Consider the following 56,065-nt stretch of genomic DNA (forward strand, 5'->3'; position numbering starts at 1 on the left):
GATTGTCAACTGTGAAAAGCAGATAACTGTAGTAAAAAAGGATTCAAAAGCGATTGCTGAATACGGTCTTTTAACTACTGTTGAAGAATTTAATGCAAAGACAAAGGCTGAAGCGGAAGCTTATGCTAGTAAGAAATTAGCTGAAACGTCAAAAGTCGCTAAAAAAATGAGTATGGCTCATATTCATAGCACGAAAGAAAAGCGTTTTTGGAGCGGTGATTATCTGTATGTAGCAGACCCTAGCGAAAATATTGTCGGGGGTTATTATATTCAAAACATCGGATATGAAATCCACGAAAACTTTGTCAAGTTGAGCGGAGAGTTAGCGTTGACCGCGGAGCTCCCTGCTCTTGAGTATAAAGGTGATGATAAGGATGGCAAAAAGAGCAGCTGAACGTATTTATGAACATATGAATGGCGGTCCCGTTGATCAAGGGATTTCAACGGCAACAGTAATAACTGATTCTCCGTCGGTTACGATTCAATTAGCTGGTGATACTATCGCATTGCCACTTGACTATTTTGTTTATCCAGAGGGACTTAAATTCAGGAAAGATGAAGTATTCCTCGCTAATCGCATTCGTGGTGCTACGAGTGGAGATAGCCAGTACGCTTTGCGGCCTTTAAATGAAGGAGTAATGCTCGGCATTTATGCGGGTTCGACATTCGACATTTTTAACACAACAATAAAATTGCCGAAAAAAGACGTTTTTAGTCCGTATCCATTGGTCCCTAACATTACGAATGTAATGATAATGCCCAATCGCTTTCCTACTCCAAAAGAAATATGGGTGGTGATCAATATATGGTAGAAAGGTTGTTGCCAGAAGTAGACTTCGATAGTCTTCTGGAAGAAAGTAACTCCGAACCAGAATTCGGAAACAAAACACCTCTATTCGATTTCGAAAAGAGAGAGTTTGTGACGGATGAGCGTGGGCGGGTTGTGACAGATGACGGATTAAAAGGTATGGAAACCATCATTGCGAAAGCGCACCTAACGGCTAGGGACGTTTATGTCATGTACTCGGATTCTTATGGAAGCGAGGAAAAGGATGTACTTGCTGCTGATTATCCTGACAAAATTAGAAGGATGCTAGTTAAAGAGGCTATTAGAGATTGTTTAATATGGGATGATAGAGTGATAGAGGTCTCCCCTATTGAGCTTACTAATGTTAAAGATGGCTATATTGCTAGATATACTGTGGCGACAATTTTTGGAGATTTAGAGATTGAAAGAGAGGTGACACAATGAGTTATCCAGCATGGTTCAATGAGACGGTTGATGATTTAATTAATCAGATGTTAGATGATGTCGATCCAGCATACGATAAACGCGAAGGTGGCTTTGTTTATGATGTTCTTTGGCCCATTGCAAATCAAAGGTCATTATCGCGCGAGGAGTTAAAGAATGCTATTGACATGGCTTTTGTAGCTAATTCTGAGGGAGATCAACTAGACCAAGCAATTGCTGACCGTTCACCATTAAGAAGATATTTAGAAGAATACGCTTATGGTTATGTGACGGTTTATGGAAATCCTGGAACTCCTCTAAATCAAGGAACAAGGTTTATGAGCATTAATTATAGCGATTCCCCATCGATTGAATTTGAGTTAAGGTCAGACGTCACGATAGGTGATTCAGGAGAAATTGATGTGTTGGTGCATGCGCTTGAACCAGGTGAAATCGGAAATATACCTCCTGGGACTATCGAGATCGCTTCCCCTCTGGTTGGCGTTTCTGCTGTCACAAATAAAAATCATTTTGACGGCGGGAGAGATCGTGAATCTGACACTGACTTTAAAAATCGCTACTTCAAATGGAGGAGCGAAAAAGGTAGCTCAGGCAATCGTGCGGACTATGTTAGATGGGCTCTTGAAGTCACTGGCGTTGGCGGTGTAGCTGTATTCCCGACGTGGAATGGCCGCAACACAGTCAAGGTTGTTCTTGTCGATTCAGATTTTTCTCCAGCTGATGACATCATCATACAAGCTGCAAGGGATTATATTGACCCAACATACGGACAAGGAGATGGGAAAGCTCCTGTTGGGGCGATCGTCACTATTGAATCAGCAACGCCGATTCCTATAAGAATCTCCGTCAAAGCATCTGCTGACGATTTAAACAGTGTTAAAAGTCAAATTAAAGAGTCTTTGAAAGGTTATTTAAAAGAAGTTAATAATAAGTATTGGGCTCAAACGAAAATTCCTACCGACTACAAAATTAGCTATTTAAAACTTGGGTCATTGATGGTTGATGCTGCTGGGGTTGATCAAGTAACAGACTTGCGCGTGAACAACAGCACGGATGACATTGTGATTCCTGCTGGCTCTGTAGCTCAACTAGAGGAGGTTGTTTTCGATGAATGATGTAATTTCTTTGAGAGACACTCTCCTTTCGTATGCACCAGAGTATTACCAGGACTCAAAGTTATACAAAAGCCTGATGTATGCTTCAGCTAAACAGTTGGTGGGCTACGAGAATGAAAAAAACGATGTGCTTGAGCAGCTCCATCCAGAAACAGCTACCTGGGGACTTGAACTATGGGAAAAGGACTTGCAACTATTTCCTTCGTTCGCTGATTCAATCGAAACGAGAAGAGCTCGTGTCATTTCTGAACTTTACAAAAACGAGGAAATGGTACGGCTAGAAATGCTAAATCGAATTGTAAATGTTTTTGTTCCTGCTAAAAATGCAAAGGTTCAATTAGTTGATGGTGGTGGCGCTTTTGAAGTTACATTACCAATTGGCCCACTCCCCTTCTTGTTTCATGAAATGAAGGCTACTATTGATGAAATCAAACCAGCTCATGTCGAAGCTCTTTATGAAGGCGAGATTGATGTAGGTGCTATGCGATTGACTGACGGTACTTATGCTTTCAGTGCGCAATATAAAGAGTGTGGGGAGTTTTCTGGAGAATCAAAGCTGCTAGACTACAAAGATGAAAATTTAAATGCTGTTAGTCGCATCTATTCTTTCCCTGTTGAGTTTGAAACAAGTGAGGCAAATTTGGAAATGTTTGAGGATGAGAGTTTGATTGAGGATAAAACTTATCGTTTTCAAGCATTCTATCAATATTGCGGCGAGTTAGAAACAATGAATGCTAGTCTTTCTCTTACTGAAAGCTCTAGTATCACTAAATGCATGGCTGTTGAAATTTCCGTGCCGTATCTTGAATGCGGTGAGTTTGAAGCTGAAGGAGAGTGATAAAACATGATAACTCCTGTATTTGTCGATTTATTGAAACAAGATGCTGTAAGGTATTTTAAAAAAGCGATTGTCACAATCGACGGTGTTGACTATGAATATCCAATCGACACAACCATAGTTAAAGAAAATGAGTTTAAACATTATATATATGTCCAGGATGAGCCTGTTGGCGTAATAAATAAAGTAGTAATGCTGGACGAGTTAGACCGAGAATTAATGATTAAGGAGCCTAATTTTAACAAAGGCGACGATGGATGGTATATAGCATTTAAAGTAAAAATTAATATTGAGGAGGTCGAGGAACTTGGAGATCAAGGAACTGTTGGATCAGATATTCAACTATGACCCTACCATTTGGCGTGATAGAGTTAGTGATCCAGAGGGCGACATCACGCATCCAGGTACAAAATTCACAGCAAGACGAGGCAATAAACTTGAGGATGCATCTAAGTTAGCTCACGACCGATTGAATAATGTTGTCATTTTTATCGATGAGCTGACAAGGCAACAAAAGAATTTACGCCTGGAATTCCTATTGCTAAAAGCCTCTGTCACATCAGGGCTTACAAGTAATATTTTTGTTGAAAACTTTGAGACAACTGACGATATTGTCTTAATAAATGGATTCCACGACCCAGCAGATCAAAAATTATACATCAGATAAGAAGGGAAATGTTTTGAACAAAGCAACAGATTTAATTATTTACAAGAAGGCTGAAACGCTGCTTAATGAGGTTTATCCAATTTTACGAGCCTTTCCTAAATCAGAGAAATTTGCGATATGCCAAGAAATCAAACAAGCTTTTTATGCCCTGCTGCGAAATATTATGCTAGCGAATAACATCAAAGCAAGAAAACGAATATATCAAGAAGAAGCTGATGCTTATATAAAGCTCCTTGTTGTCTTGTTTTCTGTGGCTAAAAAGCAACGATACATCACTCAGAAAAGGCATACAATGATTCAATTGAAAATTGAAGAATTAGGAAAGATACTCGGCGGCTGGATGAAATCATCATAACCTATTAGGGTTGCAGCTGTTTGGCGCTAACCGTGCTCTTCGCGGGAACAATTCGGCGCGGAACTGGAACAACGATGATGCTTCGAACCGCAACCCGAACTACGGCTGGCGTCCCGCCTTGTTAGTAATATTTAGATCGATGCGTTTACGGATTCATCGACACGGCCTCTAACTTCAAGGGAGCTGCAATCCTTCGTTCGTAGAACGTAAACACATGAATAGTCATTCTCGCCCAGCTGAAAGGAGCGGCCGAAATGGCGAAAAAATATGATCATTTATACGAGAAGATTGTCGATTTTGACAATCTTCTTTTTGCATATAAACAAACACTAAAAGGAGATAGGAAATTCCGTAAGGATGCTATTCTATTTTCTATGCTGGAAGATGCTAACCTAGTAAGACTTTGGAAAGAATTAAAAACTGGTAATTATAGAGTTGGTGAGTATATCAGATTCAAAGTTTACGAGCCGAAAGAACGCATGGTCAGCGCACCTAGGATCAAGGACAAGATTGTCCAATTCGCAACGCATACAGTCATAAAAGATGTTTACTCTAATGTGTTCGTATCTGACAGTTACGCTTGTCTTGAGGAAAGAGGAACTCATAAAGCGGTTGATAAAGTTCAGAAATATTTAAGAGATTGCGAGAGACTTTATGGTTACGGTTGGATTGTAAAAGTCGATGTGTCAAAGTTCTTTTATTCTATCGACCGAACGATTCTAAAAAGAATTCTTAGAAAAAAGATTGCGTGCCGTAAAACAATTTGGCTTCTTGATCAAATTATTGATAGCTCTCCAGAAGGAGAACGCGGAATCCCTCTTGGGAACGTCACTAGCCAAGATTTTGCCAATATCTATTTAAATGAGTTGGATCAATATGTAAAACGTCATCTTGGCATCAAGTGGTATGTGCGATATATGGACGATTGCGTAGCTATCGTGCAGACAAAAGAAGAAGCGCAGAGATTAAAGAAGCAAATGTGTCGATTCCTTCGTGTTCATTTGAATCTGATGGAAAATCCAAAGAAATCGCAAATATTCCCTCTTACTCAAGGGGTTAATGCTTATGGCTTTAAAATATGGACGACTCATAAGAAAGTCCGTGATCAGTCAAAAAGAGCGATGAAACGCCGCATCAAGGCGATGGATAGAAAGGTGAAAGGAGGCTCTTTAACCGTGAGTGAGGTCAAACAAGCTGTTGATAGCTGGATGGGCCACGCTCGACATAGCAACTCATATAATTTAGCTAAAAAAATCTTTGCTCCGTATCCATACATTAAAGTTGAAGGAGATGAGTATTTTGGCAAACGGAGATTTAATTAAATTAGGTACGCTGTATGTTGGCGGTTCAAAAATTGCACGGCCAACTAAACCTTGGAGAAATGATTATACACCACCAGGAGCACCAAGTTACGGAGATACTCCAAATTATACAGCTGGACAAACTATCGAAATTCGAAATACAGATGCTAGTGATGCTTATAAAATTCAATGGCGAGAGGTCAATATAGGTTCTAAGAAACTACTTGTAGCCGATCGCAACCTTTTGGTTAATATTTCATGGGACGACCTAAACGCTCAAAGTTTAGTGTTCGGCAAAACGATAACTATCGATGGCCAACAATATAAGTTGCGATTACTAACTGCCGGGACGGGTCCAAGGAGTGGAAGTGATTGGTATTCTGGTGGAACCCCAACAAATAATGAGTGGGACCAAATTATTGTTAATGAGGCTGGATATTCTGGCTTGCCAACCCCTTCATCATCAGATTTAGATACTAACCAAACATCAGTCGATTACAGCAGCGCCCACAATCAATACTGGAATTGGTTTTATATCTATTCTTGGGGACAAGAGACATATTCAGGAAATGGCGCTTACCGTGCTCTTCGCGCGCTCGATTCGGCGCGGTCCTGGAACATCGATGCTGCTTCGTCCCGCATCCCGTACTTCGGCTGGCGTCCCGCCCTTGAAGTTCTGAATAGTGCCCCCGTGATTTCTGGCAATGACCAAAATTTAGGGAATAAAGCAGCCCCATTTTCAACGACTTATTCAGTTTCTGAACCTGATGGCGATAGCATTACTATTGTTGAGAAGTTAAATGGAAGTACGATTCGCACAATAAACAATGCTGTTTCAGGTCAAACATATGAGATTGCACTTAGTATAGATCAGTGGGCTTCACTTCCACTCAATCAAGCGAGCACGATCACGATTGAAGCAACTGATAACAAAGGATTAAAAACAACGCGGACTTATACTTTCACAAAAACGAATACAGCTCCGACAGCCGTGATCGTGGAGCCGAAAGGTGACTTAGCAAATATTGCAATAGTCAATACAATCACGCCAGTGCTGGTGTTTCAGTTCCAAGACAGTGATGCAGGCGATCAACAGTCAGCGTATGAAGTCGTTATTCAAGATACAAATGGAAATCAAGTGCATACGACTGGAAAAGTGGCTTCAACTCAATCTTTCTTCCAGGTCCCTTCAGGAAAGTTGACATGGGGAACGAGGTACAAATGGAAAGTAAGATTGTGGGACAAGTTTGATGTGGCAAGTGCATATACACTTGAGCAATTCTTCATGCCGAATAGGCCGCCGAACGTAACGGATGTTCAACCAGGAAGCAGCGATCCGAATTCTCCTACTGGGTCGAGTGTAACGCCTGAAATAACATGGGCATTCTCCGACTTGGACCTTGAAGCTCAAGCCGCTTATCAAGTCAGAGTATTTAAAAAAGCTGATGATTCAATTGCCTATGATTCAAATAAAATCAATAAAAATCTAACTAAGCACGAGATTCCAATCGGTGTTCTACAAGAGGGAACTGAATATTATGCCGTCGTAACTGTTTGGGATACAAATAATCTTTCTAAACAAAGTGAAAAGGCTTATTTTCGTACAAATGCAACGCCAGCTGCTCCGACAGCTACTTTTCCAATCAATACCTACCGCACTGGACTAAAGCCTACTTTTGGAGCAGTAATTGGCACTGATCCAGAAAATAATGCGCAGCATTTTGTTATTGAAATTGCTGAAGATGTTAATTTCACACAAGGCGTTCTGAGCTTCTCTTCAGCAGAAAAACGTGAAGGTTGGCAAGTGAATGATGGAAATAACACGTATTTCGATATTCCAATTGGTGGTGTCAACAATAGCTACCAAGGTCGTACCATTCGCTATAAATCTCAGGTCGATCTCCAAGAAGGCAAAGCCTATTATTGGAGAATGGCAGCGATTGATACGTCCACAGGCGCTCGTGGAAAATGGTCTGTACCTCGATCTATCCGTTGCGGGAATACTTTGTTGTTTACGCTCAAACGACCGATATCTACAGGTACTGTAGCAGCTCGTCGAATATTGATTGCGCTTGACTATCTCTTACCTACTGACGGAGCGATTCCAGCAGACTTTACTATTGAAGTATCAAATAACGCGCTTGATATTGAACCTGTTTGGGAAGATGCGACTGAGCAATTCTTGGAAGCTGACTTTTATAACTTTACAAACTCAATAAAGACAGCTGAGAATTTTGCGTTAAATATCCGCGTTACATTCCGTGCGAATGATTCTTTAATGCCAATTGAATTGCGCGGGCTCGGCTTTAGCTTCGACTAATAGATGAGGTGATCCAAATGAAATCAATTACAAGCACTTCTCTTGAAGAACTTCGCCAAAAAGAGAAGGAAATTGAAATGAAAGAGCAGCAATTGCAGGCGATCGGCATTGAGTTAGCGCAAGAAAAAATTAAAAACGCGCAAAAAGACTCAGTTATTCAAATGCTCGGGCGTGAGGTTGCTATGTTAAAAATCGAAGTCATGACATTGAAAGAAGGTGAGGCATAATGGCATTCTGGAACTTGGCTTATAAAAGTAAATGGGTGACAGCCGACCAACTTCGTCTTGTTGTTAAAACAGATACGAATCCATTCGGAGAAATCACACAAGATGAATTCCAAACAATAACGGGTGAAGAATTTTAAATCTAATTTAAACACTCTTAAAAGGAGTGTAAAAACAGAGCGAGAGGACAATATCCTCTCGCTTTTCATTTTCACGGAGGTGTTAGCTATTATGAAAAAACCCGTCGCCGAAAAGAAAGATTACTTAATTTTGATTGGAGGATTCTTAGCTTCATTGAAGATGCTTTTAGCATCTTTGGGCTATGATGTCATTCCTAACGAATCAATAGATGCAATCGTAAATTTAATTGGTTTCGGAGTCGCTTTATATGCTGTTTGGAAAAACACTTACGTCAGCCCGAAAGGATTAGAACAGAAAAAAATCCTCAAAGACAACGGGTTGAAATAATTTAGGAAGGAGTGTTGATTTTGTCTGTAATAGTAAAAAAGAATCTGGTTCCGTCTTCTAAGTATAGTATTAAATGTCCTTTTTCAATGACGCCTCAATACATTACTATTCACAATACGGCAAACGATGCGAGCGCAGCAAACGAAATTGCTTATATGCTCCGCAACAATATGGAAATTTCCTATCATTTTGCTGTCGATGACAAGGAGGTAATTCAGGGTGTTCCGACAGATAGAAACGCTTGGCATTGTGGAGATGGCAATGGTAACGGAAATAGAAAATCAATCGGTGTAGAGATATGTTATTCAAAGTCAGGCGGCGAAAGATACGATAAAGCTGAAACGCTTGCGGTGAAATTCATAGCTAAATTATTAAAAGAACGTGGATGGGGAATAGATAGAGTGAAAAAACATCAGGATTGGTCGGGGAAATATTGTCCTCACCGCATTTTGTCAGAGGGTCGATGGGGTGCATTCCTGAAAGCAATCGAGAAAGAATTAAAAGACTCCAGCGGCTCAGTCGCTCAAGCTAAACCAAATCAACCTTCAAAAACCACAACAGGCAGCTTCAAAATTAAAGTAAAGGTTGCGGAATTGTGGTATTATAATAAACCAGATTGGAACGCAAAAAAAGCCACTGTTAAACGCGGAGAAGTGTTCACGGTTGTGGAGACGCTAACGGTGAATGGCTCTAAAATGTATAAGCTAAAAAGTGGGACATACATCACTGCTAATCCTCAATATGTTGAGGTTTTATAAAATTATAATGCCCTTCTCGGTTAGAGAGGGGCTTTTTTATTTTGCATTTTTAGTCATTTTAACCAGGTGACGTCATATATTTGTACTAGAAAACTAAAGGAGGATATGAATATGACATATAGACCCACAGTAAGGTATTCAGAGATTTATAAAAATTATGTAGAAGATGTGTTTAAAGGGACGAATCTGGATCGAAATCAAATAATAAGATTAGCCTTGTTTGTAGCAGCTCACTCAGATGAATATAGAAGTATTTTAAAAAAACATAAAATTGGTGACGTCCCTCTCCCCTACCCAGAGTGGGGGCTAGAAGAAGAGGCGTGCTGGAAAGAACAGAATTATACAAAGAAAATACGATCAGACGAAAAATCAGAAAAAGAGAAAGTGATTAAGCTCGTAAATCAAGGAGGTATCACTATTAAACTAGGTTAGTTACTTCTTTTTTGTATTTGCAGCTTTCGTACTTTTTGCGTAGCTTAGTGTTTTGGCTTTATCAGCTAGTTTTTTAGCAAGTTCTTTTGAAATCTCTTTGCTCATTTTAATTCACCTCTCTTGGGTTACAGTCATTTCCATATACAGCAATATTTATACCTCTCTTCCCTCTTTTCGTCGCCACAGAGTAACCAACTGACCAACCAACCCAGAGATATTAACTAATTATTGAGGAGGTTTGTGCATGAAAAAGAATAAGCACATAAACCCTGTTCTATTTTCCCCTCCGCGAAAGCAGAATTACACCGAAAGAAAAATAAGAAAGGACAAACTGCATGACATAAAAATCCCTATAACTGAGAGCATGGACCTAGTGTTAAGAAGAGAGTCCAGAAAGTTCTGGGGAGGCTCGAAGACAGCGGTTGGCACAGAAATATTTATTTTCGGACTAAAATCATTATTTAATTACCCAGAAGTTGCATATAAAGATAGTCCATTTACTGTTCACGTCAAAATTGACCATGATACTTACGAGGAGTTAGGCTCCTATGCATCTTTATGGAAATGCAGTGCAAGAAAGGCGGCTCACAGAATATTTGTGGAGGCTTATTTGAAAAAACAATACGGAGGAATTGCGCATGAAGAATTATAGCCAAGCTAGATTGTTAGAGCAGGAACTCTCTATGATACCTGGAGCAAAGGACTTTCTTGGCAAGCTTGTATATAAAATGCATAAATCATCGACAGTCCTACTTGTTGTCGAGGTTCCAGTGAATTTATATTTGAGAGCAGAAGTATTTTGTGAAGATATTCAAGATTTAAGCGAAACTTCTTTTGAACAAAACGACCTCATAAACCTTCTTTATAATGACTTTTTATTATTTGCTAAGAAGAACCCTGACCCGCAGACACTCTTTAAAATGCTGACGTCAATAGATTCTGTATCAGCGAGAGAAAGAACATTTGTTAATGAAGAAAATAGCTCTGTATATAAAGCTATTTATACGGAGAATAGAGATGTTCCGATGCAGGAGTTGCATATAAGAATGCGAAGGAAGGCGGCCCTCAGAGGAGAGGTGTTATTAGCTGACATGGAAGAGGTCTACCCTAATCACGGATATACTCTTGAAAAGGTATTCGAACTTTTATACAGAGACTTCATTGATAAGTTTCGAAAAGGTGACAATACCGAAGCAGTAAAAGCTATTTTATCACTACTTTCGGACGATGAATAAAGAGTATTTATACGCCATTTAAATAGCGTTATAATGTAAATTAAAAAATACTGTTTCTTAATCAATATGCACACTTTTATGCATGACAAGAAACAGTATTTTCTCATTTTGCGTTACATTTTTTATCATTTTGCGCGACGAGCTACAACAACCAAATAGAAATTGAGTAGATAAGAATGGCGATACTACCAAAGATGATACAAAAAGCAAGAATGTCTTCATTTCCTCGTCCAATTTCAATCGGGTTGAAAAGTGAAAATAAGGACAGATTACGCATCCACTCAAACTTCTCACTCATCTTTCCAATAAGGTCCAATGCATAGAAAATGACGGTTAAAACGGCAGGTATACTCAACGCTTTTTTTTCGTCATTCATTAAAGAAGAAAAGAAAAACGAATAGCTTGAGATTACAAAGAACAAAAAGAATGCTGCTACATTCATTTGGACAAACGCTATTACGTCGAAATCAGATGTTTCAATTAAATAAGTTCCACCTAAAATGCCAGCTAAAGTGGTCACACCTAGAATCGTAACTAACCCTGTTACACCAACCATTGCTTGTGTAATGGCAATTTTTACCCGGGAATTCGGTGTAGCTAGTAAATAAGCCATCGAGCCATTATCAACGAGTTTAGCTAACGATCCTGTTGCAGTGGTGATGCAGTAGATACTTAAAATCACAAGTAAAAGCAATCCGTAATACTCTCCGGCAAGAAAGTCACTCAGTGAAGATAATCCTCCTTCAATTCCAAATGCCTTTAAGAAATTTTCAGGCATTGAAGCAATAATGTCATTTAATCCTTTTACATTCGAAACAGAAGGGTAAATCATCACAATTAATAGAAGATAAAAAGTAGAACCAATTGTATAACTACTAATTGATTTTCCGTGCCCTTTTAACATCGTAAAAAATAAAGCGCGACTCATCGTAATCCTCCTCTGTCATAGTAGTTCATAAACACATCTTCTAGACTTTGGTGTTCAACATCTAAATGTAAAACATGAAAAGCTGAAAGCACTCGCACAAGCTCGTCATAATTTCCTTGAATGATAACTCGAGCTTTCGTTCCTTCATAGCTTTCGACTAGAAGAGAAGAGGCAAGAAGGTTTTGTAACTCTTCTGCAGATGAGAGAGTCACAAGAAACTTTTGTGTTTGCTTTGCACGTAACTCATGCACGGTTTCGATAGCTACAATATGTCCGTCTTTAATGATGGCTACACGATCACACGCTTTTTCAACTTCTGCAAAGATATGAGAAGACATAAAAATGGTGACGCCGCGTTTTTTTTCTTCAAGCACTAAATCAATAAACGTTTGTTGCATGAGAGGATCTAACCCTGAAGTCGGTTCATCAAGAATAAGAACGTCAGGTCGATGCATAAATGCAGCGACAATTCCTACTTTTTGTTTCATTCCTTTTGACATCTTACGAATGGGTGTGTGTACGTCGAATTGAAAACGATCAATTAATTCATCGCGATACGTCGTATCTTGTATGTTTCTCATTCCACCCATTAACTTTAAAAAGTCTAGTCCTGTCATGTTATCTAAAAATGAAATCTCACCAGGTAAATAACCAACCCGTTCTTGAATCAATGCGGATTGCTTCCATGTATCTAATCCGTCAATCAATGCCGTGCCACTATCGCCTTTTATAAACCCCATTAAATGACGAATAGTTGTAGATTTCCCTGCACCATTTGGTCCTAAAAACCCAAATACTTCTCCAGTTTGAACCGATAAAGTAACGTCAAAGATTCCTTTTCCATTGGGAAATGTTTTTGTTAAATTTGTGATTTCAATCATAAAATCTCTCCTTTAAAAGAGTTGAGAGTAAAGTTTTGAACTATTATATAAAAGATATTTCAAAATTATTGTATGCTCATTTTTATGAAAAAGCAATGTATTTTTGAACTATTTGTGTTTAAAAAGTTCATTATTTTGATACAATGAGAATGGTGATGTGAATGAATGGATTTGAAAAACGCAAAAATCAGAAAAAAGCAGATATTCGCGCTGCAGCGTATAGGTTATTTAATGAATATGGTCCCAAACAAGTGAACATGGCTCAAATTGCAAAAGAAGCTAGCGTGTCTCAAGTAACCATCTATAATCATTTTCAAAGTAAAGAACAATTATTGCGAGAAGTAATCATGGAGTATTTAGAGAAGCAATTAAGCATTTATACAACATTGATGCAAAGTGATGAGCCATTTCAAACGAAAATTGAGCATATTATTTTTGAAAAAATACATGCTAAAAATCCAATGAAGCGAGAGTTTTTTCAGTCAGCAATTGAAGGGGATGAAGAACTTCAAGCATACTTTCAACAGTATTATGAACAAAAAGCACTTCCACTTCTTGCTGCATTCATTATGGATGGTAAACAAAAAGGAGCCATTTCTAATGAAATATCAGTGGAATCGATTCTTTTTTTTATTAATGCGTTAAAACAGCAAATGGATCAATTACCTGTCGATTCTCCGTTTTTTAATCAACCTGAAAAGGTAAAAGAAATGTTACACTTGTTCTTTTACGGCATCATGGGTAAAAACACGTAATATGAATACAACTTAAGTGTTTAATGTTCGTCATTTAGTTAGATGCTATCACTTGACACACAATGAAATGATGATAAGATATTGATAGTGATAAACAAAGTTCGAACAATGTAATAACAATTAAAAGGGGTTAGCTCATACTCGTTGAGTGGGTATGAGCTTTTTGTATACATAAGCGGTGACTGGGAGAAAGGGTTTTCACTCAATGTTCGGAATTTAAACAAAAAGGAGAGTGAACCGTGTTGAAAAAGCTATCATTGCTTACGCAAGTGTTAATGGCGTTTACATTAGCCCTTGTGCTTGGGTTAATTTTCGGAGATAAAATGGCTGTCGTTCAACCGCTTGGTGATTTGTTTTTACGGTTAATTAAGTTTATTATGGCACCACTTATCTTAACAACACTTATTGTAGGAATTACAAGTTTACAAGACAGTAAACAACTGTTTAGCATGGGTGGGCGTACAATTGCTTACTACATGATTACAACACTCGTCGCAGTTGGAATTGGCATTTTCTATGGAGTTGTGTTGTCTCCAGGTAGTGGTGTGAAAGTAGATGAGCCACAAGCGAGTGAAGCAGCTCAAGCTGAAGCACCGACGTTTGTTGAAACCATCCTTAACATCATTCCTGAAAACCCATTTGCAGCACTAATGGACGGCAATATTTTGCAAATCATTTTCTTAGCCATTGCGATTGGATTAGGGATCTTGTTTGTTGGAGAACAAGCCAAGCCTGTAAAACAACTATTTGAATCGTTTTCGACTGTGATGTTTAAGATTACAAGTGGCGTCATGTTTATTGCGCCAATCGGTATTTTTGGTATGGTAGCTCCAATTATCGGAGAATATGGTGTAGCTGTTTTAATGCCATTAATCAAAGTGATTATAGCAGTTGCACTTGGGTGTGTAACACAAGTGATTATTGCATATTCATTTGCTGTAAAAGTATTTGGAAAGATGAGCCCAATTACATTCTTAAAAGGTATTGCTCCGGCAGGAATTGTTGCATTCAGTACAGCTAGTAGCGGTGCCACACTGCCTATCTCATTAAAGAACACACAAGAAAACTTAGGTGTATCGAAAAAAACAGCAAGCTTTGTTTTACCGCTTGGTGCGACGATGAACATGGATGGAAGTGCGATCTATCAAGGGGTAGCAGCCTTGTTTATCGCTCAATTTTACGGAATTGATTTAGGTATGGCAGAAATGGCGATGATTATGTTCACGGCAACAGTGGCTTCAGTAGGAACAGCAGGAGTACCTGGTGCGGGGATGATCATGTTGACTATGGTGCTTGCAGCTGTGAATTTACCAGTAGAAGGAATTGCGCTTATTGCAGCCATCGACCGTATTCTTGATATGTTTAGAACATCAGTTAATATTGTAGGAGACGCAGCAGCGGCTGTATTTGTTGATTCATTTGAGAAAAAACGTACAGAAAAAGAAGAACACACATTGAGTGTATAAAAAGTGCGAGACTTCTAACGATTGGAAGTCTCGCACTTTTTGATTAATAAAGAAGAAAACGCTTTTTTGTGGACTTTAAGTGTCAATCGTTTATAATGAATGACAGTGTAAAGAGTGTCATAACAGTAAATAGCGAACAAGATGGGCATACTACAAGAAGCAAATATGAAGGAGTTTTTTTATGGAAAAAATTAAAATGTTTTCACATAATGATTTAGACGGTGTAAGTCCTGCGATTTTAGGAATGCTTGCATTTGAAGAGAAAGAATTTGATTACGATACAGTAGGCATTGGTCGTATTGATGAAACGGTTACACACTTTTTAGATGAACATAATGACAAAAATACAGAGATTTACATAACAGATATTAGTGTTAGTGATGAAGTAGCACATCGGTTAAATGAGCTTGTTGAACAAGGACAAAAAGTCACACTCATCGATCATCACATTTCAGCATTGCCTCTTTCTGAAAAATATGAGTGGGTTCATGTGACACCAGAAGACTCTTCGGGTACAAAAACAGCTGCCACTTCGTTATTTTATGAGTATTTAATTCAACAAAACCTTTTAACGAGAACAAAAGCGTTAGATGAATACGTTGAACTTGTTCGTTTATTTGATACATGGGATTGGTTCAGAGAAAAAAACGAAAAAGCAAAAAGGTTGAATCATCTTTATTATTTAATCAATCATGAAGAATTTAAAGACATGGTCTATGAAAAATTAAAAGCTTCTTATGAAGAAGATGAGTTGTTCACATTTAATGAGCGTCATGAAATTTTACTAGAAGCTGAAGAAAAGAAAATTGAAAAATACATTCAAGATAAACAAAAGCAAATGATAACAGCTTCGGTTACCATTGCTGAGGAAGAATATGTAGCTGGAATTGTCTTTGCAGAAAATTATCAATCAGAATTAGGGAACGCTCTTTGTTTAGAGCACGAAGACATTGACTTTTCTGTACTAATTGATATGGGGCGTCAAAAAATAGGATTCCGAGCAGTAAAAGACCAGATTAACTTAGCTGACATTGCCGGCCATTTAGGTGGAGGTGGACATCCAAAAGCATCTGGCTGTTCACTCACACATGAAACATTTAAGTTATTTGTCGTTTCTCAATTGTTCAACGAAAAAAAATAAATCTGAAACGAGGCTAGCCTGTAAACGAAAGGTTTGTCTCGTTTTTGCATGGGTATAACAAAGGAAACTTACAAATGGAGTTGAGAAAAATGTCATTTAATGAAAAAGTTGTAGTAGTAACGGGTGCTGCAAATGGAATAGGAAAAGAAGTATCAATGCAGTATGCAAAAAAAGGTGCAAAAGTCGTAATGGCTGACGTTGATGAAAAGGCAGGCAAAGAGCTCGAAATTCACATTCGTCAATCAATTGGTGAAGCAACATTTGTTAAAACGGATGTAAGAAGTGAACAAAACGTTCAAAACTTAATAACTGAGGCAGTTCGTCTATATGGTACGATTGACATTTTAATTAATAACGCAGGTGTTACAAGATGGAAGTCTCCTTACGAGTTATCGATTGAGGAATGGGATGATATCATCAACATTAATTTACGAAGTGTCTTTTTATGTTCAAGAGAAGCAGCCAAGTACATGAAGCAAAATGAAAAAGGTGGCGCTATTGTCAACTTAGCTTCAACGAGAGCCACAATGTCAGAGCCGCATACAGAAGCGTATGCAGCTACAAAAGGTGGAATTGTTGCGTTAACACATGCGTTAGCTATTTCACTTGGTGAAGATCAAATTACGGTCAATGCGGTCTCACCAGGCTGGATTCAAACAGAGGATTATGAATCATTACGTGAAATTGATCATACACAACATCCATCACAACGAGTTGGGAAGCCAATCGATATTGCAAAAGCGTGTTTATATTTAACTCATGCTGAAAACGATTTTGTGACAGGAACGAACCTTGTTGTGGACGGTGGTATGACGAAAAAGATGATTTACGAACATTAAACGGAATCATGAAAGTGAAACGAGAGGCTGAAAAGGGTTAATCCCATTCAGCCTCTTATTTATCTACGAGCCAAGTTTTAATAATCGCTGCATATTCCCTGACGTATGCTTGCACCTTTACCACATTCGGTGTTTCCGCTGCTAAAGGAAACATTGTGAATCCTTGCCGTTTCGCGATGACAGACGAGCGATAAAGGTGAAAGTCATTGCTTACAACGACTACCGTTTTATCTTCTACACGTATTAATTGTTTTGTAAATAAGAAATTTTCATAGGTCGAAGTCGAATGATCTTCTTTTATAATTCGTTCTTCCTTAATACCATGATCGATTAAAAAGCGTGCTACTGCTTCTGCTTCTGTGATATCTTCACCAGGACCTTGTCCACCAGTTGTAATGATCATTGTATTTGGATTTCGGTTTGCATAATCGAGTGCTTCTTTTGCACGATTATAAAGGCTAAGCGACATGGTTTCGCCGTTAACTTTTGCTCCTAATACCATCACGTAGTCAGCGTTAGTTGGAGCTTCTTTTTGTGCCGTTTGGTAGATTAATAGACTTGCAATTATCCAATAGACAACACCCATGCATACCAAACTAATGAGAAGAAATTTTCTTATCATAATCACCTCTAAACGTAAATACAACTGATTGATTTCCATATTATTGTAGCACGTGATTTGACGCTTGCCTATTTCTATTAAGCTCAGTCTACCATTTAATAGCCTTAATTGTTGATGCATTGAGTGTTATACAAAGCTGATTTATTCTCTAGTACTCATTAACCTGTACTTTTCACGGGGGATTTTCTCTATAAAAAATAAAGAAGAAAACCTTTTCTAATAGATGTAAAATTTGTAAAATAGAAAAAGTAGTCATTTTCCGAAATGTTCATACTTTTTCTATTTTAAAATGATTGATAGAAGAGAAGAAAGATGAGCGGTATAATCAAAAGCAGAAAGGAGCGACATTATGAAAGAAGAGGAAAAGCAACAAAGAAAAAAGCGATTTAAAATCGCTCATCGCGAAGCTAAAATAGGTGTGGGACTCGCACTGTTTCACTTTATTTGGTGGTTTGGTTTTGCATATGGCTTTGGTTCAAAGCCGGTTGAGGAATATACATACATTTTAGGGTTTCCTGCTTGGTTTTTTTATAGTTGTATCGTTGGTTTACTCGTTATTATTGGTCTTGTTATATGGGTTGTAAATGTTTATTTTACAGATTTACCTTTTGAAGAAGAAGAAAAGCGGGGTGAAGAATCATGAATTGGGGGGTGATTGTTCCACTACTGGTGTTTATCCTCGCCGTCTTTTTTATTGGAATTTTCATGTCGAGAAAAAACAGTGGGTCTAGTCAGTTTGTAAGTGATTATTATTTAGGTGGTCGTCAGTTAGGGGGTTTCATCTTAGCGATGACAATGGTCGCGACATACGGAAGTGCTAGTAGCTTCATCGGGGGTCCAGGAATTGCTTATCAAACTGGTTTAGCGTGGGTATTGCTTGCTGTCATTCAAGTTGTGACGGGTTACTTTGTCTTAACCACACTCGGTAAAAAATTTGCGATTATTTCTCGTAAGATGAACGCGGTGACACTTGTTGATTTTTTGAAAACAAGATATGAAAGTAACATCGTTGTGTTATTATCTGCACTTAGTATTATTGTCTTTTTATTTTCATCTCTTGCTGCACAATGGGTAGGAGGGGCTCGTTTAATTGAATCGATTGTTGGAATCTCTTATCAAAGTGCCCTCACAATCTTTGCGATTACCGTGTTGTTATATGTATCAATTGGCGGATTTCGCGCTGTTGTAGTAACAGATACCCTTCAAGGTGTCGTGATGTTTTTAGGAACGGCTATTTTACTTGTTGCGACCGTTATTGCTGGCGGTGGAATCAGTAATATTATGAACGACTTAGTAAATGAAAATCCTAATCTAGTCAGTCCGTACGGTGCTGATCAATCATTAACGCCATTGTATGTTTCATCATTTTGGATTTTAGTTGGGGTCGGAGTCGTTGGATTACCGCAGGTGGCAGTACGAGCGATGTCTTATAAAAACTCAAGAGCGATGCATCAAGCGATGATTATTGGAACGGTCGTTGTTGGAGTCATTATGCTTGGGATGCACTTAACAGGTGTTTTTGCCCGTGCGGTTATTCCAGGTATTGAAGTTGGGGATTCTGTCATGCCTTTACTTGCGATGGAAGTATTACCAGCATGGCTAGCAGGAATTGTATTAGCGGCTCCAATGGCGGCCATTATGTCAACCGTTGATTCAATTTTACTATTAGTAAGCTCAGCGATCGTGAAAGATGTGTATTTGAATTACATCAATCCAAAAGCGAATGAAAAGCAAGTACGAAAATGGAGCTTTCTTTCAACAGCGATTATTGGTATTGCTGTATTCTTAGTAGCAATTCAGCCACCTGATTTACTCATTTGGTTTAATTTATTTTCGTTTGGTGGATTAGAAGCGGTATTTATCTGGCCAATTGTACTCGGGTTGTATTGGTCAAAAGGAAATAAGTATGGAGCCATTACAGGAATGATTGTTGGTATGACATCGTATATTCTCATTCACACTTATTATCCAAATCCTTTAGGTATGCATACCGTTGTGTTACCGATTGTATTCTCATTTATTAGCTTTATAGCTGTTAGTTTGTTGACACAGCGAAAAACAGAGAAATTACGCGAGCAATTACTAAATGATTATTTATAATTAGAAAATATTTCTTGTCGTATTCAATTTTTTTAGATAGAATAAAGTAGATTTTGAAAATTTCATTATTTTTAAAGTGCCTTTTCAATAGAAGGATAATAGGGAAATCGGTGAAAATCCGATGCAGCCCCCGCTACTGTAAGTGTGGATGAACCTGCTAAAAACCACTAGCACATGCTAGGAAGGAAGCAGAAGTAAAGTGAAGCACAAGCCAGGAGACCTGCTTTAAAAATCGACCTCTTATTTTTCGGTGGGAAAAATAAGTCAAGCTTATCATGTATGAAAATGATTATGTGATGAAACCTTGGCTTATTAAAGTCAAGGTTTTTTGTTTTTATCACAAAAGGGGTGGTAGCGTGGCGAAGGTAGAAAAAGGTATGACACTTGTGTACACAGGTGATGGAAAAGGAAAAACAACAGCAGCATTTGGATTGGCCCTTCGATCAATTGGGCGAGGCCTACGTGTAAAGGTCGTGCAATTCATTAAATCACCCCGAAAAGGATATGGTGAACAAGCAGCACTTATAAAGCTAGGAGCTGAGGTAGACATGTTAGGGATTGGCTTTACATGGACAAAAACACCAGAAGAACATAGACAAGCTTTAAAACTTGCATGGGCAGTGGCGAAAGAAACCACGATGAGTGGAAAGTATGACCTTGTTGTATTAGATGAGTTAAACAATGCATTAGCGATTGAACGGTTTCAAATTGATGACATTTTGCCACTTGAAGAAGTCGTGAATGTGATAAAAAATCGCCCTCAAAACGTCCATCTTGTGATTACAGGTAGAGGTGCGAAACAAGAAATAGTAGATGTGGCAGACCTAGTTTCTGTGATTGAAGTGGAAAAACATTACTATGATGAAGGAGTGAATGCTATTTATGGCCTTGAATACTAATCAACATGTCTATTCGATCATGATTCAAGGTACACACTCTGATGCTGGAAAAAGCATTATCACGACAGCTCTTTGCCGAATTTTTAGTGAAGATGGTCTAAAAACAGCTCCTTTCAAGTCACAAAACATGTCGTTGAACTCTTATATTACCGTTGATGGCAGAGAAATAGGTCGAGCACAAGGTATTCAAGCAGAAGCAGCAGGAATAGAAGCTACTACCAACATGAACCCCATTTTAATTAAGCCAACACGCGATCAAGAAGCGCAAATTGTTGTACACGGAGAGCCTATACAAAATATGCAAGCTTTTCAATATCGACAAGATTTTTTTGAAACAGGGTTACGTGTTGTAAAAGAAGCTTACAATTCATTGGCATCTGAGTATGATTGTATCGTTCTTGAAGGAGCGGGTAGCCCTGCAGAAGTGAATTTGAACGACCGTGAAATGGTTAATATGCGAGTCGCTCGAATAGCAGATGCACCGGTTATTTTAGTGGGCGATATCGACAAAGGGGGTGTGTTTGCGAGTTTAGTAGGAACACTACAGCTTTTGAAAGAGGCTGATCGAGCACGTGTTGTTGGGGTAATTATTAATAAATTTCGTGGGGATTTATCTCTTTTACAGCCAGGACTTGATTGGTTTGAAACATATACAGGAATTCCAGTCCTTGGTGTTGTCCCGTATCTTGAAAATTTAGAAATCGATGGAGAAGATTCCTTATCATTACAGAAATATGAAGGAGAAAAAGAAGAAAATGAACTAGATATCGCTGTTTTATCGTATCCTCGTATTTCAAACTTTACAGACATTGATCCACTTCGCTTAGAGTGGGATTGTCGTGTTCGGTTTGTAAGAAAGCCATCAGACTTACAAACACCAGACATTCTTATTTTGCCAGGCAGTAAAAATACGATTGAAGATTTGCAGTGGCTTCGTCAGCAAGGGTTTGAACCGTATATAAAAGAAGCGCAAAAAAGAGGAGCGTTTATCGTGGGAATATGTGGAGGTTACCAAATGTTGGGCCAACACCTATTCGACCCTCATTATGTAGAGTCGCCAAATGAACAGGTGGAAGGTTTAGCATACTTGCCCATCGAAACAACGTTAACGAAAAAGAAAAAGACCATTCGTGTGACAGGAGAGTCGTTTTTAAATGCAGAGAATATGATCCCGCTAGAAGGTTATGAAATTCATATGGGTGAAACTTGTTATACCGAATCTGTCCAACCTTTTGCTGTTTTAAATGGTGAGCAAGAAGGCTGTTTGGTGAAAAATATCCTTGGTACATACTTGCATGATGTTTTTCATAACGATGTGTTCCGACGTACGTATTTAAACAGAATTAGGAATCAAAAAGGGCTCTCCTCAATAGAAGAAACCATGAACATAAAAGAAGAAAAAGAAAAACAGTTTGTAAGGTTATCATCTCACATACGAAGTACTGTGAATATTAACCAACTGTACGACGTAATGGAGCAGTACGCTAACAAGTTAAAGGGGAATGAACATGAAAAAACAAATGAATATCGTTAGCTTAGTCATCGTTATAATGATGAGTCTATTAGTTGGATGTACAAACGAAAAACCTGTCATTCAGTCAAATGAAGAACATACAAAAGTGGAAGAAATGAGTGCGTTTCCTGTTACATTAACAGACGATGTAGGCGAGGAAGTGACGATTAAACAAAAGCCAAAACGGATTGTCTCGCTTCTTCCTAGCACAACGGAAATTATTTTTTCGTTGGGGCTAGATAAAGAAGTAGTGGGAGTCTCTGATTACTGCAATTATCCAAAAGCAACAGAGGCCATTGAAAAAGTAGGCGCTCAGCAAATGAATGTCGAAAAAATCCTAGAATTATCACCAGACTTAGTTCTTTTACAAGAGTATCATTACACAAACTCATTTGACACCGTAAAGAAATTGAAAGATGCCGGAATTAATGTCATGATAGTAAAGTCTGGTGAATCATTTGAGAATGTATATGAATCGATTTCGGTACTTGGAAAAGCAACAGGTCAAGCCAAACAAGCAGAAGAAGTAATTGCAACGGTGAAGCAAGAGTTGGATGAAATGAGAGAGAAAGCAAAGGCTATAACAGAAAAGAAAAAAGTATGGGTGGAAGTTTCTCCTCAACCAGACATTTTTACAACAGGGTCCAATACATTCATGCATGAAATGCTTGAAACGATTCAAGCGGAGAATGTAGCTGGTGATCAAGAAGGTTGGGTTAAAATGAATGAAGAAAAAGCTGTTTCGTTAAATCCAGATGTCATTATTACGACATATGGTTACTATATAGAAAATCCGGAACAACAAGTGTTAAGTCGACAAGGTTGGAGTGAAGTGCCCGCAGTGAAAAACAAACAAGTATTTGATGTGAACAATGATACAGTGACAAGACCAGGTCCACGTCTTGTTGAAGGAGTGGAAACGCTTGGGAAACTCATTTATCCAGACGTTTTTACTGAATAAAAGAAGTCTCTTTTACATACTTAGTGGGATTCTTGTTTGTCTTTCAATCGTAACGGCTTTGTTTTTAGGAACGGTTTCGTTGACCGTTCTTGATATTTTACAGATTATCGTGGAAAAGACGACTGGTATGGATGTATACCACGGTGTCAAAAACATGGAAATGATCATTTGGCAAATTCGATTTCCTCGCGTTCTTGTGGCATTTTTTGTTGGAGCTGCGCTTGGGCTAGCTGGAGCAGCATTTCAAGGCTTATTAAGGAATCCTCTTGCAGATCCGTATACCATTGGGGTATCATCGGGAGCATCATTAGGTGCTGTCATGGTTCTATATTTTCAATGGAACATTACATGGTTTGGCTCTTATACACTCCCTGTCATTGGAATTATGACCGGATTTGTCACACTGTTACTCGTATTTGGTATTACAAAGCTTGCGAGTGGGACATTAGCAAATGAAACCATTATTCTATCAGGTATCATTTTATCTTCTTTTATTAGTGCGTTGAACTCATTAATTATTGCATTGTCGCCACGTGAGGATGTCAGTCAAATTTTATATTGGTTAATGGGAAGTGTATCAATGAGAGGGTGGGGACATATGCAACTTCTGCTACCGTTCTTTCTTGTTGGTGCTTTCATCATTTTGATTCACTACCGTGAATTAAATGGTTTTGCGTTAGGAGACCAATCCGCTCAGTTTATGGGAATCAACGTCAAGCGAAAAAAAACATGGATTTTAATAGGTGCCTCTTTACTAACGGGTTCAGCTGTAGCGGTATCAGGGGCGATTGGTTTTGTTGGGCTTGTGATTCCCCATCTTGTTCGTCTTGTTGTCGGAGCGAATCATAAGCATGTACTACCATTATCAATTTTAATTGGAGGTAGCTACCTTGTTTTTGCCGATTTAATTGCGCGCATGGTCATCGAACCTCGTGAATTGCCAATTGGAGTCGTAACAGCATTAATCGGATCACCCGTGTTTACATTTTTATTAATCAAACAACGTTCAAGAAGAAGGGGATTATCATGATTGAGCTTCAACACGTAACAGGTGGGTATGATAAAAACCAGCCAACTGTGCAAGATATTACGTTCACTGTTAAAAAAGGAGAATTTGTTGCGCTGCTCGGTCCAAATGGAAGTGGAAAAACGACGATCATTCGGTTATTAATGAACGTCATTCCTTTACATAGTGGTCATATCTTGTTAGATGGAAAGCAAATCAAACAGTACTCCTCGGTTGAACTTGCAAAGAAAGTAGCGGTGATGACACAAGAGCATCAAATGGGATTGAATTTTACAGTGAAAGAGATTGTTGCATTAGGGAGATATCCTCACCAATCTTCTGGATGGTTTCAGCATGAAACGAAACGAGATCGAGAAATTGTAGAAGACATGATGAAATTGACGAATGTATGGCAATTTCGACATCATCCTTTTCATGAACTGAGTGGTGGTGAAAAGCAACGAGTGTTATTAGCAAAAGCACTTGCTCAAGAGCCAGAGTATTTGTTTTTAGATGAACCAACAAATCATTTGGATGTACGTCATGCAATGGAGTTATTGCAATTGTTAAAAAAGCTTCAAAAGGAACGAAACCTGACCATTCTAGCTATTTTGCATGATTTAAATATCGCTTCACTCTTTGCTAACGAATGTGTATTATTGAAAGACGGTCACATCGCCGAAGTTGGGATGGAACGTATTTTTGATGAAAGCGGAACGTTACAAGACGTTTATGGGGTGGAGTTAGCACTCGTTCCCCACCCTGTAGTAGGGAAGCCACAAGTCATGTTTGTACCAGAAGAACGAGAAGATGAAATCACATCCTATCGAAATTTCAAAAAGTATAAGAGATAACATCGTCACCTTAAAATACCTTGCCTAGTAAATCCATGAAAGTCCATGGCTCAATAGGCAAGGCATTTACTTATAAATGGTTTCCATGGTGTAGAGTTTTACACAAGACGAAAAATGCTGACAAGTCGTTGGGTTCCAAAAAATAAAAAGTAGCCTCGAAACGTACAATGTTGTACGAATCGAGGTTGTTTTTTAAAATCATTAATCGTAATCATGGATAATGATATCCGTTACAGGTAAATTTTGATGTTTAGCAAATTTCACTTCAAGCATGCCGTTGCGATACACTGCTTTTGTTTTTTTTCGACTAACCGAACACGGAAACTTAATTTCTTCTTTAAACGGCTCTGCTCCTAAATTTTCTAGCACAAATGAGTAAGGGGTGTGTGACAACTTTAAGTTGTTCATCATGTTTTTGTCGGGAATATTTACTTGGACGATGCATTCGTCATGCGTTTCAAAAACGTGAGAAGTGAATGGTCTAGGTTGTTCTTCTGCAGAAGTGAATGGTTGTTGTTTTTGCATCGATTGTTGGAAAAACTCATTGTTTTGCATGAAGTCTGGAAACGTTTTACCTAACGCACTAGAAACGACTTGCTGTACATATTTATCTACATCTTTTGAGTTCATACCGCCAGTGAAAGAGTCTAATTGTTTCTTAAAAGGGGATTGGCCGAATGGAAACATAGAAATGACCTCCTTTTTCTTTCTTATATGATGTATCATATGTTGAAGGAATGAAAAAGGGAATGTAAAAGTAGGCAAGAAAAAGGGACTGAGACAAAAGAGGTAAAAAACACCCCTGTTTGGATCAGTCCACAACACCCCTTGCATGTACACGTTCTTTTTTGTTGTATGAACGTATGTCCGAGCCTCTTTGAAAAACACATGATGCGAATGTTAATCGTTAATAGACGTAATCGTCTTGCCTTCTTCCTTCAAAATATAAGCAATTCCTTGACGAACGTTCCCAAACGTTTTCCACTGATAATCAAGGTTAACAATTGACTGTGCCATGTCAGCTGAAATACCAACAATGAGGCAAGTAGTCCCGATGAGTCGAAGTGCTTCATGAATAATATTAATGTAATGGCCACTATCATCATCCATTGTTTTGAGTGAAGATAGATCAATTAAAAAATATCGAGCTCTTTCTTTCACGCATTCTTGTAATGCTTTTTCAGCAAGCTTTGTACTTCTTGAATGATCGAGTTTACCGACAATCGGTAGAGCCAATATTTCGTCCCAAACTTTTAACAATGGTAATGAAAGGTCCTCAATGATTTGTTCTTTTTCCTGTTCGCGCTTAGCTTGTTTTGTCACATCTAAAAGCATAAGTAAATACGCTTGCTTTTCTCCACTTTCATTATAAATAGGATGGATGACCGTCTCAGCTACGTATAATTCTTTAATATTAATACGAGCCCGATGAGTTGATTCTAAGCTTTTCATAATCTTTTGTTGATGATGAGGAGAAGAATGAAACATATCCATGTTTAATCCAATGACATCTGTAATATCTTGTACACCGTATAATTGAAAAAGAGGTGCGAGAGTGTCGACAGCTGTAGAGTTTAACCACTGAATTCTATAATGTAAATCTGCAACGATAATTGTTTCTTGTATATTTTCTAAGATTGAATGGCCATTTAGTTTTAATGGTAGTTGTCCAATTGCTTGCATGCACGTCTCTCCTTCATGCTTTTAGTATGAAGTTTATTGTACAGCTAGGTCAAAAGAACGTAAAGAATAATTTTAAGAGAAAGAGAAGTGGTAGTGATGTACACACCTAAACATTTCAAAGAAACAGGTGACAAAGAGATAATTGATTTTATGCGTAAACATTCATTTGCAACGATTGTGAGTGTAGGTGAAAAAGGACCTATCGCCACACATATTCCGGTAGAAGTGAGTCAAAAAGACCATCATATACATATAAAAGGTCATTTATCTAAAGCAAATCCTCAGTGGAAGACATTTGGGGAGGACGATGTGCTTGTGATTTTCCAAGGGCCTCATGCGTATGTTTCTGCTTCATGGTATGAACAACCTAATGTATCAACATGGAATTATCAAGCTGTTCATGCGTATGGAAACGTGAACTTAGTTGAGGAAGAGGTTTTAAAGGAAATGGTGTTTGCTATGATGAACAAATACGAAAGTCACATGCAAAAGCCAGTCAATATAGCAGATATTTCAACAGAAGTAATGAACCAGAACTTAAAAGGGATCGTTGGATTTGAGTTGAAAGTAAACCGAATTGAAGAGTCATATAAATTAAGTCAAAATCGTCATGAACAAGACTACATATCCATTATGGAGCATTTAAAACAAAGTGATGAACAGGGTCAACAAGTAGCGAGTGAAATGAACAGAATAAGAGATACACATCGATAAGTGTTCAAACATGCACCGTTTTACACGCATGTGCTATGATGATACTAACTAATCCGATCGATACACCTTGTTATTTAATTTAACATGTATCGATAAACAAATAGGAGATGAAAAAGATGGATGACATGACTATCATTCATTTAGCAAAAGCTGCATTTAATGAATAATATCTCAAAAAGACTGGAAATGATTTTCCAGTCTTTTTGCATTGATTTTCTTTCTAAGAAAGATAGAATAATGATAGAGTACTAGAGGTATGAGAAAAGAGGCGAATCTTACTTGAAAACAGAGATGCAGCGTATGCCTGTACAACCAAGACGAAAAAAACTCTGGATTGGACTAATTGTTTTAGTTATTCTTCTATTTATTGCATGTCTTTCCCTTTCTGTTTACGTCGGATTAAGCTTAACAAAAATAGATCGAAAACCAATTACAGAGACACCAGCGGATTATGGTATGAGTTACCAAGATGAACAATTCTTAAGTGAAGACGGAAAAACCAAGTTAAAAGGATGGACCATTGAGCCCGAAGGTGAAGCCAAAGCAACGATTATTATGGCTCATGGATATAGTGGAAACCGTCAAGAAATTGCGTCTGGTTTTTTACCGCTTAGTCACGATTTAACGCAAGAAGGTTACCGTATTGTGACATTTGACTTTCGAAATTCAGGAGAGTCAGACGGGACGATGACAACCGTTGGGGTAAAAGAGCAACTAGACTTATTAGGTGTCATCAAATCTGTTAAGCAAGAAACAAGTGAACCGATTATCCTTTATGGCATATCAATGGGAGGAGCTACGTCACTTTTAGCAGGTTCTCAATCAAATGATGTGCAAGCGGTCATTGCTGACAGTCCATTTAGTGACCTTACTACTTATTTACGAGAAAATTTACCTGTGTGGACGAACTTGCCGAGCTTTCCGTTTACTCCACTCATCTTAGGGACTGTTCCACTTATTACAGATTTAAACCCTAGTGACGCAAGCCCAATCGAAGCTGTACAGAATAAAAAAGACATGCCAATCTTTTTTATTCATGGTGATGGAGATCAAACGATTCCATATACAGAAAGTGAAAAAATGGTGCAATAAGTCCAGCAACTTTCCAATTTTGGGTTCCGGAAGGTTCTGATCATGTACAAGCATACCGAGATTACCGAGAAGAATATGTAGAAAAAGTCACAACATTTATAGAAGAAGCATTATAATTCATGAAAAGTAGCGAATCAATAAAATAAGAAAGCATGAGTCAAAATTAGATGATTTTTCTGATTTTGATCATGCTTTCTTATTTTTTATAAAAGATGGTTGTTTTTTAAAACCCTTTTTGAAAGATAGCTTGTTAAGAGTGAGTAGAGCAGAAGGTACGAAATTCCACGAAAATGTATAACGCATTTTTTCGTGCCCCGTCAATTCTAAGATGTTTAGTTAATGTACGGTGAAAGCAATTTCTTTTTAGACCATTCTGTTTTCTAGTGAGAAGAAGTACGATGTCTACGATGAGTTGAGAATCCACCAATCACAAACGGTGCACTAAATCCAATTAATAAATACGCTGTAATCAATAAGTCTGTTGATAGATCTCGCTTTTTTTCAGCAAGTGGATGATTTTTGATAAATTGAGTCAAAAGCTCATTTTCTGCAATGTCGCTCTCTTCTAAGTAAGCTTTGTTGTCTTCATCATAGTAAAAAATCTTTTGAACAGTAAAGGTGAAAAGTGAATCTCGAACGGTTTTGTATTCTAAGTAGTAAGCAGTGATTGAAGTTTTAAAAGGTTCTTCTCCTGAGGTTACTTCTCCTATAAACTGTTCTTTCTTCAACACCTTGATTGATTTGCTTTTAAAATAGTTATCGGTTTCATTTACTTTTTCTTCTAATTTAGATTGTTCATCAGTTGTTGGTTCTTCAGCTGCAGCTGTAAGTGGAAGCATGATTAAGGCGAAGATCAATGTCATCATTGTCAACCAGTTCATCATAAAAGCCCCCTTTGTCATTCCCTTTAGTTTAATTTATAGACAGAACGCACAAAGAAGAACTGAAACATGATTTTCTTCCAATTATCGGATAGAAGGTATTAATCGAGAAAGTATGAGGATTTCTGGTCTACACAGTGGACGTTTTCCTACTATACGCATTCAAAGTAAACAATCAGAAATAGATGTCGCGGTTTCGTATCTCATTAGTGAGGACCGAAAACGTATTTACTTAACGATAATGGATATGACAAGTCAAATTCATCAAAAGAAAATTCGATTGTTAACTCCTGATCATCTTCGTATTTTTAAAGATGAAAAGATTATGGTTGGAACATCAGAAGAAGCAAAGCAAGTGGAACAAGGGACGGCTCTTTATATTCCATACAACATTGAACACATTCACAGAAAGTACTGCTACGTATCAGCGGAGTGATTGCGATACAATAGAAGTAATAAAAAAACGCCAGAACAAATGTCCTAGCGCCTTTGGCCACCGCCCTATCCATCCGGTCTGGTTAAGTGTCCCGCAACGATCGCAAAAAAGTTGTTGGAATAGGGAGGTGGTTAATCAGTAGTATACGCTATTTTCTTTTATCCTACAACATCGGTTTATTCATTCATCATCACGTGAAAGTAGCAATGAAGGAGTCAAAATGAATCAAAACTTGTCAAAATTAGTAGAATGGTAGATAATACTACTAACTATATGACATCCAACAATCGTGAAAAGAATCAATTGTAGGAGGATTTTTTCGCATGAAAAAGCTGTTAATTTTTACTCTTGTGGCATTACTATCGATTTTCTTCATTGATCGATCGTATAGCAAACAAAATCAAGCTGCTCTTCAACAAATGCTCATCTCAAAAATTGAAGAAGAACAATTTACAACTGATGAAATTGAATTGGATTTTGAAGAATTATTTGATTTTAAGTGGGACAAAGTTTATGTATTTAAGCCGTATACACCAATTGATGAAGTAAACAAACAATTAGGATTTACTTGGCTTGGAGCAAAGTCAACGGGTATTGATTACCGTGATGATGTCAATTTGATTGTGTTTGTAGAAAACAATCAAGTCGCACAATACATCGAACTTCCACGTTCGTATGGTGACATTGTAGTAAAAAATCACCAAGCGTTTGAAGTGAACAAATCATAATACAAATGAGCGTATATAGGCTGTTTAAAGAGGGTTTCTTTTCCTTTTTGAAACAGCCTTTTTTCGTATGAAATGATGCGAGTATGTATAATCTTTCCTCTTATTTTCCATTCTAACTAAAGATACATATTTATTAGGATGGTGAACGAAATGGAACTATTAAAACGTTTAACAGATGAACATGGAGCACCAGGATTTGAACATAAAATTCGTCACATTATGCAAGACGAATTTCAAAAAATCGGTGCAGATATTTTAACAGATCGTTTAGGTAGTATTTTTGGTAAAAAAGAAGGTAGCTCAAATAACGTAAACGTCATGCTTGCCGGTCACATGGACGAAGTAGGATTTATGGTAAGCGAAATTATAAAAGAAGGTTACCTTCGATTTGTACCAATAGGAGGCTGGTGGTCTCAAGTATTACTGTCCCAGCGACTATCAATCATTACAGAGAAGAAGCAATTTACTGGAGTAGTTGGATCAAAACCACCCCATATTTTACAACCTGAAGAGCGAAATACTGTGTATCCAATGCGCGAAATGTTTATCGACGTTGGTGCAAAAAGTAAAGAACAAGTGAAAAGTTGGGGAATTAAAGTAGGAGATCCAATCGTTCCAATCTGTCCATTTGAAATGATGCCAGATAATGACACGGTTCTCGCAAAAGCCATTGACAATCGAATTGGATGTTGGTTAGCCATTGAAGTGTTAAAAGCATTAAAAGATCAAGATCATCCAAATACCGTATATTCAGGCGCAACGGTTCAAGAAGAAGTTGGGTTAAGAGGAGCAGCAACATCTCCATACATTGTTGAACCAGATGTAGCTTTTGCATTAGATGTAGGAGTAGCGGAAGATGCACCAAATGCCAATCCGAACAAAGCAAAGCTTGGACATGGGCCACTTATCACATTTTTAGATTCATCGATGATTCCAAATATCAAACTTCGTAACTTCGTAATTGAAACAGCAGAGGAAAACAACATTCCTTATCAAGTAGATGTCATGCTTGGTGGGGGAACAGATGGAGGGAAGTTTCACCTTCATAAGCAGGGTGTACCAACAATTGTTATTGGAGCAGCTACAAGGTACATTCATAGCCATACTTCTATGGTAAGTAAACAAGACTTAGAAAACGGTGTGAAGCTTCTAACGGCGATCATCAAAAAATTAGACGAGGAAACATATAAAACATTCATTCAATAAAATCTCGACAAATAGCCTACTTAGTCATCAACCGAAATGGATGAGTAAGTAGGTTATTTTATTTAACGATAGCATTTTTCGTAGCAAACAGATAGCGTTTTATGAAATATCTAAAAAAACTATGTGCTAAATAATAAGTGATGAAAACAATCTGCTTACCAAGACATAACGCGACAAAAATAAAACAGCCATGCAAAAGACATGCATGGTCTACAATACATTATTTCACTTCAATCGGAATCGTCGAATTGGATTCTTCTACTGTCCCTTCTTTTTGGATTGTTACTTCAAGTATATTGCGTTCAAATGTTGCGTTAATTACACGATGATGGAGATCGAAAGGGAAATCGATGAGCCTTTCAATGTTTTCTTCGGTTCGTTCACGTTTGAAAATTTGTGCTTTCTCGTCTTTTATTTGCTTTTCAATGTATTTCTTTGCTCGTAATTTCAAGTGTTGATTCAGCACTTGAAGTTCGATGTCCGTTACTTTATATCCCGATAATTCTGCTTCCACGATATAAGTATGTTCTGTTTCGAATAGATCAATCCGCAATGAATCATAATCAAGATAACTCATAAAAGGGTTTGAAAGGACCAATTCTAGTAAATCTTTAAAGCTCTTCAGCATTTCCGGATCCGCTGGAAGTCGCTCATCCGTCATCTTATCACTTCCTCCATTAATTAAAACATTTGTTGTATTCTATGCATATGCTTTCACTGGAGTGAATAGAAACGAACAACCATGAGTAAATAATGGACAAATGGTTCATCTTAAAAAAGAATTATAAAAAGGAGACTTGATAACATGAAAGAAAGAGACATAAATGATGAAGGACTTGCTACAGAAATTTTAAATGGAACAGCTATTTTTCCAATTGCAGAGGTAAACGATGAAGGTGAAAATCCTGAATTAGAAGTGATGAGAAGTCGCGAGAAAGACGAAAAACGAGTGTGAACAAAAGGACGTTTCCTTCGTTCACACTCGTTTTATTACATGTCGTGATTACTATGTTGCTTTTGACGTGTATGTTTGCTGTTTTTAACTTTATGTGAGCCACTCATTGGTGCTGGCTGACCCGGGTTATCACCTTTTGGTGCATTTTTACGCATATCTTTGCTGTCGTTTTTGTTCATCATTACTCACCCCTTTACGTATTAGAGTGAAGCAAATAACGTTGTTTTATTCTCTAAAAGTTGTCGTATAAAATGAGGTGAGAAACAACAAACTACAAGAAGAATGTAGATAAAGGAGGCTGTTAGGTATGCCATATCATAAAGATAAACAACAATCATTTCAAGCAGCTGAACAAGGACATAAACATGCAATGGATGCATATGCTCAATCGCAAATTGTCAAGCATGATGCTTCTTATGGACATGAATTAAAGTTATTAAAAGAGGAAATTAATGAAACGTATCAACAAATCGAAAATGCGTTAGAAAATGCTTCAGAAACACAGCATGCCAAATTAACACAATTCCAACAAGATCTACAAGCAATTGTAGACGAAGTCAATCAAGACTAACAAATCCCCCCTGTATAACGTTGATTATACCGGGGGGATTTTAGTTATAATACGCTCATATATTATCACTCACTATTTATATTCTTACTGATTTTTTTTGCGTTTTTTATTGTTTTGTTTTTGTTGTTCTGTTAATGGTTCATTTGAAAACTCTTCATTATAGCCAGCACCTTTTCCTTGTCCACTCGCTGCGTTTGCACCAGGAATGATGTGGTTTGATTTGCGTTTTGCCATGATTCTCACCTCCATGCTGTTAATGTGCGCAAAACAACATACTTTATGAACACGATAAATGGAAACGAAAACACGATTGTTGAGAATGAGTGAGACAACAAAGAGAGAGATAACGTGAATTTCAGGAGAAGAATTCTTCGTACAACCGTCTTCATTTTTATGTAAAAACCCAATGAAATCGCTATCTAAACGAACCTTCTAAATATAAATAAAATCACTATCATTATGAATTATTAGAAAATACTTTGCAGAATTCACTTTCTCAATAAGAAAAACTTATAACAATTAATAACATTCTTTTTATTTACTTATGTATAACATTATATTAAGATAAAAGGCGAAGGGAATTAGTAGGATGGGAATTTATCAATTGTTATACATAAGTATGTTAAGGGGGTAGGACAATGACTAAAAAAGACGTTTTTAACGCTCGTTCGTCATTCCAAGTTAATGGTAAAACATATAATTATTACCGCTTACAAGCTTTAGAAGAAGCTGGTGTAGGTGTTGTATCAAAACTTCCATATTCAGTAAAGGTATTATTAGAATCTGTTCTTCGTCAAGTAGACGGTCGTGTTATTAAAAAAGAACACGTTGAAAACTTAGCAAAATGGGGAACAAGCGAAGTTCAAGAAATCGATGTACCTTTCAAACCATCTCGTGTTATCCTTCAAGACTTCACTGGTGTTCCGGCTGTTGTAGATTTAGCATCCCTTCGTAAAGCAATGGCTGACATGGGTGGAGACCCAGATAAAATTAACCCTGAAATTCCAGTAGATCTTGTTATCGACCACTCTGTTCAAGTTGACAAAGCAGGTACAATGGATTCATTACGTGTGAACATGGACCTTGAGTTTGAACGTAACACAGAGCGTTACAAATTCTTAAGCTGGGCACAAAAATCATTTAATAACTACCGTGCAGTTCCACCTGCAACAGGTATCGTTCACCAAGTAAACTTAGAGTACTTAGCAAATGTCGTTCACGCTGTTGAAGAAGAAAACGGCGAATACGTTACATTCCCAGATACACTTGTTGGTACAGATTCACATACAACTATGATTAATGGTATCGGTGTATTAGGTTGGGGTGTAGGTGGTATTGAAGCAGAAGCAGGAATGCTTGGTCAACCATCTTATTTCCCTGTTCCAGAAGTAATTGGTGTGAAATTAACTGGCGAATTACCAAATGGTACAACAGCCACTGACTTAGCGTTAAAAGTAACGCAAGTATTACGTCAAAAAGGTGTAGTTGGTAAATTCGTTGAGTTCTTCGGTCCTGGTGTTGCTCAATTACCATTAGCAGACCGCGCAACAATTGCAAACATGGCTCCTGAGTACGGTGCAACATGTGGTTTCTTCCCAGTTGATGGAGAAGCGCTAGAGTATATGCGCTTAACAGGTCGTGACGAAGAAGCAATTAAAGTGGTAGAAGAGTATTCAAAAGCAAATGGTTTATTCTACACGCCTGATTTACAAGACCCTATCTTTACAGACGTAGTAGAAATCAATTTAGCTGAGATTGAAGCAAATCTTTCTGGTCCAAAGCGTCCACAAGATTTAATTCCTCTTTCACAAATGAAGAACGAATTCAATAAAGCATTGTCTGCTCCAATGGGTAACCAAGGGTTTGGACTTGAAGCAACAGATGTTAATAAAGAAATCACATTTAAACTTGCAAATGGTACAGAAACAACGATGAAAACAGGTGCAATTGCAATTGCTGCGATTACAAGCTGTACCAATACATCAAATCCTTACGTACTAATTGGTGCAGGTCTAGTCGCGAAAAAAGCAGTTGAAAAAGGCTTAGATGTTCCTTCATACGTGAAAACATCATTAGCTCCTGGTTCAAAAGTTGTAACAGGTTACTTAAAAGAATCTGGATTACTACCATATTTAGAGCAAATTGGCTTTAATATTGTTGGTTATGGCTGTACAACATGTATTGGTAACTCAGGTCCGTTAGAAGATGAAATTGAAGCAGCAATTGCTGATAGCGATTTACTTGTTACATCTGTATTATCTGGTAACCGTAACTTTGAAGGCCGTATCCACCCACTTGTAAAAGGTAACTACCTTGCATCACCACCACTTGTTGTGGCATATGCGTTAGCGGGTACTGTTGATATCGATCTTCAATCTGAACCACTAGGCATTGATAAAGATGGAAACGAAGTGTTCTTCTCTGATATCTGGCCATCACAAGATGAAATTAAAGATGTTGTAAAAGCAACTGTTACACCAGAATTGTTCCGTAAAGAATACAACCGTGTCTTTGATGATAACGAGCGTTGGAATGAAATTGAAACAAGTGAAGAAGCGCTTTACACATGGGATAATGAATCAACATACATTCAAAATCCTCCATTCTTTGAAGGATTAGCTGCAGAAGCTGGTGAAGTAAAACCACTAGCTGGTTTACGCGTAGTTGGTAAATTTGGAGATTCCGTAACAACTGACCATATCTCACCAGCAGGCTCAATCGCAAAAACTACACCAGCAGGTCTTTACCTTCAAGAAAAAGGCGTAGAACCTAAAGATTTTAACTCATATGGCTCTCGTCGTGGTAACCACGAAGTGATGATGCGTGGTACGTTTGCAAATATCCGCATTCGTAACCAAATCGCACCAGGTACTGAAGGTGGTTGGACGACACATTGGCCAACAAATAATGTCATGAGCATTTACGATGCATGTATGAAGTATAAAGAAGAAGGAACAGGTCTTGCAATCTTAGCTGGTAAAGATTACGGTATGGGAAGTTCTCGTGACTGGGCAGCTAAAGGTACGAACCTATTAGGTATTAAAACAGTTATCGCTGAGAGCTTTGAGCGTATTCACCGTTCAAACCTTGTGTTAATGGGTGTGTTACCTCTTCAATTTAAAGAAGGCGAAAGCGCAGAAACACTTGGTTTAACAGGTAAAGAAGCAATCGAAGTACAAATCGATGAAACTGTAAAACCTCGTGATTATGTGAAAGTAACAGCTACTGACGAAGTAGGGAACAAGACAGAATTTGAAGTGCTTGTTCGCTTTGACAGTGAAGTTGAAATTGACTACTACCGCCATGGTGGTATTCTACAAATGGTTCTTCGTGACAAGTTAGAATCAAAAACACACGCTTAATACACAGTAAATCCTCCTCTTCCGTCTTTGGAAGAAGAGGATTTTTTTATTAGTATAAGTTTTCTTACGGTTTCTTCATCATATTTTCACAATTCCCTTTTACACTAAAGGGTAGTCATACAAATATTCGTATATAGTAAAGATAGAAGAGGAGTGTATGCATGTTTCATGAAGCGATTCAGCTTGGGCCGTTTTTAATCAAGTACGGATGGATTGCCATTAGTTATTCTTTTTTTTGTGCGTTCGTATTAATGAAAGTAATCACAAGTACATATGAATCAAAAGGACAAGAAGTAATTGACCTTTTCTTTAATGGACTCCTTCTTTTCTTTTTCCTATTTAAATTTAGTATACTTATAAAAGACCCCTCTATGATTAGTTATAATCCATATGGTCTCATCTTCTTTCATGGTGGTCTACTCGGATTTTTTATTGGTGGAACTGTTGCAATTCTCTACATTATATGGTCAGTTCATAAAAGAAATTTGCCAATAAAAGAGACCGCTTTCTTAATCAGTGTGGGGTGTTTGTCAGCACTTGTTTCTTACAGCATTCAACACTACTGGCTATTTACATAACGAAAAATGTACGTAAAGAAAGGGTGTTAACACATGTATAAAAAAGTGATTGCAGTCCTTCTATTGTTAGGGTTAGGAGGATATGCACTGTGGCAAGGAATTCTCCCTAAAAATGTAGAAGATGATTTAAGTGAATATGAAAACGCGAACATTTCAGAAGGTGATGCGCAAGAAGTAGTGGAATATGGACTTGAAGCAGGGAAAAAAGCACCAACATTTACATTACCTCTTCTCGGAGGCAACGACGTCAACTTATCAGATTATCAAGGGAAAAAAGTCATTTTAAACTTTTGGGCAACTTGGTGTCCTCCGTGTAAAGCTGAAATGCCAGAAATGCAAAAGTTTTACGATCAATATAGCGACGATGTAGAGATTTTAGCTGTTAATTTAACATCAAGTGAACGAACAGTTGATGCTGTTGATCAATTCCTGAAGGAACGTGGGTTTACATTTCCAGTGTTATTAGATGAACAAGAAGAAGTATCGTCTAAACAGTACAAAATTTTGACCATTCCAACAACATATTTTATTGATGAATCGGGCGTGATTACAAAGAGAATAAATGGTCCAATGAATTACGAACAAATGGAATCATTCGCAAAAGAATAATAAAAAAATCACTCCAATTCACCCATCCCTTGTCTAGAAAGTCCAATAATATCGTAAATAGGCAAGGGATATTGCATTTACTCTTTGTCTCTTCAATTCGTTGACGTATGTTTTTAGAACTATAAATTTTTTGAAAATTTTTGTTATTTTCCTTTGGTTTTTGGGAATGATGTACATAACAAACCATGATGAAAAGGAAGGTAATAACATGAGAAAACTACGTAAGCGCACATTTGAAGAGCTCGTTCAAGAAAACAAACGTCAATTGTTGGAAGACCGCGATGCACTTGAAGCAATTGAAGGGCGTATCGAAAAACGGTTAGAAGCGCGAATGCTAGAGGCTGCAGAATAGGTTCATGACAAAATGGTTAGAGTAAAAGTGAGGAGGGATTCAACATGAGTAACCCAAAAGGTAATCGTAAACATTTTGTTCCCAACCACATCGGAACTCAACCGCGTGCTGCAGGTGGAAATAAAGGGAAACAAATGCAAGATAAATCAGGTCAACATCCAGATGTGATTCAAACAAAAGGTGAATAATAAGGAATAAGTAAAGAATCCTGTCACTAGGCGGGATTCTTTACTTTTCATAATTAAATTATGGTCAACTAAACTTAATATTTTCCACTAATAGATGATGCTTCTTTCCACATACTAGTTGTGTAAGAAATTTTACAACTCAAGGAGGAATTCACAATGGCATGGAGTAAACCAAATCCAGATGATCGTAGCGATAACGTCGAAAAGTTACAGTCAATGGTTCAACATACAATTGAAAACATTGAAAAAGCAGAAGAAACAATGGCTCATGCAGATGGAGCAGAGCGTGAGCGTATTGCTCAAAAAAATCATAACCGCGAAGTAAGTATTCAAGCAATGCGAAATGAAATTCGTGAAGAAGCATCTGTTCGTGAATCAGGTTATGAAGGGGCAGAACAAGTTCACAAATAAAGAGCTCATTTGTCTTTAAGTGTCTCACAACGATTCATTTCAGTGTGGCATAACGGGCAATAAACGTATGTATGGTAACAGAATGAAACTAGATAAAGCAGAGGAGTACCCTCTTTTATCTAGTTTTTTTCTGTTTGAAGAATGCGTATATAGGGAATAATTTGTTGATATTGTTTGTAGGAGGAGAACAGCTTGTTGAAGCGTATGTTTACAAAAAGAATAATCGGTCTGATCTTTTTATTGTTACTCTTAACTTGTGTCACTTTTTATCATACATACAAACCACTTCCAAAAGGCGTGTCATATGAAGGGAAAGAACACCAAGTAGAAGATGTGACATTCTTATACGATCTAACCTATAAAAAAGGAAACGAGATGAAAACTGAAAAACAAATCTTTGAACGTATTTATGAAGTAATTGAAGAAGCGGAAGAACTTGTTGTCATTGATATGTTTTTATTTAATGGCTATTATGATCAAGGAGAATCATTTCCATCTATTAGTGATGAATTAGCTCAAACACTTATCGAAAAAAAGAAAAAGCAGCCAAATATTGAAATGGTTTTCATTACAGATGAAATTAATACAACATATGGCTCACATGAATCAGAGTGGCTAGAAGCCTTGAAAGCACAAGGGATTAAAGTGATTGAGACAGATCTCACAAAATTACGTGACTCAAATCCACTTTACTCAAGTGTGTGGCGTTCTTTTATTCAATGGTTTGGACAAGGTGGAAAGGGCTGGATTGCAAATCCGTTCGGTGAAACAGCACCTTCTATTACAGCTCGCTCTTATTTAAAACTCTTTAATGTAAAAGCAAATCACCGAAAAGTTGTAGCAACGGAGAAAAGCGTGATTGTTTCTTCCGCTAATCCACATGATGCAAGTGGCTACCATTCAAATATTGCATTTGAAATGAAAGGGAACATCATTCAGGATGTGGTAAAATCGGAAAAAGCGGTTATCGATTTTTCAGATCCTCAACCTTTTCCTGTATTACGAAAAACAGTTGAAGATAAAGGGGATATAGGTGTTCAATTGTTAACAGAAGGGAAAATCTATGAACATGTTGTGCACGACATTACACTTGCCAAAAAAGGGGACACTGTTTGGATGGGGATGTTTTATTTAGCTGATCGAAAAGTGATTGAAGCTCTTTTACAAGCAGCTAATAATGGTGCAAATGTTCACCTTGTGTTAGATCCGAATGCCAATGCGTTCGGACAAGAAAAAATTGGACTACCTAATCGTCCTGTTGCAGCTGAACTAGTAGAAGAATCGAACGGAGCCATTGATGTACGATGGTACAATACAACGAAAGAACAATATCATCCAAAAACATTATATATAAAAGGAAAGAATCAATCGACGATTATAAGTGGCTCAGCTAACTTTACAAAACGTAATCTAGATGATTTAAATCTTGAGACAAACGTTAAAATAGTGGGTCCTTCTTCAAGTGAAGTGATGCAAGAAGTAAACACATATTTCAACAGGTTATGGAAGAATGAAGATGCAACATACACATTACCTTATGAAAAATATAAAGATACCACCACCCCCATCAAAAAAGTGGTGTATCGTATTCAAAAAATGTTACGTTTCACTACCTATTAAAGATAAACCAAGATGCCTATCCTTTTTGATGGGAAAAATCGGAAGGGTGTGTTACGATGAAAGTAGTTTATGCTACATAGGAGGAATACGTACATGTTTATTTCAACAACAAATGTGGAGGTACGATACGCTGAAACTGATCAAATGGGCGTTGTGTATCATGCAAATTATTTAGTGTGGATGGAAGTTGGGAGAACAGGGTTAATTAAAGAACTTGGGTTCCAGTACGCAGACATGGAAAAAGAGGGTGTTTTATCGCCTGTTATTGACGTGAATGTTTCGTATAAAAAGCCACTCCGCTACGGTCAAATTGCAACGGTTCATACGTGGGTTGAAAAGTATGATGGATTTCGTGTTGTGTATGGTTACGAAATTTTAACACCTGACAATGAGGTAGCAGTCAACGCTACATCGTCTCATGTATGTGTGAAAAGTGAAACGTTCCGACCTGTATCCATTCGTAAAAAGTTTCCTGACTGGCACGAAGCATATGAACGAGTAAAAAAGAAGGACGATGAATAACTATTACATATAAAAAGCGTATGAAAGCTGTTTTATCACTTTCATACGCTTTTTACTTATGCTTCGTATTTAAAATCTGGTTCTTTTGTTTCAGAATTATAATCAACAATTAGATCATGACTATCGAAGTACCATACATCCTCTTCTTCGATAAAGAATGTAATACCAGCGACTGTTGTTTCAGCGCCTATGTTAATCGGATTATCTGTGCCTACTCCTAATGAGAATCCTTTTTGTACGTTACTGCACCCGCCATAACGCGCAAAAAAACGTACGTATTGATCACTTGTTACGTTCATTTCAGTTTTATACCAGTTTGCTGCTTGTTCTGTTACAGTTAATTTCATCGTTAAATGCTCCTTCCAATCTATCAGCATACATTTATTATAGTAGAAACTTTTTTTGAACGCCAACAATATGGAAAAACAAACCTAAAAAAAGCCACAGAAAAAGATAGTCAATCAAAAGAATGGACGCTTCTACTTGACTATCTCTCTGTTTGATATTTATTTTAGATTATATTCTTTGCCGATTGTTTCCCAGCAATGAACACAATATTTAGATCCACCAGAGTTACGATGTGTTTCTTTTTGACGTTTGCAAATTGAGCATCTGTATTTCATTGTATGTCCTCCTACTGCTTATGTTTACAATCAGTATAACTACAAACACAACTTTGTATTCGCTTACATTCGTAATTATTTTAACATTAAAAAGGATAATACGGCGATAGCAGATAAAAAGTGTAGTTTTAAATCAATTGGTCATACTAACAGTATTAAGTTTAAATGCGAAAGGTGAGTTAGAATGAATAATGGAAAAGCTGTTCCTGTTTCGTCTTCAGAGCTAGGGACATTGTGGATGACGTATCAACAAAAAACAATGCTAGCTCGCATGTTCGAGCACTTTATTCAAGTAGAGACAAATAGTCATATTACTCCTTTATTACAAAGTTATTATGATCAAGAAATGCAGTCTATCCAAGAAATTGTACATATTTTCAAAAATGATGACGTTGTGATTCCTGGAGGATTTGTAGAAACAGATGTTCATTTAGAAGCTCCGCCGTTATATGGAGAATATTTCAGCTTGCTTTTTCTACGAGTCATGATGAAAGTAAGCATTGGTTTAAATGCATTACATATCACCATGTCGTATCGCCAAGACATTATCAATTTTTATCAACATTCCTTAACAAACGCTCATGATCTGTTTAGTCAATCAACCATGATGTTACAAGAGCTAGGAGTTTTACCTCGACCTCCTCACATTCCGGTACCGAAAAAAGTGGAGTATGTTGAAAGCAAAAGTTACATGAGTGGAATTAATCCGCTCGGAACAAAGAGACCTGTTAATGCAGTAGAGATTGCTCACCTTTATCATGGAATTGAAACGAACATTTTAGGGATGCAACTAATTGCTGGCTTTTCACAAGTGGCTGAAAATAAAGCCGTTCGACAATATTTTACTAAAGGAAAAGAGCTGTCTAAAAGAATTATTAAAACGTTTAGTAATACGTTAATGGAAAATGATTTACAACCACCAGCAACGTCTTACGGAAATCCGACTACATCCAATATTGCGCCATTTTCTGAAAAGCTTATGATTTATTGTATTAGTTTGTTAAGTAATTTTGGCTTAACGAGCAATGCGTTAGGAACGTCATTTTCGTTGCGTAACGATTTACCAACAACAATGTCTTTGCTAGGAAAAGAGGTCTTTACGTACGCTAAAGAAGGTGGAAAGTTAATGATTGATCACAATTGGATGGAACAACCACCTGAAGGACAGGGAAGTACGAACAAATAAAGAGGCAAGAAGCCGTTACCTCTCTTACCTGTATAGCAAGTAGGTAACGGCGGTTACATGTGAATTAACATTTAGGTGTAGGGACACAAAAATTCATGACAAAACATGTTAGAATATTTTTATACTCATATAATGAGGAAAGAAGAACGAACTCTTTATCACCGTGCCAACCGTCACCTGATGGACCGAATTCTACAGCAGGTATACCGAATCGTGAAAAAAATCGTCCATCAGCAGAACCGTGTTGTCCAAACAATTTCACTTCGGTTTTTGTCGTTTGAGCAATTGATGTTACCAGTGTTTTAACCCATCGGTCATCAGGTTGTGTTTGAATTGGGTCACCACATAAACCAACCTTTATTTTCTCGTCAAATAATTGTTCGAGTTGAAGAATGATTTCATCTAGGCTTTGATGAGGTAAGTAGCGAATATCAAGAGAAAGTGTGCAACAGTCAGGTACTTTGTTATATGCATCTCCTCCCTGTATTTTCGCTAGATTAATAGAAGGAGCTTCATAAAAAGGTGAATGCTCTAAAGCAAATGGAAGGGTGAAAATACGCTGATACAGAGACATTGCTGTTTCAATTGCGTTGATACCTTCCCATGGACGACTACCGTGAGCAGCTTGGCCTCTTATTGTCACATCAGCTTGTAAAATTCCTTTTGCTTGCAACCCAATATGTAACATGGTTGGTTCTCCGCAAATTAGAAAATCTCCTACATAACCTTGTTCACTCAAAAATTTTGAACAGTGGAACCCTCCTGTTTCTTCATCCGAAACAATTTGCAACTGCACTTTACAAGGTAGACGTTGATCTTTTAATTCCACAACTGCTGCCATCATTGCAGCTAGACCGCCTTTCATATCAGCTGCACCACGCCCGTACAAACGATTACCATCCTGAAAGGGAACGAACTGTGATGCGTTCCCACTTACCACATCGACATGTCCGTTTAAAGTCAGTGTAACAGAGCCAGAGCCGATCTCAGTAATAAGCATGTGATAGCCGTTATTCGTTAGCAAAGTTGGTTGCAAACCGTGATGTTGTAACCACGCTTGACAGTATAGAATTCCTTTGTTTGCGCCTTCTTTTGTCGAGCTATCGATTTTAAGTAACTCTGTTAATAAGTGAAGCATTTTATCCATATAATAAACCTCTTTTTATTTGTTTGATTTTTCTGATTATAAAATATTACCATAAAAGTAACCGAATGAAAATGACATTCACTAGGTATTTCCATTATATTCTTGTTATTTAGTGAAAGTGGATTATAATAAGAATAATAGCGATGAGCTAAAATCCCTTATTTAAAGGAGTGATGACATATGGTGAAATCAAAAGTAGTAGTACGTGTCATGGAGGGATTATCTTTATAACGTTAAAGCATTGAGTTTGTCAATGTGCACGTAACAAGTATGATTTCTCTATGACGTATTCAAGTTAAGGTGGAGAAAGTCATAGGGAGGACAAAACGTTGAATTTAAAAGATATCGGTTCGAATGAAACTTTCAAGTCATTTTTTAATGAATATGAAAATCAAGGTTATACGATAGGTCGCGTTACGCTCGAACATAAAAGATTGTATCGAGTTGTGACAGATCAAGGAGAATTATTAGCTGAAGTGTCAGGTAAGTTCCGCTTCGAGTCATTGAGTCGACAAATGTTTCCTACAGTTGGAGATTGGGTCGTTATCAAACCGAGATGGGATGAGAAGAAAGCGACAATACAGGCGGTTTTACCACGAAAAAGTAAATTTTCTCGAAAAGTAGCTGGAGAGAAAACGGAAGAACAACTAGTCGCAACGAATATTGATGTTTTGTTTATTGTGGTAGCACTCAATCATGATTTCAATATCCGGCGCATTGAACGATATATGATTATGGCATGGGAAAGTGGCGCGAAACCTGTCATTATTTTAAACAAAGCGGATTTATGTTTAGATATAGAAGAAAAACTGAACGAAGTAGAAAATGTTGCCTTTGGTGTCCCCATTCATATCCTAAGTGCACTAAATGAAGAGTCTATACCACTTCTGCAACAATATGCTGCTAATGGGGCAACGATTGCTCTTGTCGGATCTTCAGGAGTGGGAAAGTCTACAATAACAAATCGTTTAATTGGAAAAGACGTGCAGTACACACAAGAAGTGAGAGATAGAGACGACCGAGGTAGGCACACCACCACCTATAGAGAATTAATGATTTTACCTACAGGTGGGTGTATTATTGACACCCCCGGTATGCGGGAATTACAACTTTGGGATGCAAGTGAAGGATTACAAGACGTTTTTGAAGACATTGAGCACCTGGCTTCGATGTGCTATTTTACGAATTGTCGTCATCAAACTGAGCCCAAATGCGCAATAAAAGAAGCAATTGAAGAAGGAACACTTAGCGAAAAGCGATTTCAAAGTTACAAAAAGCTACAGCGAGAGTTAGCATATTTAGCTCAAAAAGAAGATAAAGCTGCTGCCATTCAAGAGAAAGAGAAAGTGAAACGAAAGCAAATTCATAAAGAATTGAAAAAGAAGTTTAATAAGCGATGAATAGATTTATAAAAAAAGACGATGATCTTGTACGATCGTCGTCTTTTTTTATAACCATTTTATTTTTGGTTCAGTTTTATTCATGATTCGTGTGACATTTGCACGATGACGGAAAATCACGAAAAGTGCTAGAAATCCAACCACAATGATAAGCGGGGGTTCACCCGTGAATAAAGAATAAATAAAAGCTAACACACCTGTAATCATTGAAGATAAGGACACATATTTACTTATGTATAAACAAACGAAAAAGCTAGCAAGCATAAGCACAAACAACAGAGGATCGACACAAAGTAATACGCCACCTGAAGTTGCCACTGCTTTTCCACCTTTAAACTTTGCAAAAATGGGATAAACATGACCAATCACTGCAAATAAACCAACAAAAAGGGGATGTAAGTCCGACTGAATCCATAGAGGCAAAGATGTAGCGAGCGTTCCTTTTAAAATGTCTGCAATTGTAACAATTAACCCTGCTTTTACACCTAATGTGCGAAACGTATTTGTCCCACCGAGATTTCCACTTCCGTGTTCTCGAATGTCGACTCCGTAACCGACTTTTCCAACGATTAGAGCAAATGGAACTGAACCAATAAGGTAAGCGAAAATAGGTAAGAGATAATCCATTTTTTCAAAGCTCCTTTATGTACATATCGTTTTCATTTTACCACGTGTTTTCAAAAACGCTAGTCCTTACGTAAACATTCTCCCTTTAACTCAAATTTTCCTGTAAAGATTTTGACTATTTCTTTGGCAAAGTAGATTATTTCACTTTAAAAAAGAAATGCTAAACCCAACATAAAATAAATGACCCAATCAATGATCGTTTCTTTTTTTATGTACTCCCATTCTTAGGGTATTTTATCGGTCGTTTCTCCCTTTTATTCGTCACGCTGTTTACAAAGTTTAAAAAAATGGGTAATATATGCAGGAATTTATCAGATGAAAACGAACAACGTATAACATAACATCAACAAGAAAAAAGGAGAGGTTCAAATGGCAATCGATATTCCATCTCGTGAAGAATTAGGTCGTATTCTTAAAGATAGTAAGCGAATAGCGGTAGTAGGATTATCAGATAATCCAGAAAAAACATCATACATGGTATCAAAAGCAATGCAAGATGCTGGCTACGACATTATTCCTGTAAATCCAAATGCGGATGAAATTCTAGGAGTTAAAGCCGTCAAATCATTAGCTGACATTGATGGCCACGTTGATATTGTGAATGTATTTCGTCGCTCTGAACACTTACTAGGTGTGGCAAAAGAGTGTTTAGAAATCGAGGCCGATGTTTATTGGGCACAGCTTGGCTTAATGGATGAAGAGGCTTATCACCTTTTAAAAGATAACGGCTATATAGTAGTAATGGATCGTTGCATTAAAGTTGAACATGCGTTAACGAAATAGGTTGTGGCAAGGAGGTGACTTACCGTATCAACACCTTCATTCATCCTACGTACATACATTGCAACTTGTAGGGTGAATGATCGGGTCGAACGATATCATAAGTTAGCTCCTTTTCTAATGAGTTTGGACTTCTAGGCACAAATTCGATACAATAGCGCTACAGAAGGGTTAGACCATGAACGAATGATAACTTATAATGAAAAAGAGATACGGAATACCTTTACAATCCGAAAAGGTGTGCTAAAATCAAACGTGTGTTCTCGTTTTGTTTACTATACATATTAATTATATTTCTATTCTTTCTTAAAACGACAAAAGAATGGAAATATGTTTGAGATTTTAATACGTAAAGACAGAGATACGCTATAATAATAGGCGTGTGTGTTTGTATGAAAGGGGTATGTACGATTTGGCTAAAAAGCAACAATTCAACTATAACGAAGATGCCATTCAAGTCTTAGAAGGACTTGATGCTGTCCGAAAACGTCCAGGAATGTATATAGGAAGTACGGATAGTAGAGGATTGCATCATTTAGTATATGAAATCGTTGATAACTCAGTTGATGAAGCGTTAGCGGGTTATGGAAACGAAATTACAGTCACCATACATAAAGATAATTCAATCTCAGTTCAAGACAAAGGTCGTGGAATGCCAACGGGAATGCATAAACTCGGAAAGTCGACACCAGAAGTCATCTTGACGGTTCTTCATGCAGGAGGAAAGTTTGGGCAAGGTGGATATAAAACAAGTGGAGGTCTACACGGAGTTGGTGCATCAGTTGTAAATGCACTATCAGAATGGCTGATCGTCACAATTAACCGCGATGGTTTTACATATGAGCAACGCTTTGAAAATGGCGGGAAAGCTGTTACGACTCTTGAGAAAATCGGAAAAACAAAGAAAACAGGGACGACTATTCACTTTAAACCGGACGCATCTATTTTTTCGGCGACAACATATAACTACGATACATTATCGGAACGTCTGCGTGAGTCCGCTTTTTTATTAAAGGGGTTAAAAATCATCTTAATTGATCAACGTCATGATCAACAAGAAGTATTTCATTACGAAAGTGGAATAGAAGCGTTTGTCTCTTACTTAAACGAAGAAAAAGATGTGCTACATCCGGTTGTATTCTTTGAAGGAGAACAACACAGCATTGAAGTTGAGTTTGCGTTTCAATTTAATGATGGATATTCAGAAACCATTTTATCTTTTGTAAACAATGTTCGCACAAAAGATGGTGGTACACATGAAGCAGGCTCTAAAACCGCGATGACACGTGCTTTTAACGAATATGCACGAAAAGTTGGGTTATTAAAAGAGAAAGATAAAAACCTTGAAGGTACAGATATTCGTGAAGGTTTAGGTGCCATTGTGTCTGTTCGCATTCCAGAAGAGCTCTTACAATTCGAAGGACAAACAAAAGGGAAACTTGGAACGAGTGAAGCACGTTCAGCGGTCGACCACGTTGTCTCAGACAAACTTGCTTACTTTTTAGAAGAGAATCCTGATATTAGCTCATTATTAGTGAAAAAAGCCATTAAAGCAGCTCAAGCACGAGAAGCGGCACGAAAAGCACGAGAAGATGCCCGAAACGGAAAGAAAAGAAAGCGCCAAGAAACGATTTTGAGTGGGAAGTTAACACCAGCTCAATCAAGAAACCCACAAAAAAATGAGCTTTATTTAGTGGAAGGGGACTCAGCGGGTGGATCTGCTAAACAAGGACGAGACCGAAGATTTCAAGCTGTGTTACCTTTAAGAGGGAAAGTTATTAATACAGAAAAAGCAAAGTTGCAAGATATTTTTAAGAATGAAGAGATTAATACAATCATTCATGCAATCGGCGGTGGAGTTGGTGCTGAGTTTTCAGTCGACGATATCAATTATGATAAAATTGTCATTATGACCGATGCAGATACAGATGGTGCTCATATTCAAGTCTTGCTTTTAACGTTCTTTTATCGCTACATGAAACCGTTAGTTGAAGCAGGGAAAGTGTTTATTGCTTTACCACCACTTTATAAAGTAAGCAAAGGAACAGGAAAGAAAGAAGTCATAGAATATGCGTGGAATGAAGATGAACTGCAAGGTGCAATGAAAAAAGTTGGTCGTGGCTATATGATTCAGCGTTATAAAGGTTTAGGCGAGATGAATGCTGATCAATTATGGGAAACAACGATGAATCCTGACACACGCACGCTTATTCGTGTCCGTATTGATGATGCAGCACGTGCAGATCGTCGTGTCACAACGTTAATGGGTGATAAAGTAGAACCCCGTCGAAAGTGGATTGAAAACAATGTTGCATTCGGATTAGAAGAAGATCCAAACATTTTAGATAATGAAAACGTTACGGTCGCAGAGGAGGAATAATGAATGTCACAAACAGAACGTTATCTAGATTTACCACTTGAAGATGTATTAGGCGACCGCTTCGGACGTTATAGTAAATACATTATTCAAGAACGTGCTTTACCAGATGCTCGTGATGGGCTAAAGCCCGTACAGCGTCGTATTTTATATGCGATGCATGTAGACGGAAATACAACAGACAAAGGGTTTCGAAAGTCGGCTAAAACAGTCGGGAATGTTATAGGTAATTATCACCCCCATGGTGATACATCTGTCTATGATGCGATGGTTCGTATGAGTCAAGATTGGAAAGTACGAAACGTATTAATTGAAATGCATGGAAACAACGGAAGTATTGATGGTGACCCACCCGCTGCGATGCGTTATACAGAAGCTCGCTTGTCTGCCATGGCATCAGAATTACTACGCGATATAGACAAACAAACAGTCGAATTCGTCCCAAACTTTGATGATACAAGTAGTGAGCCAACTGTTTTACCCGCTATGTTTCCCAATTTACTTGTAAACGGTTCAACAGGGATTTCTGCGGGATACGCAACAGAAATTCCACCTCATCATCTTGGTGAAGTTATTGACGCAACAGTTATGCGTATTGATAAGCCAGAATGTACAATTGATGAACTGATGACGGTTATAAAAGGGCCTGATTTTCCAACAGGAGGCATTATTCAAGGGATAGATGGCATTAAAAAAGCATATGAAACGGGTAAAGGGAAAATTATTATCCGTGGAAAAGCAGAAGTAGAAGCCATCCGCGGTGGAAAGCAACAAATTGTCATTACTGAAATTCCATTTGAAGTGAATAAAGCTAATTTAGTCAAAAAAATGGATGAACTTCGCTTAGATCGAAAAGTAGAAGGGATTTCAGAGGTTCGCGATGAAACCGATCGCACAGGTTTACGCGTAGTCGTTGAGTTGAAGAAAGAAGCAAATGCAGAAGGCGTTTTAAATTACTTATATAAAAACACGGACTTGCAAATTCCGTATAATTTCAATATGGTGGCCATTTCTCGTAAGCGTCCAAAGCTGATGAGCTTAACCAACATTTTAGACGCTTATATTGAGCATCAGCGTGAAGTTGTAACAAATCGTTCAACGTATGAGTTAAAGAAAGCTCGTGAACGTGAGCATATTGTACAAGGTTTAATGAAGGCATTGTCAATCTTAGATGAAGTCATTCAAACAATTCGTGCATCGAAAGATAAACGAGATGCCAAAGATAATTTAATTGTGCAGTATGACTTTACGGAAGCACAAGCAGAAGCGATTGTTTCACTACAACTTTATCGTTTAACAAATACAGATATTACTGCTCTTAGACAAGAAGCTGAAGAGTTAGCAATAAAAATCGCAGAACTTGAAGAGATTTTACATAGTGAGAAAAAACTGTTAAGTGTGATTAAAAAAGAACTTCGTCGTGTGAAAAAAACATATAGTGACGACCGTCGCTCTCAAATCGAAGCAGAAATTACTGAGATTAAAATTAATTTAGAAGTAATGGTTCCATCAGAAGATGTACTTGTTACAGTTACAAAAGATGGATACGTAAAACGAACAAGTTTACGCTCATATTCAGCATCAAATGGCCAAGATTTCGGCATGAAAGACACAGATCGTATTTTATTTAAACAAGAAATGAATACGACTGACACCATTCTTGTTTTCACGAACAAAGGAAATTACTTATTTATGCCAATTCACGAGTTGCCTGACATTCGTTGGAAAGACATGGGACAACATGTCATGAATATTGTGCCGATTGATAAAACCGAGGAAATCGTAAGAGTACTTCCAATTAAAGAGTTTAAGGAAGGTAAATATTTACTGTTCTTTACTAAAAATGGAATGGCTAAAAAAACAGAGCTCATTCAATATAAAGCGCAGCGATATTCCAAAGCACTTGTTGCCATTAATTTAAAAGGCGACGATCAACTCGTTGATGTATATGAAACAGACGGAAATCAAGCTGTATTTCTTGCGACAAGACAAGGATATGGTTTGTGGTTTAAGGAAGAAGAAATTAATATTGTCGGTACTCGAGCTGCTGGAGTAAAAGGGATTAATTTAAAAGAGAACGATTACGTTGTGAGTGGAGAAATCATTAGTGGAGATGATAAAGAAACACTATTTATCGTGACACAGCGTGGAGCGGTAAAGAAAACGAAACTTAGTGAATTTGAACAGTCATCACGAGCAAAACGAGGGCTTGTCATGGTTCGAGAATTAAAGTCTAATCCACATGAAATTGTAAAAGTGATAACTGTTACAAATGACGATATGATTTACGTTCAAACAACAAAAGAAGTGATTGAACAAATTGATCCCGCTACGATGCGAAATAGTGATCGTTATAGCAACGGTTCATTTATTCTAGATCAAAGCGATGCAGGAACCATTATTAATAGCTGGAAAGAAAAGAAACCTAAATAAAAACCAAAAGAACCAGTCGCAAACTGTCAATTGTAATCGATGGTTAGCGATTGGTTCTTTCTTTAAACATACAATGTTATTATTGATTTATATAATAATTGCAGTATATTCTAAATAATAAAGATATGAAACTAGTTGTCCCTGTGCCTTATCTTAATTTTTAAAAATAATTAAAAGGTTTTCACTCTGCTAACTAAACACCTCCCACTTTATTATTGAAAAAAACTTAATACCAAAATGCACACCATAACCAATTAAGATAACACCTGCTGATAATGTAATCACTCGTAGCAATTGCGTATGAATAAACCGTCTTGTGAAATGAACTGTAAAAGCAATGTTCATATTCCATAACATAATGCCTACGATGATACATATACTTGCGATGCTTGCTTGTAAAAGGGTATATGAATGGACCATATGACTTAACGTGGAGCCATAAACACCAAACCAAAAAACAATGTTGATTGGATTTGTTAAGGCAATGAAGAACCCTGATGCATAGGATCGTTGCGCGGTGGTTGGATGTCCTTCTTCAAACAGAAATGCATGAGAAGCGGCTTGTCTCATACTTTGTATCCCTATGTATACTAGCATTAAACATCCAGCTCCATACAAAAAAAGTGTCACAACGTCTTTTTGTATAAAAGGAGCTAGTCCAATTAAAATGAACAACATAAATAATACATCTGCACTCATTCCACCTAAGCCAACCAGCCATGCCGACCAAAACCCACCTGATATGCCACGCTTGATCATTTCAATATTAATAGGTCCTACAGGTGCTGCTAAGCTAATACCAAGTACAAGGTGGTGAATGGCAATTAACATCCACTCCATTTTTCAATCCCTCCAAAACTTGTCCATAGTTATATGTATGGACAGGTATCATGAAATTAGAAGTAGAAATGGCTCATATTCTGCTTTTTCTTTTAATACACATGTATCGTTAAGCTGAAAGAGGAGGTTATATGTTGAAAACATCCTTTATTTACACTGAACAAGAAATTAATGAAGCAACAAATATTCCCGAGTGGGGAAAAACTGTGTTTGAATCATTCAAGCGTGATTTAGTGTCAGAATCCGCACCATTTCCATGCGTACTTGGAGTAGAGGGGTTTAAACATAACTTGCTTAGATTTGGTTTTTGCACTTCCCCGTACGATAAAAAAGAAATTAAACAATGCGCGCAAGCATTAACACAATATTTACAAGAGTTTCGTTCCCTTGGCCGATATACATCTTTTGTGATGTTTTTTGAGCCAACTGAAACAAAACCAATGGAAGACTATGAAAAAATGTTTTGGGACACATTACAACATTTACATGAACTTGACGAAGAAGAATGGCCAGAGGATATTCCAAACCATCCTAGTGATCCTTTATGGGAATTTTGTTTTGGTGGTGAACCGATCTTTGTAGTGTGCAATACACCAGCTCACCATTTAAGAAAAAGTCGAAGAAGTGATACCTTCATGATTACCTTTCAACCACGTTGGGTATTTGAAGGAATTAGAGAAGATACAAAGGTGGGGAAATCAGTTAAAAAGTTAGTTCGCCATCGTTTAACAACCTACGACACAGTCGCTCCACACCCTGAACTTGGCTGGTATGGAAACGCTCAGAATCGTGAATGGAAACAATATTTCCTTCATGATACAAACGATGAGACAACAAAGAAATGCCCATTTCATTCAAAAAGGAGTGAGCTATATGCAAGTAAAAAAAGCCTCTATTAAAAAAGGAGTAGGCGGAGGTTTTGAAGAAGTAGTAAATGATTTACTCCCAGCACAAACAGGATATGTAGAAGTTCAGTGGGATATCCCTCATCAAGAGCATCCAACACACACCCATCCAACTGATGAGATTCTACACATCCTAGAAGGATCTGTGTACTTTTCAGTTGAAGACGAAACGGTTTTATGTGAAGCAGGCGACCGTATTTATCTCCCAAAAGAAACGAAACATTCATCAAAAGCTGGCTCGTCAGGCTGTAAGTATGTTATTTCCATTCAAAAATAAGAATAAAAGGAGATAGGAAATGACGAAATCGCGCCCACTTTTATTAGTAATTGATGTGCAAAAAGGGTTTAATCACGCTGCATGGGGATCTCGTAATAACAAGCACGCTGAAACAAATATGTTGAAACTAATCCAAACGTGGAGGCATAAAGATTACCCAATCATTCATGTACAACATGCTTCACAAAACCCAGATTCTCCTTTGCATCCAAGTACGCCTGGTTTTCAATTTAAAGATGGATTTGGTCCAATTGAGGATGAATACTTAATTCGCAAGCAACAGAATAGCTGTTTTATAGGAACAGAGCTTGATAATTACTTAAAATCCAATGGCTATGACACGCTTGTCCTAGTCGGATTAACGACGAATCATTGTGTATCCACAACTGCTCGAATGGCTGGCAACCTAGGATATCGCACATACGTTGTGCATGATGCTACTGCATGCTTTGAATTAGCCGCTTATGATCGCACTGCACACTTTGAAGCAGAAGTTGTTCATCAACTATCACTCTCATCTCTTCATGGAGAGTTCGCTACAGTTGTATCAACAGATGATGTGATGCAAGTTGTAAAATCGTTTGAGATGCAAGAGCTTAAAAAGTAAAAATACACATACATGTTATGTAGCAGCTGAGCTCATATAGTCGGCTTTTTTTATTGCAATTTTTAGTAGAGCTAGTAAAATGAAAGAATATTGTCACATAAAGGAGTTTTCACCATGGTCATCATTCGACAAGCAAAGCAAGAAGATTTAGCAAGTCTCGTTGATATTTACAATCAATCTGTTCTACAAAGTGCTGCTACATTTGATTTAAGTCCAGTCTCTATTGAAGATCGCCAAAGCTGGTTTCATACTCATCAAGACCCACAATTTCCACTCATTGTTGCAGAAAAAGATGGCGTAGTCGCAGGGTATGCTTCTTTATCTACTTACCGTGAGAAAGAGGCCTATAAACGCACAACAGAAATCTCGATTTATGTCGATGGAAATCAACAAGGGCATGGACTTGGCAAAAAGTTAATGATAGCCATTCTAGACCTTGCTAAACAATTAAACTATCATGTGGTGATTGCTGGGATTACAAAAGGAAATGATAAAAGTATTAAAATGCACAAACAATTTGGATTTACGTTCTGTGGAGAATTTAGAGAAGTTGGGTACAAGTTTGATCAATGGCATGATGTTCTCTTCTACCAATTAGTCTTTAACAATTAAAAATGATACATGCACAAAACCCTGTTTCCTTAGAAAGAAGACAGGGTTTTTAATCATTTTAACGCTATATTTTCTCTTATAACGAATTAAACATCATTTTTTATTAGAATTTTCTGATATTTATATTGACAACGCTTACATATATTGGTTAAGATTTCCTTGTATAAAAACAAGCAGTTATAAGGGGGAGTTTGAGTGAATTCGCTTTGGTTAGCCATTATTGGAATGATTGTATTCGCACTTGGTTACCGCTATTATTCAAAATTTATAGCGGAGAAGATTTATCGTCTGGATCCTAATTTTGTAACACCTGCTCATCAATTTGAAGATGGTGTAGATTTTGTGCCCACAAAAAAGGTTGTTTTGTGGGGACATCACTTTTCGTCCGTTGCGGGTGCTTCTCCCATCATTGGTCCAGCTATTGCCGTCTACTGGGGGTGGTTACCAGCATTTTTATGGGTCATCCTAGGCACAGTATTTGCAGCGGGGGTACACGATTTTGGAACTCTTGTCTTATCAGTTCGAAATAAAGGTCAGTCGATCGGAACGATTACAAACCGATTAATTGGACGACGTGCCAAGTTGCTTTTTCTTTTCATTATTCTCATTCTTGTATTAATGGTTAACGCTGTATTTGCATGGGTTATCTCAAATCTTTTTGTTCAGTTTCCAGCCGCTGTATTGCCAATCTTCATTGAGATTCCGTTAGCTATTTGGATTGGATATGCTGTATACAAAGGAAAAAGAGAGATGCTCATTCCTTCCGTTATTGCACTTATTATTATGTATGGAACTGCTGTTTTAAGCAGTAAAATACCAGCTCTTCAAATTGACTTAGTCAGCTATTTTGGTGGAGCGGAGAACACTGTACTATTTGGTTTAAACGGTGTATCAATGGCCTTTTTTGTCTGGATTGTGATTTTAATGATTTACTGTTACATTGCCTCTACCTTACCAGTTTGGAAACTACTACAACCTCGCGATTACATAAATTCTCATCAATTAGTTGTTGGACTTGTGATGCTTTATGCAGGCTTGTTATTCTTACGTCCAGAGATTACAGCACCTATGACAAATAGTGATGCAAATGACGTTTCATGGTTTCCTCTATTGTTTATTACAATTGCTTGCGGTGCGATTTCAGGATTTCATGGCCTCGTCGCTTCAGGTACATCTTCAAAGCAATTGGATAAAGAAACCGATGCACGCTTCGTAGGATATTTAGGTTCAGTTGGAGAAGGTGTCCTTGCCTTAATCTCCATTATTGCAGTCACAACTGTGTTTGCAACGGCAGCTGACTTTAAAGAAGCATATGGTAGTTTTGCTGCAGCAAGTGCAGGTGGGATGGGGAACTTCATTAATGGAGCCGCTCAATTAGCAACCGGTATTTTTATTCCTGCGGATATTGCTCGA

Annotated in this window: 65 protein-coding genes, 1 pseudogene and 1 riboswitch (2 of these 67 running past the window's edge); of the genes and pseudogenes, 53 read left to right on the top strand and 13 right to left on the bottom strand. The window is 37.6% G+C overall.

The features are described 5' to 3' along the window. The 17 genes and pseudogenes from DIS06_RS10735 to DIS06_RS10815 all read left to right on the top strand — a co-directional run. Positions 1-394, top strand: partial view of an XkdQ/YqbQ family protein gene (locus tag DIS06_RS10735; RefSeq protein ID WP_110113272.1) — the final stretch only. 599 nt of this gene lie to the left of the window's left edge; the window shows 394 of its 993 coding nt (coding positions 600-993); its start codon lies beyond the left edge, outside the window; the stop codon is at positions 392-394. Continuing rightward, positions 363-812: a hypothetical protein gene (locus DIS06_RS10740; protein WP_162595954.1), complete on the top strand. Its 450-nt coding sequence runs from the start codon at positions 363-365 to the stop codon at positions 810-812. Before DIS06_RS10735 ends, DIS06_RS10740 begins: the two co-directional genes overlap by 32 nt. After that, complete coding sequence (locus DIS06_RS10745) at positions 806-1,252, top strand: DUF2634 domain-containing protein (protein WP_162595955.1); 447 nt, start codon at positions 806-808, stop codon at positions 1,250-1,252. Before DIS06_RS10740 ends, DIS06_RS10745 begins: the two co-directional genes overlap by 7 nt. After that, on the top strand, positions 1,249-2,367 hold the full coding sequence (locus tag DIS06_RS10750) for a baseplate J/gp47 family protein (RefSeq protein ID WP_110113275.1): 1,119 nt from the start codon (positions 1,249-1,251) through the stop codon (positions 2,365-2,367). Before DIS06_RS10745 ends, DIS06_RS10750 begins: the two co-directional genes overlap by 4 nt. Then, the gene (locus DIS06_RS10755; RefSeq protein WP_110113276.1) at positions 2,360-3,205 is read left to right on the top strand and encodes a putative phage tail protein; all 846 of its coding nucleotides are present in this window, start codon (positions 2,360-2,362) and stop codon (positions 3,203-3,205) included. The genes DIS06_RS10750 and DIS06_RS10755 overlap by 8 nt, the downstream gene beginning before the upstream one ends. Positions 3,206-3,211: 6 nt before the next feature. Then, the gene (locus tag DIS06_RS10760; protein ID WP_110113277.1) at positions 3,212-3,553 is read left to right on the top strand and encodes a hypothetical protein; all 342 of its coding nucleotides are present in this window, start codon (positions 3,212-3,214) and stop codon (positions 3,551-3,553) included. Next, a complete protein-coding gene (locus DIS06_RS10765) occupies positions 3,513-3,872 on the top strand; it encodes a hypothetical protein (RefSeq protein WP_110113278.1) in 360 nt (119 codons plus the stop codon). Before DIS06_RS10760 ends, DIS06_RS10765 begins: the two co-directional genes overlap by 41 nt. Before the next feature lie 13 nt (positions 3,873-3,885). After that, positions 3,886-4,227 carry a diversity-generating retroelement protein Avd gene (gene avd / locus DIS06_RS10770; RefSeq protein WP_239422020.1) on the top strand — a complete coding sequence of 114 codons (342 nt, stop codon included), beginning with the start codon at positions 3,886-3,888 and terminating at the stop codon, positions 4,225-4,227. A 254-nt stretch (positions 4,228-4,481) separates the two neighbouring features. Beyond that, complete coding sequence (locus tag DIS06_RS10775) at positions 4,482-5,549, top strand: reverse transcriptase domain-containing protein (protein ID WP_110113280.1); 1,068 nt, start codon at positions 4,482-4,484, stop codon at positions 5,547-5,549. 670 nt (positions 5,550-6,219) lie between these two features. After that, a complete protein-coding gene (locus DIS06_RS10780) occupies positions 6,220-7,848 on the top strand; it encodes a glycoside hydrolase family 78 protein (RefSeq protein WP_162595956.1) in 1,629 nt (542 codons plus the stop codon). Between the two features lie 17 nt (positions 7,849-7,865). Continuing rightward, on the top strand, positions 7,866-8,075 hold the full coding sequence (locus DIS06_RS10785; RefSeq protein WP_110113282.1) for an XkdW family protein: 210 nt from the start codon (positions 7,866-7,868) through the stop codon (positions 8,073-8,075). Beyond that, positions 8,075-8,212, top strand: coding sequence for an XkdX family protein (locus DIS06_RS10790; RefSeq protein WP_110113283.1), 138 nt, complete (start codon positions 8,075-8,077; stop codon positions 8,210-8,212). The genes DIS06_RS10785 and DIS06_RS10790 overlap by 1 nt, the downstream gene beginning before the upstream one ends. 91 nt (positions 8,213-8,303) lie before the next feature. Continuing rightward, positions 8,304-8,540 (top strand): phage holin, encoded by a 237-nt coding sequence (locus DIS06_RS10795; protein WP_110113284.1) that lies wholly within the window; start codon positions 8,304-8,306, stop codon positions 8,538-8,540. Between the two features lie 20 nt (positions 8,541-8,560). Then, a pseudogene (locus tag DIS06_RS10800) lies at positions 8,561-9,292 on the top strand (N-acetylmuramoyl-L-alanine amidase); the annotation flags it as partial. Between the two features lie 117 nt (positions 9,293-9,409). Next, positions 9,410-9,730: a hypothetical protein gene (locus tag DIS06_RS10805; protein WP_110113286.1), complete on the top strand. Its 321-nt coding sequence runs from the start codon at positions 9,410-9,412 to the stop codon at positions 9,728-9,730. A gap of 244 nt (positions 9,731-9,974) precedes the next feature. Beyond that, positions 9,975-10,382, top strand: a complete 408-nt coding sequence (locus tag DIS06_RS10810; RefSeq protein WP_110113287.1) for a hypothetical protein — start codon at positions 9,975-9,977, stop codon at positions 10,380-10,382. Beyond that, on the top strand, positions 10,369-10,965 hold the full coding sequence (locus DIS06_RS10815) for a hypothetical protein (protein WP_110113288.1): 597 nt from the start codon (positions 10,369-10,371) through the stop codon (positions 10,963-10,965). Before DIS06_RS10810 ends, DIS06_RS10815 begins: the two co-directional genes overlap by 14 nt. Before the next feature lie 142 nt (positions 10,966-11,107). Here the strand turns inward: DIS06_RS10815 and DIS06_RS10820 are convergent, their stop codons facing one another. After that, positions 11,108-11,893, bottom strand: coding sequence for an ABC transporter permease subunit (locus tag DIS06_RS10820; RefSeq protein WP_110113289.1), 786 nt, complete (start codon positions 11,891-11,893; stop codon positions 11,108-11,110). Then, positions 11,890-12,774, bottom strand: a complete 885-nt coding sequence (locus tag DIS06_RS10825) for an ABC transporter ATP-binding protein (protein ID WP_110113290.1) — start codon at positions 12,772-12,774, stop codon at positions 11,890-11,892. Before DIS06_RS10825 ends, DIS06_RS10820 begins: the two co-directional genes overlap by 4 nt. 161 nt (positions 12,775-12,935) lie before the next feature. Here DIS06_RS10825 and DIS06_RS10830 point away from each other — a divergent pair, with 161 nt between their 5' ends. From DIS06_RS10830 to DIS06_RS10845, 4 genes are all read left to right on the top strand, one after another. After that, positions 12,936-13,529, top strand: a complete 594-nt coding sequence (locus DIS06_RS10830; RefSeq protein ID WP_110113291.1) for a TetR/AcrR family transcriptional regulator — start codon at positions 12,936-12,938, stop codon at positions 13,527-13,529. A gap of 239 nt (positions 13,530-13,768) precedes the next feature. Then, on the top strand, positions 13,769-14,995 hold the full coding sequence (locus DIS06_RS10835) for a dicarboxylate/amino acid:cation symporter (RefSeq protein ID WP_343287498.1): 1,227 nt from the start codon (positions 13,769-13,771) through the stop codon (positions 14,993-14,995). Positions 14,996-15,176: 181 nt separating this feature from the next. Next, complete coding sequence (locus tag DIS06_RS10840) at positions 15,177-16,136, top strand: DHH family phosphoesterase (RefSeq protein WP_110113292.1); 960 nt, start codon at positions 15,177-15,179, stop codon at positions 16,134-16,136. 89 nt (positions 16,137-16,225) lie between these two features. Next, complete coding sequence (locus tag DIS06_RS10845) at positions 16,226-16,975, top strand: glucose 1-dehydrogenase (RefSeq protein ID WP_110113293.1); 750 nt, start codon at positions 16,226-16,228, stop codon at positions 16,973-16,975. A gap of 55 nt (positions 16,976-17,030) precedes the next feature. Here DIS06_RS10845 and DIS06_RS10850 read toward each other — a convergent pair whose 3' ends face one another. Then, on the bottom strand, positions 17,031-17,597 hold the full coding sequence (locus tag DIS06_RS10850; protein ID WP_239422022.1) for a YdcF family protein: 567 nt from the start codon (positions 17,595-17,597) through the stop codon (positions 17,031-17,033). 349 nt (positions 17,598-17,946) lie between these two features. Between DIS06_RS10850 and DIS06_RS10855 the strand changes: the two genes are divergently transcribed. The 7 genes from DIS06_RS10855 (at position 17,947) to DIS06_RS10885 (ending at position 24,930) form a co-directional block, all read left to right on the top strand. After that, the gene (locus DIS06_RS10855) at positions 17,947-18,240 is read left to right on the top strand and encodes a YhdT family protein (protein WP_110113294.1); all 294 of its coding nucleotides are present in this window, start codon (positions 17,947-17,949) and stop codon (positions 18,238-18,240) included. Next, positions 18,237-19,697, top strand: coding sequence for a sodium/pantothenate symporter (gene panF / locus DIS06_RS10860; RefSeq protein WP_110113295.1), 1,461 nt, complete (start codon positions 18,237-18,239; stop codon positions 19,695-19,697). Before DIS06_RS10855 ends, panF begins: the two co-directional genes overlap by 4 nt. A gap of 57 nt (positions 19,698-19,754) precedes the next feature. Then, positions 19,755-19,939: riboswitch (cobalamin riboswitch) on the top strand. Positions 19,940-20,074: 135 nt separating this feature from the next. After that, the gene (gene cobO / locus DIS06_RS10865) at positions 20,075-20,596 is read left to right on the top strand and encodes a cob(I)yrinic acid a,c-diamide adenosyltransferase (protein WP_481746859.1); all 522 of its coding nucleotides are present in this window, start codon (positions 20,075-20,077) and stop codon (positions 20,594-20,596) included. Next, the gene (locus DIS06_RS10870; RefSeq protein WP_239422024.1) at positions 20,580-22,130 is read left to right on the top strand and encodes a cobyric acid synthase; all 1,551 of its coding nucleotides are present in this window, start codon (positions 20,580-20,582) and stop codon (positions 22,128-22,130) included. The genes cobO and DIS06_RS10870 overlap by 17 nt, the downstream gene beginning before the upstream one ends. Next, a complete protein-coding gene (locus tag DIS06_RS10875) occupies positions 22,105-23,070 on the top strand; it encodes an ABC transporter substrate-binding protein (protein WP_110113297.1) in 966 nt (321 codons plus the stop codon). The genes DIS06_RS10870 and DIS06_RS10875 overlap by 26 nt, the downstream gene beginning before the upstream one ends. Then, a complete protein-coding gene (locus DIS06_RS10880) occupies positions 23,033-24,100 on the top strand; it encodes a FecCD family ABC transporter permease (protein ID WP_110113298.1) in 1,068 nt (355 codons plus the stop codon). Before DIS06_RS10875 ends, DIS06_RS10880 begins: the two co-directional genes overlap by 38 nt. After that, positions 24,097-24,930, top strand: a complete 834-nt coding sequence (locus tag DIS06_RS10885; RefSeq protein WP_110113299.1) for an ABC transporter ATP-binding protein — start codon at positions 24,097-24,099, stop codon at positions 24,928-24,930. The genes DIS06_RS10880 and DIS06_RS10885 overlap by 4 nt, the downstream gene beginning before the upstream one ends. 201 nt (positions 24,931-25,131) lie before the next feature. On the opposite strand, the gene DIS06_RS10890 is transcribed toward DIS06_RS10885, so the two are convergent. After that, on the bottom strand, positions 25,132-25,617 hold the full coding sequence (locus DIS06_RS10890; RefSeq protein ID WP_110113300.1) for an Hsp20/alpha crystallin family protein: 486 nt from the start codon (positions 25,615-25,617) through the stop codon (positions 25,132-25,134). Between the two features lie 213 nt (positions 25,618-25,830). Further along, positions 25,831-26,613 carry an STAS domain-containing protein gene (locus DIS06_RS10895; protein WP_110113301.1) on the bottom strand — a complete coding sequence of 261 codons (783 nt, stop codon included), beginning with the start codon at positions 26,611-26,613 and terminating at the stop codon, positions 25,831-25,833. A gap of 96 nt (positions 26,614-26,709) precedes the next feature. Here DIS06_RS10895 and DIS06_RS10900 point away from each other — a divergent pair, with 96 nt between their 5' ends. After that, positions 26,710-27,327 carry an FMN-binding negative transcriptional regulator gene (locus DIS06_RS10900; RefSeq protein ID WP_204166785.1) on the top strand — a complete coding sequence of 206 codons (618 nt, stop codon included), beginning with the start codon at positions 26,710-26,712 and terminating at the stop codon, positions 27,325-27,327. A 279-nt stretch (positions 27,328-27,606) separates the two neighbouring features. Then, a complete protein-coding gene (locus DIS06_RS10905) occupies positions 27,607-28,419 on the top strand; it encodes an alpha/beta hydrolase (RefSeq protein WP_343287499.1) in 813 nt (270 codons plus the stop codon). A gap of 380 nt (positions 28,420-28,799) precedes the next feature. On the opposite strand, the gene DIS06_RS10910 is transcribed toward DIS06_RS10905, so the two are convergent. Next, positions 28,800-29,300, bottom strand: a complete 501-nt coding sequence (locus DIS06_RS10910; RefSeq protein ID WP_110113303.1) for a hypothetical protein — start codon at positions 29,298-29,300, stop codon at positions 28,800-28,802. 115 nt (positions 29,301-29,415) lie between these two features. Here DIS06_RS10910 and DIS06_RS10915 point away from each other — a divergent pair, with 115 nt between their 5' ends. The 3 genes from DIS06_RS10915 (at position 29,416) to DIS06_RS10925 (ending at position 31,670) form a co-directional block, all read left to right on the top strand. Then, positions 29,416-29,736: a hypothetical protein gene (locus tag DIS06_RS10915; RefSeq protein ID WP_110113304.1), complete on the top strand. Its 321-nt coding sequence runs from the start codon at positions 29,416-29,418 to the stop codon at positions 29,734-29,736. Between the two features lie 323 nt (positions 29,737-30,059). Beyond that, positions 30,060-30,464, top strand: a complete 405-nt coding sequence (locus tag DIS06_RS10920; protein WP_110113305.1) for a hypothetical protein — start codon at positions 30,060-30,062, stop codon at positions 30,462-30,464. 150 nt (positions 30,465-30,614) lie between these two features. Further along, entirely contained in the window at positions 30,615-31,670 is a 1,056-nt protein-coding gene (locus tag DIS06_RS10925) for a M42 family metallopeptidase (RefSeq protein ID WP_110113306.1), read from the top strand. A gap of 220 nt (positions 31,671-31,890) precedes the next feature. Here DIS06_RS10925 and DIS06_RS10930 read toward each other — a convergent pair whose 3' ends face one another. Continuing rightward, positions 31,891-32,331, bottom strand: a complete 441-nt coding sequence (locus tag DIS06_RS10930; protein WP_110113307.1) for an Hsp20/alpha crystallin family protein — start codon at positions 32,329-32,331, stop codon at positions 31,891-31,893. Positions 32,332-32,475: 144 nt separating this feature from the next. Here DIS06_RS10930 and DIS06_RS20150 point away from each other — a divergent pair, with 144 nt between their 5' ends. Continuing rightward, a complete protein-coding gene (locus DIS06_RS20150) occupies positions 32,476-32,625 on the top strand; it encodes a hypothetical protein (protein ID WP_162595957.1) in 150 nt (49 codons plus the stop codon). Positions 32,626-32,660: 35 nt separating this feature from the next. Here the strand turns inward: DIS06_RS20150 and DIS06_RS10935 are convergent, their stop codons facing one another. After that, a complete protein-coding gene (locus DIS06_RS10935) occupies positions 32,661-32,807 on the bottom strand; it encodes a small acid-soluble spore protein P (protein WP_110113308.1) in 147 nt (48 codons plus the stop codon). A gap of 125 nt (positions 32,808-32,932) precedes the next feature. On the opposite strand from DIS06_RS10935, the gene DIS06_RS10940 reads away from it, so the two are divergent. Then, positions 32,933-33,196 carry a hypothetical protein gene (locus tag DIS06_RS10940; protein WP_110113309.1) on the top strand — a complete coding sequence of 88 codons (264 nt, stop codon included), beginning with the start codon at positions 32,933-32,935 and terminating at the stop codon, positions 33,194-33,196. 84 nt (positions 33,197-33,280) lie between these two features. Here DIS06_RS10940 and sspO read toward each other — a convergent pair whose 3' ends face one another. Further along, on the bottom strand, positions 33,281-33,430 hold the full coding sequence (sspO, locus tag DIS06_RS10945; protein ID WP_110113310.1) for a small acid-soluble spore protein O: 150 nt from the start codon (positions 33,428-33,430) through the stop codon (positions 33,281-33,283). Between the two features lie 404 nt (positions 33,431-33,834). On the opposite strand from sspO, the gene acnA reads away from it, so the two are divergent. From acnA to DIS06_RS10985, 8 genes are all read left to right on the top strand, one after another. Further along, a complete protein-coding gene (gene acnA / locus DIS06_RS10950; RefSeq protein ID WP_110113311.1) occupies positions 33,835-36,558 on the top strand; it encodes an aconitate hydratase AcnA in 2,724 nt (907 codons plus the stop codon). A 161-nt stretch (positions 36,559-36,719) separates the two neighbouring features. After that, positions 36,720-37,136 carry a hypothetical protein gene (locus DIS06_RS10955; RefSeq protein WP_110113312.1) on the top strand — a complete coding sequence of 139 codons (417 nt, stop codon included), beginning with the start codon at positions 36,720-36,722 and terminating at the stop codon, positions 37,134-37,136. Positions 37,137-37,169: 33 nt separating this feature from the next. Further along, positions 37,170-37,745, top strand: coding sequence for a peroxiredoxin family protein (locus tag DIS06_RS10960; protein WP_110113313.1), 576 nt, complete (start codon positions 37,170-37,172; stop codon positions 37,743-37,745). Positions 37,746-37,953: 208 nt separating this feature from the next. Further along, complete coding sequence (locus tag DIS06_RS10965) at positions 37,954-38,097, top strand: FbpB family small basic protein (RefSeq protein ID WP_110113314.1); 144 nt, start codon at positions 37,954-37,956, stop codon at positions 38,095-38,097. Between the two features lie 44 nt (positions 38,098-38,141). After that, the gene (locus DIS06_RS10970) at positions 38,142-38,285 is read left to right on the top strand and encodes an acid-soluble spore protein N (protein WP_110113315.1); all 144 of its coding nucleotides are present in this window, start codon (positions 38,142-38,144) and stop codon (positions 38,283-38,285) included. A gap of 156 nt (positions 38,286-38,441) precedes the next feature. Beyond that, positions 38,442-38,696, top strand: coding sequence for a small acid-soluble spore protein Tlp (tlp, locus tag DIS06_RS10975; protein WP_110113316.1), 255 nt, complete (start codon positions 38,442-38,444; stop codon positions 38,694-38,696). A 204-nt stretch (positions 38,697-38,900) separates the two neighbouring features. After that, a complete protein-coding gene (locus tag DIS06_RS10980; RefSeq protein ID WP_204166788.1) occupies positions 38,901-40,316 on the top strand; it encodes a phospholipase D family protein in 1,416 nt (471 codons plus the stop codon). 93 nt (positions 40,317-40,409) lie between these two features. Further along, entirely contained in the window at positions 40,410-40,838 is a 429-nt protein-coding gene (locus DIS06_RS10985; RefSeq protein WP_110113317.1) for an acyl-CoA thioesterase, read from the top strand. Between the two features lie 56 nt (positions 40,839-40,894). Here DIS06_RS10985 and DIS06_RS10990 read toward each other — a convergent pair whose 3' ends face one another. Next, positions 40,895-41,185 carry a HesB/YadR/YfhF family protein gene (locus tag DIS06_RS10990; RefSeq protein WP_110113318.1) on the bottom strand — a complete coding sequence of 97 codons (291 nt, stop codon included), beginning with the start codon at positions 41,183-41,185 and terminating at the stop codon, positions 40,895-40,897. 460 nt (positions 41,186-41,645) lie between these two features. On the opposite strand from DIS06_RS10990, the gene DIS06_RS10995 reads away from it, so the two are divergent. Further along, positions 41,646-42,647: a DUF3231 family protein gene (locus DIS06_RS10995; protein WP_110113319.1), complete on the top strand. Its 1,002-nt coding sequence runs from the start codon at positions 41,646-41,648 to the stop codon at positions 42,645-42,647. Positions 42,648-42,711: 64 nt separating this feature from the next. Here the strand turns inward: DIS06_RS10995 and DIS06_RS11000 are convergent, their stop codons facing one another. Further along, positions 42,712-43,794, bottom strand: coding sequence for a M20 family metallopeptidase (locus tag DIS06_RS11000; protein ID WP_204166786.1), 1,083 nt, complete (start codon positions 43,792-43,794; stop codon positions 42,712-42,714). A 329-nt stretch (positions 43,795-44,123) separates the two neighbouring features. On the opposite strand from DIS06_RS11000, the gene rsgA reads away from it, so the two are divergent. After that, positions 44,124-45,194 (top strand): ribosome small subunit-dependent GTPase A, encoded by a 1,071-nt coding sequence (rsgA, locus tag DIS06_RS11005; RefSeq protein WP_110113320.1) that lies wholly within the window; start codon positions 44,124-44,126, stop codon positions 45,192-45,194. Positions 45,195-45,242: 48 nt separating this feature from the next. Here rsgA and plsY read toward each other — a convergent pair whose 3' ends face one another. Further along, complete coding sequence (plsY, locus tag DIS06_RS11010) at positions 45,243-45,821, bottom strand: glycerol-3-phosphate 1-O-acyltransferase PlsY (protein WP_110113321.1); 579 nt, start codon at positions 45,819-45,821, stop codon at positions 45,243-45,245. Positions 45,822-46,190: 369 nt separating this feature from the next. On the opposite strand from plsY, the gene DIS06_RS11015 reads away from it, so the two are divergent. The 3 genes from DIS06_RS11015 to parC all read left to right on the top strand — a co-directional run bounded on the left by DIS06_RS11015 (position 46,191) and on the right by parC (position 51,411). Beyond that, entirely contained in the window at positions 46,191-46,604 is a 414-nt protein-coding gene (locus DIS06_RS11015; RefSeq protein WP_110113322.1) for a CoA-binding protein, read from the top strand. 409 nt (positions 46,605-47,013) lie between these two features. Then, entirely contained in the window at positions 47,014-48,981 is a 1,968-nt protein-coding gene (gene parE, locus DIS06_RS11020; protein ID WP_110113323.1) for a DNA topoisomerase IV subunit B, read from the top strand. A 3-nt stretch (positions 48,982-48,984) separates the two neighbouring features. Further along, entirely contained in the window at positions 48,985-51,411 is a 2,427-nt protein-coding gene (parC, locus tag DIS06_RS11025) for a DNA topoisomerase IV subunit A (protein ID WP_110113324.1), read from the top strand. Positions 51,412-51,600: 189 nt separating this feature from the next. Here the strand turns inward: parC and DIS06_RS11030 are convergent, their stop codons facing one another. Then, positions 51,601-52,251 (bottom strand): LysE family transporter, encoded by a 651-nt coding sequence (locus tag DIS06_RS11030; protein ID WP_110113325.1) that lies wholly within the window; start codon positions 52,249-52,251, stop codon positions 51,601-51,603. A gap of 131 nt (positions 52,252-52,382) precedes the next feature. Here DIS06_RS11030 and DIS06_RS11035 point away from each other — a divergent pair, with 131 nt between their 5' ends. The 5 genes from DIS06_RS11035 to DIS06_RS11055 form a co-directional block, all read left to right on the top strand. Beyond that, positions 52,383-53,150, top strand: a complete 768-nt coding sequence (locus DIS06_RS11035; RefSeq protein ID WP_110113326.1) for a YqcI/YcgG family protein — start codon at positions 52,383-52,385, stop codon at positions 53,148-53,150. Beyond that, on the top strand, positions 53,125-53,433 hold the full coding sequence (locus DIS06_RS11040) for a cupin domain-containing protein (protein WP_110113327.1): 309 nt from the start codon (positions 53,125-53,127) through the stop codon (positions 53,431-53,433). The genes DIS06_RS11035 and DIS06_RS11040 overlap by 26 nt, the downstream gene beginning before the upstream one ends. A gap of 19 nt (positions 53,434-53,452) precedes the next feature. Then, positions 53,453-54,040 carry a cysteine hydrolase family protein gene (locus DIS06_RS11045; protein WP_110113328.1) on the top strand — a complete coding sequence of 196 codons (588 nt, stop codon included), beginning with the start codon at positions 53,453-53,455 and terminating at the stop codon, positions 54,038-54,040. Between the two features lie 114 nt (positions 54,041-54,154). After that, the gene (locus tag DIS06_RS11050; protein ID WP_110113329.1) at positions 54,155-54,652 is read left to right on the top strand and encodes a GNAT family N-acetyltransferase; all 498 of its coding nucleotides are present in this window, start codon (positions 54,155-54,157) and stop codon (positions 54,650-54,652) included. Between the two features lie 195 nt (positions 54,653-54,847). Continuing rightward, positions 54,848-56,065, top strand: the 5' portion of a protein-coding gene (locus DIS06_RS11055) for a carbon starvation CstA family protein (protein ID WP_110113330.1). Its footprint extends 528 nt past the window's final position; 1,218 of the gene's 1,746 nt are visible here — the first part of the coding sequence; it begins with the start codon at positions 54,848-54,850; its stop codon lies beyond the right edge, outside the window.

Origin of the sequence: Bacillus sp. CGMCC 1.16541 (assembly GCF_003184905.1) — a bacterium.
Classification (GTDB): Bacteria; Bacillota; Bacilli; order Bacillales; family Bacillaceae_H; genus Priestia.

What these genes read in the sequence shown, in the direction of transcription:
- DIS06_RS10890 (WP_110113300.1), bottom strand. Translation starts at nt 25,617, where the DNA reads ATGTTTCCATTCGGCCAATCCCCTTTTAAGAAACAATTAGACTCTTTC.
- DIS06_RS20150 (WP_162595957.1), top strand. Translation starts at nt 32,476, where the DNA reads ATGAAAGAAAGAGACATAAATGATGAAGGACTTGCTACAGAAATTTTA.
- DIS06_RS10990 (WP_110113318.1), bottom strand. Translation starts at nt 41,185, where the DNA reads ATGAAATTAACTGTAACAGAACAAGCAGCAAACTGGTATAAAACTGAA.
- DIS06_RS10840 (WP_110113292.1), top strand. Translation starts at nt 15,177, where the DNA reads ATGGAAAAAATTAAAATGTTTTCACATAATGATTTAGACGGTGTAAGT.
- DIS06_RS10985 (WP_110113317.1), top strand. Translation starts at nt 40,410, where the DNA reads ATGTTTATTTCAACAACAAATGTGGAGGTACGATACGCTGAAACTGAT.
- DIS06_RS10920 (WP_110113305.1), top strand. Translation starts at nt 30,060, where the DNA reads ATGAAAAAGCTGTTAATTTTTACTCTTGTGGCATTACTATCGATTTTC.
- DIS06_RS10815 (WP_110113288.1), top strand. Translation starts at nt 10,369, where the DNA reads ATGAAGAATTATAGCCAAGCTAGATTGTTAGAGCAGGAACTCTCTATG.
- DIS06_RS10750 (WP_110113275.1), top strand. Translation starts at nt 1,249, where the DNA reads ATGAGTTATCCAGCATGGTTCAATGAGACGGTTGATGATTTAATTAAT.
- acnA (WP_110113311.1), top strand. Translation starts at nt 33,835, where the DNA reads ATGACTAAAAAAGACGTTTTTAACGCTCGTTCGTCATTCCAAGTTAAT.
- DIS06_RS10960 (WP_110113313.1), top strand. Translation starts at nt 37,170, where the DNA reads ATGTATAAAAAAGTGATTGCAGTCCTTCTATTGTTAGGGTTAGGAGGA.
- DIS06_RS10965 (WP_110113314.1), top strand. Translation starts at nt 37,954, where the DNA reads ATGAGAAAACTACGTAAGCGCACATTTGAAGAGCTCGTTCAAGAAAAC.
- DIS06_RS10910 (WP_110113303.1), bottom strand. Translation starts at nt 29,300, where the DNA reads ATGAACTGGTTGACAATGATGACATTGATCTTCGCCTTAATCATGCTT.
- DIS06_RS10940 (WP_110113309.1), top strand. Translation starts at nt 32,933, where the DNA reads ATGCCATATCATAAAGATAAACAACAATCATTTCAAGCAGCTGAACAA.
- DIS06_RS10885 (WP_110113299.1), top strand. Translation starts at nt 24,097, where the DNA reads ATGATTGAGCTTCAACACGTAACAGGTGGGTATGATAAAAACCAGCCA.
- parC (WP_110113324.1), top strand. Translation starts at nt 48,985, where the DNA reads ATGTCACAAACAGAACGTTATCTAGATTTACCACTTGAAGATGTATTA.
- DIS06_RS10760 (WP_110113277.1), top strand. Translation starts at nt 3,212, where the DNA reads ATGATAACTCCTGTATTTGTCGATTTATTGAAACAAGATGCTGTAAGG.
- DIS06_RS10795 (WP_110113284.1), top strand. Translation starts at nt 8,304, where the DNA reads ATGAAAAAACCCGTCGCCGAAAAGAAAGATTACTTAATTTTGATTGGA.
- sspO (WP_110113310.1), bottom strand. Translation starts at nt 33,430, where the DNA reads ATGGCAAAACGCAAATCAAACCACATCATTCCTGGTGCAAACGCAGCG.
- DIS06_RS10935 (WP_110113308.1), bottom strand. Translation starts at nt 32,807, where the DNA reads ATGATGAACAAAAACGACAGCAAAGATATGCGTAAAAATGCACCAAAA.
- DIS06_RS10820 (WP_110113289.1), bottom strand. Translation starts at nt 11,893, where the DNA reads ATGAGTCGCGCTTTATTTTTTACGATGTTAAAAGGGCACGGAAAATCA.
- DIS06_RS10915 (WP_110113304.1), top strand. Translation starts at nt 29,416, where the DNA reads ATGAGGATTTCTGGTCTACACAGTGGACGTTTTCCTACTATACGCATT.
- DIS06_RS10755 (WP_110113276.1), top strand. Translation starts at nt 2,360, where the DNA reads ATGAATGATGTAATTTCTTTGAGAGACACTCTCCTTTCGTATGCACCA.
- DIS06_RS10900 (WP_204166785.1), top strand. Translation starts at nt 26,710, where the DNA reads ATGTACACACCTAAACATTTCAAAGAAACAGGTGACAAAGAGATAATT.
- DIS06_RS10930 (WP_110113307.1), bottom strand. Translation starts at nt 32,331, where the DNA reads ATGACGGATGAGCGACTTCCAGCGGATCCGGAAATGCTGAAGAGCTTT.
- DIS06_RS10810 (WP_110113287.1), top strand. Translation starts at nt 9,975, where the DNA reads ATGAAAAAGAATAAGCACATAAACCCTGTTCTATTTTCCCCTCCGCGA.
- DIS06_RS10805 (WP_110113286.1), top strand. Translation starts at nt 9,410, where the DNA reads ATGACATATAGACCCACAGTAAGGTATTCAGAGATTTATAAAAATTAT.
- DIS06_RS10875 (WP_110113297.1), top strand. Translation starts at nt 22,105, where the DNA reads ATGAAAAAACAAATGAATATCGTTAGCTTAGTCATCGTTATAATGATG.
- DIS06_RS11015 (WP_110113322.1), top strand. Translation starts at nt 46,191, where the DNA reads ATGGCAATCGATATTCCATCTCGTGAAGAATTAGGTCGTATTCTTAAA.
- plsY (WP_110113321.1), bottom strand. Translation starts at nt 45,821, where the DNA reads ATGGATTATCTCTTACCTATTTTCGCTTACCTTATTGGTTCAGTTCCA.
- DIS06_RS11045 (WP_110113328.1), top strand. Translation starts at nt 53,453, where the DNA reads ATGACGAAATCGCGCCCACTTTTATTAGTAATTGATGTGCAAAAAGGG.
- DIS06_RS10745 (WP_162595955.1), top strand. Translation starts at nt 806, where the DNA reads ATGGTAGAAAGGTTGTTGCCAGAAGTAGACTTCGATAGTCTTCTGGAA.
- DIS06_RS10870 (WP_239422024.1), top strand. Translation starts at nt 20,580, where the DNA reads ATGGCCTTGAATACTAATCAACATGTCTATTCGATCATGATTCAAGGT.
- DIS06_RS11040 (WP_110113327.1), top strand. Translation starts at nt 53,125, where the DNA reads ATGCAAGTAAAAAAAGCCTCTATTAAAAAAGGAGTAGGCGGAGGTTTT.
- DIS06_RS11050 (WP_110113329.1), top strand. Translation starts at nt 54,155, where the DNA reads ATGGTCATCATTCGACAAGCAAAGCAAGAAGATTTAGCAAGTCTCGTT.
- panF (WP_110113295.1), top strand. Translation starts at nt 18,237, where the DNA reads ATGAATTGGGGGGTGATTGTTCCACTACTGGTGTTTATCCTCGCCGTC.
- DIS06_RS10825 (WP_110113290.1), bottom strand. Translation starts at nt 12,774, where the DNA reads ATGATTGAAATCACAAATTTAACAAAAACATTTCCCAATGGAAAAGGA.
- DIS06_RS10895 (WP_110113301.1), bottom strand. Translation starts at nt 26,613, where the DNA reads ATGCAAGCAATTGGACAACTACCATTAAAACTAAATGGCCATTCAATC.
- DIS06_RS10785 (WP_110113282.1), top strand. Translation starts at nt 7,866, where the DNA reads ATGAAATCAATTACAAGCACTTCTCTTGAAGAACTTCGCCAAAAAGAG.
- DIS06_RS10850 (WP_239422022.1), bottom strand. Translation starts at nt 17,597, where the DNA reads ATGATAAGAAAATTTCTTCTCATTAGTTTGGTATGCATGGGTGTTGTC.
- DIS06_RS10845 (WP_110113293.1), top strand. Translation starts at nt 16,226, where the DNA reads ATGTCATTTAATGAAAAAGTTGTAGTAGTAACGGGTGCTGCAAATGGA.
- DIS06_RS10855 (WP_110113294.1), top strand. Translation starts at nt 17,947, where the DNA reads ATGAAAGAAGAGGAAAAGCAACAAAGAAAAAAGCGATTTAAAATCGCT.
- cobO (WP_481746859.1), top strand. Translation starts at nt 20,075, where the DNA reads ATGACACTTGTGTACACAGGTGATGGAAAAGGAAAAACAACAGCAGCA.
- tlp (WP_110113316.1), top strand. Translation starts at nt 38,442, where the DNA reads ATGGCATGGAGTAAACCAAATCCAGATGATCGTAGCGATAACGTCGAA.
- DIS06_RS10790 (WP_110113283.1), top strand. Translation starts at nt 8,075, where the DNA reads ATGGCATTCTGGAACTTGGCTTATAAAAGTAAATGGGTGACAGCCGAC.
- DIS06_RS11000 (WP_204166786.1), bottom strand. Translation starts at nt 43,794, where the DNA reads ATGGATAAAATGCTTCACTTATTAACAGAGTTACTTAAAATCGATAGC.
- DIS06_RS10970 (WP_110113315.1), top strand. Translation starts at nt 38,142, where the DNA reads ATGAGTAACCCAAAAGGTAATCGTAAACATTTTGTTCCCAACCACATC.
- DIS06_RS10925 (WP_110113306.1), top strand. Translation starts at nt 30,615, where the DNA reads ATGGAACTATTAAAACGTTTAACAGATGAACATGGAGCACCAGGATTT.
- DIS06_RS10830 (WP_110113291.1), top strand. Translation starts at nt 12,936, where the DNA reads ATGAATGGATTTGAAAAACGCAAAAATCAGAAAAAAGCAGATATTCGC.
- DIS06_RS10995 (WP_110113319.1), top strand. Translation starts at nt 41,646, where the DNA reads ATGAATAATGGAAAAGCTGTTCCTGTTTCGTCTTCAGAGCTAGGGACA.
- DIS06_RS11035 (WP_110113326.1), top strand. Translation starts at nt 52,383, where the DNA reads ATGTTGAAAACATCCTTTATTTACACTGAACAAGAAATTAATGAAGCA.
- DIS06_RS10980 (WP_204166788.1), top strand. Translation starts at nt 38,901, where the DNA reads ATGTTTACAAAAAGAATAATCGGTCTGATCTTTTTATTGTTACTCTTA.
- DIS06_RS10955 (WP_110113312.1), top strand. Translation starts at nt 36,720, where the DNA reads ATGTTTCATGAAGCGATTCAGCTTGGGCCGTTTTTAATCAAGTACGGA.
- DIS06_RS11030 (WP_110113325.1), bottom strand. Translation starts at nt 52,251, where the DNA reads ATGGAGTGGATGTTAATTGCCATTCACCACCTTGTACTTGGTATTAGC.
- DIS06_RS10775 (WP_110113280.1), top strand. Translation starts at nt 4,482, where the DNA reads ATGGCGAAAAAATATGATCATTTATACGAGAAGATTGTCGATTTTGAC.